A 56,995-nucleotide genomic window follows, 5' to 3' on the forward strand; every position below is an offset into this window, starting at 1 on the left:
CGTCCGCGGCCAAACCTCCACCAAACCCTCCTTGACACCCCCGCAAACGCCTTAACTACGCGGCATTGGATCCCGTAGGGACGCCTTGGGCGCTCTTGACGCGGGTCGTGGTGGCCGTACGATCGAGCGGCCGGGGGGACGGGCTAACCAGCGATCAGACGCCAGGACTCGGCCTGTGTGATTGCTTCGTGCGCGCGGTGTAACCGATGTGTACCAAGGCGAGGCAGCGTGAGGTTCCTACGCCTGAAATCCGGCCAGTTCACTCACTTCTACGACGTCTGAGTTTCACCTGTACTACGGAGCGGCGGCCGGCACCTTCCCAAGTGCCGGCCGCCGTTTCGTCTCGTCGGCTGTCGGCAGCTGCCAGGGAATGAGACGAGCTAAGTCTAGTAAGTTTGTTTGAATAGACTTCTTCGAGTCGCGACGACGGCTTCCGCTGGCCGTTGTCCTGGGTCGAAGGAGCACCTATGAGTCTCGAGTTTCTCTGGTACATCCCGAACCAGGTCGCACCTGGTCATCGTGGCGACGACACCGGACCGGGGCACAACAGCCTGGAGCGTCTGACTGAGCTCGCTCAACTCACGGAGCAGCACGGGTGGGGTGGAGCGTTGCTCGGCACCGGCTGGGGTCGTCCCGACACCCTGACGGTCGCGACCGCGCTCGCTGCCCGTACGACGACCTTCCAGCCGCTGGTGGCGATCCGGCCCGGGTACTGGCATCCCGCGCATTTCGCGTCGGCGTCGACCACGCTGGACCAACTCGGCGGCGGCCGCCTACTGATCAACATCGTGTCGGGGCAGGACAACCTCGCGGCGTACGGAGATAGCGAGGGCGACCAGGCCCAGCGGTACGCGCGGACCAAGGAGTTCCTCCAGCTGGTACGCCGGCTCTGGACCGAGGAGGACGTCACCTTCACCGGCGACTACTTCTCGGTGACAGGCTCCACGGTCGCGACCCGCCCGGTCGCGATCGAGGGCCGGCCGCACCCACGCCTGTACTTCGGTGGCGCGTCCGCCGCCGCGGAACGGGTCTCGGCCACGGAAGCGGACGTCCAGCTCTTCTGGGGTGAGCCCCTCGACGGTATCGCCGAGCGCATCGACCGCCTCAAAGGCCTGCAGTCGGAGCTGGGCCGCGAACACAAGCCGCTCGAGTTCGGTCTGCGGATCACCACGCTGGTCCGCGACACCACCGAGCAGGCCTGGGCCGATGCCGAGGCGAAGGTCGAGAAGATGGCGCAGGACGCCGATCATCGCGACCCACGACGCTTCCGCGCGACCGGCCAGCAGCGACTCCTCGACCTGGCCGAACGCGGCGACGTCCTCGACGACAACCTCTACACGGCTCCCGGCAAGTACGGCGGCGGAGGCGCCGGCACCACCTGGCTGGTCGGCTCCCCCGAGGACGTCGCCAAGTCCCTCCGCAAGTACCAGGACCTCGGCATCACTCACTTCATCCTGTCCGACACTCCCTACCGAGACGAGATCATCCGCATCGGCGACCAGCTCCTACCGCTCCTGACCGACCGCTGACGAGAGGGTCGGCGTACTGCGGGGCCGCGCTGGCTGGGGTCAGTTCTGGGAGAGGATCGTGGTGATCTGGATCAGGCTTTCCGGGCTGAGCGGGCCGTGGTCCAGGGCGCCGGCGTTCTCTTCGACCTGGGCGACCGTCTTGAAACCGGGGATGGGGATGAAGGCGGGGCTTCTGGCCCAGAGCCAGCCGAGGGCGCCTTGGGCTAGGGTGCGGCCGTCGGTGGTGAGGACGTCGCGGATCGCGTCGAGGCGGCGGAGGGACTCGGCCTGGTTGCCGGTGCGGAAGTCCCAGCCGTGGCGTACGTCGTCGGCCGGCAGCGTGCTGCCCTTGTCGAACTTCCCGGTCAGCAGCCCCATCCCCAACGGCCCACGCACGATGCTCGCCAGTCCGCGCTGCTCGCACAGCTCGAGTACGTCGACGTTGCCGCCGAACACGTTGAAGGACTGCTGGATCGCCTTGCAGTGCTCGCTCTTCGCGAACAGCGCAGCCCGCTCCGGACTGTCCGTGCTCCAGCCGATCGCGCGAACCTTGCCCGCAGCAACGAGTTCCTCGAAGACCGCCAGTACGTCGTCCGCCCGGTCGAGGTCGAACCCGCCCAGGTGGAACTGGTACAGGTCGAGGTGGTCCGTCCCGAGCCGCCGCAGGCTCTGCTCACAGGCCCAGCGGATGTACTCCGGGTCGCCGTTCTCGCCCGGCGCCTCGCGGGTCTCCTCGTCGTACGTGTAGCCGGCCTTGCTCGCGATCACGATCTGGTCCCGCACGTCGCCGAGCGCCGCCGCGATCAGCTTCTCGCTGTGCCCGCACCCGTACACATCGGCGGTGTCGTAGAACGTGACGCCCAGGTCGAACGCGCGCCGCAACGCCCGTTTCGACTCGTCGTCGTCGATCGCACCCCAGCCGACGGGACTCCCCTGCCGGGCATGCGGCCCACCGATCGCCCAGCACCCCATCCCGAGTGCGCTGACGGTCGGGCCGTCTGTGCCGAGTGAGCGGTCCGGTGTCTTCGTCACGCCATCCTCCGAGTCGTCGGTGAGACCTCCTCAGCATCCTCGGCGCACCGCGCAAGACGGTCCAACACGGAAACACGATGGGGTCCAGAACTCCCAGGCATGAATGCGTCGGCGGCCGGGTTGGTCCCTGCTTGACCGGTACTGCGAACTGGTTGGCCGACGCGCGGGAGAGTCGCTCGACGGGGCGGCAGATCTGTCGATAGGTTCCTGGGCTTCTGCTGGGAAAACCAGCTGGGGGGTTTGGCACGAAGGTGCGGTGGTATGCACCGAGGGTGGGCACTTCGCCACGCCCTGTTGCTGAAGTGAGGGGAGTTTTGATGGTCGAGTACTTGCCGCGGTCCGCCTGGAGGGCACGCGCTCCCGGACCGGGGCCCGGATCGCTGGTCGCGTCGCGGGTGCAAGGGGTGGTGATCCACTGGCCGGGAACCGGTTCGACCAGCGTGATCCACTCGCAGGCGGCGGTCGCGTCGGCGCTGCGCGGCTGGCAGGCGTACCACATGGACCAGCGAGGCTGGTCGGACATCGCCTACCAGGTCGCCGTCGATCAGGCGGGCCGTGCGTGGACCTTGCGCGGCCTGCGAACCCAGTCCGGCGCCAACGGCGACCAGGACCTCAACCAGAAGTACGGCGCGATCCTGCTGGTGCTCGTCACCGGTGAGCAGCCGAGCGCCGCGATGAAGGCCACGGTCCGGGGTGTCGTCGCGGACTTCCGCCAGCTGTACCCGCGAGGGATCGCCATCCGGCCGCACTCGGCCGTCCGGCCCGATCCGACCGACTGCCCCGGGCCTGCCGCCCGTGCCGCCATCGCGCGCGGCGACTTCACCCCGAACAGCTCTCCGGAGGACGACATGACTCCCGCCCAGATGCAGGAACTGAAGAACTTCATCGAGGCCCGCACCCAGGCGTACGCCCTGTGGGTGAAGAAGGCGATGGTCCCCGAGGTCGAGCGGATCGTGAAGGCGTACACGAACGACATGAAGAACTTCGAGCGCCAGACCGACGCCGCCGACGCAGCCCGCGCGGCGGCCGCCGTCTGGGCCACCCAGCCCCGACCCGGCCAAGCACCGGGCCAGGCACCCGGCGACCCGGTCGATCCCACCGATCCGGTCGATCCGGCAGACCCGTCGGACCCCGAGCAACCGATCCCGTTCCCGCCGCTCCTCGAGGAGCCCGCCGAACCTGCTGAGCCGGCCGAGCCCGCTGAGCCTGCTGAGCCGGGCGAGCCCGCGGCGCCACAGGACCCCGCCGAGCCGAGGCCCTAGAGCTGACGCGAGCACCGGGAGCGGTTCCGAAACCGCGCCGTACTTAATCTGACTCTTGAATTAAGTAAGGAAGTTAGCTTTCCTTAGGGCGGGCGCCTGAATGCGCATTCCATTTTCAGGCGCCATCCGCCCCGCACAACTTCATGAGGAGAGTCAGATGACTCCAGGAGTCGCCCCACTCCGCCCACCTCCGCGCCGGACCGGTTCCGGCCGGAGGTTCGCTGCCGTCGCCGCGGCGCTGGCGGCCGCGGTGATCGCGACCGGCCTGAGCGTCGCGTGGTCGCCCGACGCGAGCGCGGCGATCTCGCCGACCGGCTGGAACACCGTGGTGAGCAAGAACAGCGGCAAGTGCGTGGACGCCCGCGCCGCCGCGACCGCCAACGGGACGGCGGTCCAGCAGCAGGGCTGCAACAGCAGCAACGCCCAGCAGTGGCAGTTCCAGCCGACCAGCGGCGGCTACGTCCGGATCAACGCGCTGAACAACGCGACCCAGGTCCTCGACGTCACCAACGTCTCCACCGCCGACCGCGCCCCGATCCAGTTGTGGGCCTACGGCAACGGCAACAACCAGCAGTGGCTGCCGGTCGAGGAAACCGACGGCGCCTTTCATCTCGTCAACCGCAACAGTGGCAAGTGCCTGGACGTCCCGGCCGCCTCGACCGCGGACGGCATACAACTGCAGCAGTACGCCTGCAACGGCACGGCTGCCCAATCCTTCAGGGTCAACCCAGTGGACGGCACTCCCCCGACCGACCCGCCCGCGGATCAGCCCGACCTCGGCCCGAACGTGTCGGTCTTCGACCCGTCGATGCCGGCCAGCCAGATCCAGAGCAAGCTGAACTCGGTGTTCAGCCAGCAGGAGACCAACCAGTACGGCGAACAGCGGTACGCGTTGCTCTTCAAGCCCGGCAGCTACAACGTCAGCGCCAACGTCGGGTTCTTCACCCAGGTCGCGGGGCTCGGCCTGACGCCGGACAGCGTCACGATCAACGGCGCCGTGCACGTCGAGGCCGACTGGTTTCCGCCGCAGAACGCGACCCACAACTTCTGGCGCGGCGCCGAGGGTCTGTCGGTCAACCCGCCCGGCGGGCTCGATCGCTGGGCGGTGAGCCAGGCGTCGGCGTACCGGCGGATGCATCTGCGCGGCAACCTCGCGCTGGATGACGGCGGCTGGGCCAGCGGCGGGTTCATGGCCGACACGCTGGTCGACGGCCAGGTGCGCTCCGGCAGTCAGCAGCAGTGGTTGTCCCGCAACACCAACTGGGGCAGCTGGACCGGACAGAACTGGAACATGGTGTTCGTCGGCGCGCAGAACGCCCCGGCCGGCACTTTCCCGAACCCGCCGTACACGAAGGTCGCGCAGACCCCGGTCATCCGGGAGAAGCCGTACCTGTACATCGATGCTGCTGGCAACTACAAGGTGTTCGTCCCGGCGGTGAAGGCGAACTCGGCCGGTCCGGGCTGGACCAACGGCAACCCGGCGGGCGAGTCGCTGCCGATCAGCCAGTTCTACATCGTGAAGCCGGGCGCCACCGCGGCGACGATCAACGCGCAGCTTGCCGCCGGCAAGGATCTGCTGTTCACCCCGGGTGTCTTCAAGCTCAGCGACACGTTGCGGATCACCCGGCCCAACACCGTCGTACTCGGTCTCGGACTGGCGACGCTGATGCCGACCAACGGCACCCAGTCGATCTCCGTCGCGGACGTGGACGGGGTCAAGCTGGCGGGCCTGCTGATCGACGCCGCGCCGACGAACTCGCCACTGCTGATGGAGATCGGCCCGGCCGGCTCGTCCGCGAACCACTCGGCGAACCCGACCTCGCTGCACGACGTGTACTTCCGGATCGGCGGTTCCGCGGTCGGCAAGGCGACCGAGACGCTGCGGATCAACAGCAACAACGTCATCCTCGACCACGCCTGGCTGTGGCGGGGCGACCACCGAGACGGCGTCGGCTGGAACGTGAACACCGCCGACACCGGACTGGTGGTCAACGGCAACGACGTCACGGCGTACGGGCTGTTCGTCGAGCACTACCAGAAGTACCAGACGATCTGGAACGGCAACGGGGGGAGGACGTACTTCTACCAGAACGAGATGCCGTACGACCCGCCGAACCAGGCTGCCTGGATGAACGGTTCCACCCGCGGCTACGCGGCGTACAAGGTGGCCGACCCGGTCACCACGCACGAGGCGTGGGGGCTTGGGAGCTACTGCTTCTTCAACGCCAATCCGAGCGTCGTGGCGGACCTTGCGTTCGAGGTACCGAACCAGCCGGGAGTGAGGTTCCACAACATGGTGACGGTGTCGCTCGGTGGCACGCGAACGATCGCACACGTCATCAACGACACCGGTGGTCCGTCGAACTCGGCGAACAATGTGGCCCAGTGGGTGAACTACCCGTAAGGCCTGCTGACCTTCAACGCCCTGCGGCTTTCAGGACCCGCAGGGCGTTGAGGGTCACCATCTCGTTCGGCCCGGAGCGTCCCCAGTTGACGACTTCCGGCGCGGTGGTGCCGCCCGTGGACTTCCACCACTGCAGGCGGACCTTCCAGCGACCGTCGGGAAGCCGCTGCTGCTCCAGTTCGTCCAGGGCATCCGCTGCCCGCGGGTCCTTCGCCAGACCGAGCCGCGACAACACCACGAGCGCCTGCAGGATGTCGTAGTGCCAGTACGGCGGGTAGCTCGGCTCCATCCACCTCTTGTTGATCACCTCGCCGGTGGAGAGGCTTCGGAACACCTTGTGCTCCAGGAACAACTCCCCCGCCCGTAACGCGGCGTCGTGCGCCGCCTGGTCGCCAGTAGCCCGCCAGTACTCGTACAGGCCCCAGGCAGGCGCATGAGTCTCGTGGAATGACGACCGATGGGCGTCTCTGTGTTTGTCGCAGTTCCAGCCGCCGTCTGGCCACTGCCACTCCAGGAGCATCCGGGCGATCTCCTGCGTGCGTGGGTCATCGGCCAGCCCTAGCCGAGAGCACGCCGCCAACGCGTTGCCTTCGATGGACCCGTGGCTGCGCGGCAACCCGTTCACCACCGGTACGTCGTACCGGTGCGCCCGGGTGATCATCTCCAGCACCTCGTCAGCCGCCGCCGTCGCCCGCGGCTCTCCGGGCGGTACCTCAAGCTCCACCATCGACACGATCCGCCAGTGCGCTCCGGTCCACTTCTTGTAGGGATGCTTCTCCGAAGGCGCATCAAGCAACGCCCGCACCTTGGCGCCGCCCAGCACGTCCTCGCCGAAGTCCTCCCCCAGCAAGTCCCGCCGAGCCATCCCCCGCACAGCGGGCTCCTCAGAGTCCAGCAACCACCCGACTCCACCGTCCATGCCCCGATTCTGCCCACCACCAACGCCCGCGGTCACCCTGTCGGCGACAGCTGATTGAGTAGCGAGGTGGAGATCGAGGAGCTGTCAGAGCGGATCGCGAAGATATCAGCGCGCTACGGCGAGTACCTGGGGATCGAGCGCGACGGCGACTGGTTCCTGCTGAAGCTCCAGGAGGAGATGGGTGAGCTGACCCAGGCCTACCTCCAGGTCACCGGCCGGGGCCGCACCAAGGGCCAGACCCCTGAGCAGCTCCGAGACGCCTTCCAGTCGGAGTTCGCGGACGTGCTCTGCCAACTACTCCTCCTCGCCCGCCACTTCGACGTCGACGTACCGCGCGAGGTCGAACGCAAGTGGCTCTCCTACGAGCTCGACTAGGCACGGCCGCCCCATCGCGCCAGAGCAGAGTCAGGCCTGCTTCGGGTTCACCGAGAAGAGGATCAGGAGGACGATCGCGGGGATCACCAGCACCCAGGTGTCGCTGAGGCCAAAGAGGACGGGCGCTAGGCAGAGCAGGAGTAGGTCGAAGCCGCGCATGGGGGTCGAGAACAGGCCGGGTGGGATGGCGCCCATCGGCGACGCCACGAGAGGCCCGCTGTACGACGGCGGCCGGGCTGAGGCCTGGCGTACCGCGCCTGTGAGCATGCCTGCGGCAACAGCGAACGCAACGGCAGGACTCCCTAGCGCAGGGGTAGCCAGTGCCGCCCAGAGAGCCGCGAAGCCGCCCGGTACGACGGACATGATCACGCGAAGTTCGCGCAGATCCATGCCAAGCGCGCGGACGAGCCCGATGGAGCGGCACACCGAGCGCAGGCCATCCATGAGCGGCCGCACGGCGATGAAGCCGGCCAGCCCAGCCGCGATAGGCACCAGTACGTCGTACCCGGTGCCGGCCACGGCGTAAGGGACCACGAGCAGGGCGAAGCCGATCACCAGCCGCCGTGGCCAGCGCAGTATGCGCACGAACTCGCGGTGGATCATCGCGACTCCTCGCGAACCACGGCCGCGGCGCGACTTCACCCGGCCGACCTGACGCCAGTGGCGCCCGGCAACCACGTCTGCCAGCAGGCTGACGTCCAGTGTGATCGCGGCTCCGGCTATCCCGGCCAGTAGCTCTCCCCCGGCGACAACGCTCTGCCGACTCAGGTTGTTGAGGGTCCGCGAGGTGAACACGACCAGCGCCACTGCCACCAGCACAGCGATCGCGCTGATCACCACCAGCCTGAGCTGGGCCGAGCCGTTGTTCAGGTCAACCAAGGTGGAGGTGACTGCTGCCTCCTCCCTCGGACGGATAGCGAGAAGCAGCGCGGGCACGGCAGCGAGTACCAGAAGGCCGTCAGCTACCCACAGCGCGCGGCGAGACCGTGCGGCCGTCTGCTGGGCCCACACGGTCACACAGGCTGTGCAGAGCAGCACGACTGTCGTCAGCACCGCTGCCTCGCCAACGGTCGACCAGTTCGCCCCGAACAGCGCCCAGCCGACCACTGCGGCCAATGCGCCGACCACGACCGCCCCGACCATCACAATCCGGTACGACGGCCGCAGGAGCGACGCGCGATCCACCGGGGTCGCCAGCAGCCAGAAACCCGTCGCCCGCGAAGCGGAGACCGGGCCGATGCTCAGCAGCACGCGGAGCATCCCCGACACCAGCAGCGGAACCAGGATCAGCGGCACCGTGTCCAGCAACCAGCCGCACGACGCCGTAGTACAGCCGGCACTGCGGTCGTTCAGGTTGAGAACGACGTTGCCACCGGTGGCGCCGAGCATCGCCAAGGCGAAGATGACGAGGTAGATGTCCTCGAACTGCTGCCAGACCGAGCGATCCGCCTTGCCGCGGCGGACCTTGCGCATCCAGCGGCGCAGCTCCTTCGACTTCGGGATCGCGCCGAAGTCCGCCGGGTCGAAGACGACCGGCCCGTCCACCGGTTCCGCCGTACTCATGGCAGCGGGGTGAGCGCGACGGTCTGGTCGGCGACGGCGTCCACCAGCGTCGTGTCGTGACTCGCGAACAGGATCGACGTACCGGACTTCTTCTCCTTCACCAGGCGCTCGGCCAGCCAGGTGACACCCGCGGTGTCCAGGCGCTGCTCGGGCTCGTCCAGCACCAGCAGCTTCCGCGGCCGCACCAGGGCGGTCGCGAGGGCGAGCCGGCGACGCTGACCGGAAGAGAGGGATCCGGGTAGCTGATCCGCGGCCGCGAGCAGGCCGACGTCGTCGAGCAGGGTGTCCACGAGGTCTTCCGGCTCCGCATTGCCGTGCGCCCGGGCCAGCAGGTCCAGGTGCTCGGCGGCGCTCAGGTCGGGGAAGAAGTCGAGGTCGTCGAGCAGCGAGGCCACGTCCCGGCGGACCACCTCGACGCGCTCGTCGATCGGCACCCCGTCCAGCAGGATCTGGCCGGCGGCCGGTTCGGCCGAGCCCACGATGCACTTGAGCACCGTGGTCTTGCCGGCGCCGTTCGGGCCGACCAGGGCGATCGCCTGGCCGGCCCGCAGGGTGAAGGTGAGGTCCTCGATCACCGGGCGCTCGGCGTACAGGTGCCGCAGGCCTTTCACAGCCAGCCGGGGCGCGGCCTTGCTCATCGCTTGCGGACCAGGGTCAGCCCGTCGCCGATGCCGAGGATGACCACGTCGACGCGCTCGTCCTTGGCGATGTGCGCGTTGAACTCCTTGCGGTCGACCGGGTCGTGCTCGTGCTGCCCGACCACCCGGCCACCGGCCAGCGTGTTGTCGAACAGCAGCACGCCGTTGGTCCGGATCCGCGGTACCAACTGCTCGAAGTAGTCGATGTACCCCGGCTTCTCCGCGTCCACGAAGGCCAGGTCGAACTCGCCCTCCAGCTTCGCCGCCGACTCGTGCGCGTCGCCGATCCGCAGGTCGATCTTGTCCGCCACGCCGGCCCGCTCCCAGTACCGGCGGCCGATCGACGTCCACTCGTCGCTCACGTCGAGGCAGATCAGCTCGCCGTCGTCCGGCAGACCGCGGGAGATCGCCAGCGCCGAGAACCCGGTGAAGGTGCCGATCTCGACCGCGCGCCGGGCCGAGACCAGCCGGGTCAGCGTGGTCAGCAGCGCCGCCTGGTCGGCCGTGGTCAGCATCACCGACACGCCGCCCAGCTTGTGGGTCTCCTCGACCAGCTCCCGCGCGATCTCGTCCAGCGGCATGCCGTGCGCGACCATGTACTCGTGCAACTCGTCGGTCACCAGAACCTGATTGCCCATCGAATTCCGCCATCCTCTGTGGTGTCGTTGTCTCGCCTGTAGTCTCTACGCGCTGTCCAACCGCACGACACCGACCCCTCCGAGGAGCCTCCGTATGCGTATCGCCGTCGCCGGATCGATCGCGACCGACATCCTGATGACGTTCCCCGGACGTTTCAAGGACCAGTTCCTCGAGGAACAGATGCACAAGGTGTCGCTGTCCTTCCTGGTGGACGAGCTGGTCGTGCACCGCGGCGGGGTCGGCGCCAACATCTGCTACGGGATGGCCCAGCTCGGCCAGCCGTCGCTGCTGGTCGGCTCGGTCGGCTCCGACTTCGCCGAGTACGGCGCCGCCCTGGTCGCAGCCGGCGTCGACATCTCGCACGTGCGGATCTGCGACCAGGTGCACACAGCGCGTTTCACCTGTACCACGGACCTCGACGCGAACCAGATCGCCTCGTTCTACACCGGCGCGATGGCCGAGGCGCGGGAGATCGACCTGGGCGCGATCCACGCCGCGACCGGTGGCATCGACCTGGTCCTGATCGGCGCGGACGACCCGGACGGCATGCTCCGGCATACAGCGCTGGCGAAGGCGAACGACATCGACATCGCCGCGGACCCGTCGCAGCAGCTGGCCCGGATGGAAGGTGAGCAGATCCGCGAGCTGATCGACGGCTCGGCGTACCTGTTCAGCAACGAGTACGAGTCCGGCCTGATGGTGCAGAAGACCGGCTGGAGCAACGAGGAGATCCTCAAGCGCGTCGGCGTCCGCGTCACCACCCACGGCGGCGACGGCGTCGTGATCGAGAACGCCGCCGGCACCATCGCCAAGATCCCCGCCGTCCCCACCCCGGACCTGGTCGACCCGACCGGCGGCGGCGACGCCTTCCGAGCCGGCTACCTCACCGGCCGCACCGCCGGCCTCGACCACGAAGCCGCCGCCCAGATCGGCTGCACCCTGGCCACCACCGTCCTGGAAACAGTCGGCACCCAGGAATACACCCTGAACCGCCCCGCCTTCCTGGACCGCCTCGCCTCGGCCTACGGCGCCGACGCCGCCACCAAGGCAGCCACCACCCTCAACCTCAACTGACGACCCGGTACTCCGGATCCCCGCTCGGTCGGCGAGTGCCACCGGGCTGAGGTGGTTCCACCGGCATAGGCGGAGGTCGTGTCGCCCGGCATAGGCGGAGGTCGTGTCGCCCGGCGCGGGCGGAGGTCGCTCCGCCCGCATAGGCGGAGGTGGTTCCACCGGGCTGAGGTGCTGTCGTCGGCACAGGCTCGGGTGGTTGCGTCACCGGGCTGCGTGATCGTGCTGGTCGGGCCGGTGTGCGTAAAGAGCGCTTCGCGTCCCTTCGGGATCGGAACAAGTTCCGACTCTTGACACACACCACCCCGACCAGGGAAAGACGCAGCTATCCCGGAGCCGCTGAGGGGTATGGCGACAAGGCCCAGGGGACTCCTCCGCCCAGGCGCTCGGCGAGTTGCCCTCCCCAGACGCTCGGCGAGCTCCTTGCCCGGAAGTTCGGGGTGTTCCTTTGCCCGGAGGGTCCGCGGGACTCCCGAAACCGGCACTTTGTGCACCACCTGAGCAGATCCCGGCGATCCGGGCACTCAACTGGTGCACAAGGTGGGGGCTCGGACACCGAGTCGGGACCTCGGACACGAAATAGCCTGTCCCAGGTCCCCACCTGGTGTCCGACGTCACCGCAAACGCACCGCCACCGGCCGTCGCGCACCCCCAAAAAGGTGTCCGAGTTCCCCGCAACCGACCGCCACCGGCCGCCACGGCACCCGGAAGGTGTCCGCGGTCCCGCAACCGCACCGTCACCGGCTGCCACCGCCCCACAAAGTGTCCGCGGTCCCCACCATCGCACCCCGGTCGGCTCCCAGACCGGCGACCGGCCTTCCGATGACGGGATGTTCGGCCGCTGGCGCCTAATAGGCCGCCAGCCGTCGAAGAACCTGTCAGCGGCCTCGCCGGGGGTACCGCAGATCGGCGACAGCGACTCGGGTCGCGGAAGCCGGGCTCAGTGACGGGTCGCTTGTGTGCGGGGGTGGGCGCGGTAATGTGAACTGTACGTTTAGTTTGGTTAGGAGAGGGACATGAGCGATGCAGTTGCGGCCGCCGCCGGGGAGTTCACTATCGGGGGCGACCTCACTGTCAGGCGGTTGGGGTACGGGACGATGCAGCTTCCCGGCGAAGGGGTTTGGGGTGAGTCGCGGGATCCGGATGAGGCGGTTCGGGTACTGCGGCGCGCGGTCGAGCTGGGGGTGAACTTCATCGATACGGCGGACGCGTACGGCCCGTTCACCGCGGATCTGCTGCTCAAGAAGGCGCTGCATCCGTATGCCGACGACCTGGTGATCGCCACCAAGGCCGGCTTCACGCGGACCGGGCCGGGCGGCTGGGTTCCGCTCGGGCGGCCGGAGTACCTGCGCCAGCAGGTCGAGCTGAGCCTGCGGAATCTCGGGCTCGAGCGGATCGACCTGCTCCAGTTGCACCGGATCGACCCGAAGGTCCCCCTCGAGGACCAGATCGGTGAGCTCGCCAAGCTCCAGGTTGAGGGCAAGATCCGCCACATCGGGCTGTCCGAGGTCGGCGTCGAGCAGATCCGGGAGGCGGCCGGGATCGCTCCGATCGTGTCCGTGCAGAACCTCTACAACCTCAGCCAGCGCGACGCCGAGCCCGTCCTCGAGTACGCCGAGCAGAACAACCTCGGCTTCATCCCGTGGTTCCCCCTCGCGACGGGTGGTCTCGCCAAGGCCGGCGGCCCGCTCGACGAGATCGCCCGCGAGCATGACGCGAGTCCCTCGCAGCTCGCCCTCGCGTGGCTCCTCAAGCGCTCCCCCGTGATGCTGCCGATCCCCGGCACATCCTCGGTCGCACACGTCGAGGACAACATCAACGCCGCCAAGGTCGAGCTCAGCGACAAGGAGTTCGACCGGCTGACCGACGCGGTGAACCGATGAGCGTCTGGTTCGTCACCGGCGCCTCGCGTGGGTTCGGCGCCGAGATCGTGAAGGAAGCGCTTGCTCGCGGCAACCAGGTGATCGCGACGGCGCGGAAGCCGGAGGAGATCCCGTTCAGCGGCGATGACATGCTGGCGCTCGCGCTCGACGTGACCGATGAGAAGCAGGCGCGCGCGGCGGTCGACTCCGCAGTACAGAGGTTCGGGCGGATCGATGTGCTGGTCAACAATGCGGGGCGCGGGTTGCTCGGCGCGGTCGAGGAGGTGAGCGACTCGGCGGCCCGGGCTGTGTTCGACACCAACGTGTTCGGCACACTCAACGTCCAGCGCGCGGTGCTGCCGGTACTGCGGAGCCAGCGCTCGGGCCGCGTGATCTCGATCAGCTCCGTCGGCGGTTTCACCGGTACGCCGGGCTGGGGTGTCTACGCGGCCACCAAGTTCGCCGTCGAGGGCTTCTCCGACGCCCTGTACGCCGAACTCAAGCCGCTCGGGGTGCACGTCACGATCGTCGAGCCCGGGTTGTTCCGCACGGACTTCCTGGACGGGTCCAGCCTGCACACGGCCGACGGGCAGCTCGACGACTATGCCGACACCGTCGGCAAGGTCCGGGGACTGATGGCCGAGCGCAACCATGCCCAGCCCGGTGATCCGGTGAAGGCGGCAGCCGCGATCGTGGACCTGGCCGACCTGGCCGATCCCCCGCTGCGGATCCAGCTCGGGTCTGACGCGGTGGCCCGGGTTGAGGCCAAACTCGAGCTGGTTCACTCCGAGCTCGACCGCTGGCGGAAGGTCGCGGTCTCGACTGACCATGAGGATGTCGGCTCGTCGTGACGATGTTCGAGCAGTCGTCGCATCCGCGCAGCCTGAAGGCGAAGGACTCGGTGCTCTGCGCGACCCAGGAGCTGCTGACCGACGGCGGGTTGCCGGCGGCAACGGTCGACGCGATCAGCGCGCAATCCCGGGTGAGCAAGGCAACGATCTATAAGCACTGGCCGTCCCGTACGGCGATCGCGGCCGAGGCGTTCGGCAAGCAGATGGCGGCCGCGATCCCGTTACCGGACACGGGATCCGCGCGGGGCGATCTGACCGAGCAGGTGCGCCGGGTGAGCGCGTTCTACGCCGGGCCGAACGGGAAGGTGTTCGCCCAGTTGCTGGCCGCCTCCGTCACCGACCCGGCGGCCGCGCCGTACTTCCGGGAGTACTTCCTGGATGCCCGGCGAGCCGCGATCGCCGAGCTCTGGCAGCGCGCGCTCGACCGCGGCGAGGTCGATCCGGGCATCACCGCGGGCACGGCCACCGACATTCTCTTCGGGCCGCTCATCTTCCGGCTGATGACCGGCCACGCACCGCTCACCGCCGAGGAGGCCGACGCGATCTCGTCGGCCGCCCTCGACGGCCTGCTCCAGGACCAGCGACACTAGAGCCGCGGGTCGACGGGCTCGGACTCCAGCGCCAGGACGGCGAAGACACATTCGTGGATGCGCCAGAGGGGCTCGCCGCGTGCGGCCCGCTCCAGGGCTTCCAGGCCGAGGGCGTACTCGCGCAGTGCCATCGAGCGTTTGTGGCCGAGGTTCCGGTCACGGAGCCGCTCGAAGTTCGCCGGCTCGGTGTAGTCCGGTCCGTAGATGATCCGGAGATACTCCTGTCCGCGCACCTTCAGCCCCGGCTGCGCGAGGCCCTTCGCGGTCCGGACTAGGTTCGCCGCGGGCTTCACAACCATCCCCTCACCACCAGCGCCGGTGAGCTCCTCCCACCAAGCGACACCCTCAGCCCACGACGAAGCGTCGACGAAGAGCCGCCGAGTTGCGGTGATCAACGAGGGGCCCGCGGCAACCATCCGGTCAGCCAACGCGAGATGCCAAGCGTGCGGCATGTCCTCGTATGTCCGCCCCTCCGTCGCCAGCAACTGGAAGGGAGCAAGCCGAACTCCATCAAGCCCTTCGGTTGGCCAGCAATACCGTCGATAGGCGTCACTGAAGAGCGAAGCATTGACCGCCCGCTGCTGCGTCCGCGCAAGCAGCTCTCCCACGTCAAGCCCTGCTGCAGCAGCGGATTCCAGCGCAGCAGTTGCGGCAGGCAACGAAGAACGAGCAGCCGCGCCGACAGCGGCGTACTGGTTGCGCAGCAGGTCCATCGCCTTCGCACTCCACGGCAGGAGCTCCGCATCCAGCAGCAGCCACGAAGTGTCGAGCTCGTCGAACAGCCCGGCCTCCACAGCCACCTCGCGCAGCCGAAGCAGCAGCTCATCCGTCAACGAGGCGTCGAAGAACGACCGCCCGGTCCGCGTGTGCACGGCACCCCGGCCGGCCAGGCCGAAGCGCTTCTCAGCGACGTCGTCATCGCGGGTCAGCAGCACCACCGCCCGCGAGCCCATGTGCTTCTCCTCGCACACGAGCGCCGCGACGCCCTGACCCTTGAATGCCTCGAAGGCCTGCTCCGGGTGCTCGAGCAGCCCGGGCACCGACGAGGTCGCCACCGGGCTCATCGTCGGCGGCAGATAGAGCAGGAAGCGAGGGTCGATCGCGAACCGGCTCATCACCTCGAGCGCCGCCCCTGCCTGCTCCGCGCGCACGCTCAACCGGCCGTGGTGGGCAGTCTCGACCACCCGTCGCCCGGTCACATCGTTGATGTCGAGGACGTCGGGCTCACGCGCCGGAGCACTTGCCACGTGCAACGGCTTCGCCGGCGCGTAGTACTCCTCCGCGGCCTGTACCGCGACCAGGTCCCGCTCGGGGTATCGCAGGGCCGTGAGGGAGCCACCGAAGACGCAGCCGGTGTCCAGGCAGATCGTGTTGTTGATCCACTCGGGCTCAGGCGTCGGGGTGTGGCCGTAGACAACCATCGCGCGGCCGCGGTAGTCCTGAGCCCACGGATACCGGACCGGCAGGCCGAACTCGTCCGTCTCCCCCGTCGTCTCGCCGTACAGGCAGAACGAGCGGACCCGGCCCGAGGCGCGTCCGTGCATCCGCTCGACCAGGCCCGCGTGCGAGACGACGAGCCTGCCCTCGTCGAAAACGTAGTGCGAGACCAGACCATCGATGAAGGTCATCACCTCGGCGCGGAACTCCTCCGGCTCGGCAGCCAGTTGGGCGAGTGATTCCTCCAGGCCGTGGCTCACCTTCACGTTCTTGCCGCGCAGCGCCTTGAGCAACTTGTCCTCGTGGTTGCCGGGCACGCAGTAAGCGTGGCCGGCGGCAACCATTCCCATCACCAGCCGCAGCACACCCGGTGTGTCCGGACCGCGGTCGACCAGATCGCCGACAAAGACGGCTCGTCGCGACGGGTGCACGGCATCCACCGCGCGACCGTTGGCGTCGCGACTGATCTCGTAGCCCAGAGTCGTCAGCAATTGCTCGAGCTCGGCCCGGCAGCCGTGGATGTCGCCGATGATGTCGAACGGCCCGGTCTGGTCCTTCAGGTCGTTGAAGAGGCGGGTCCGCTCGATGCTCGCGGCATCGATCTCCTCCACACCGGTGAGCAGATGGACACCGCGGAATCCCTCCCGCTTCAGGCTTTTCAGCCCGCGCCGCAGCTGCGACTTCTGGCGGGCGATCACCTTGGCGCCGAAGTTCCGGTCCGGCCGCTGCTCGTTTCGCTCCAGGCAGACCCGCTCGGGCGGATCGAGGACGATCGCCACCGGCAGCACGTCGTGCTCGCGGGCCAGCGCGACCAGTTCCTTGCGCGCCTCCGACTGCACGTTGGTCGCGTCGATCACCGTCAGCCGGCCGGCCGCGAGCCGCTTGCCCGCGATGAAGTTCAGTACCTCGAACGCGTCCTTCGTGGCGGCCTGGTCGTTCTCGTCGTCCGACACCAACCCGCGGCAGAAATCGCTGGAGATCACCTCGGTGCCGAGGAAGTGCTTGCGCGCGAAGGTCGACTTCCCGGACCCGCTCACTCCGACCAGCACCACCAGGCTCAGCGCCGGCACCTCGATCCGCGCCATCACCCGACCTCCTTCAGCCGAAAGGCCTGGCGGAACAGCGCGAGCTGGGTCGGCGGACCGACCTCCGGGTCATCCGGGCCGACCGCCCGGAACTCGACCTCATACCCGTACGTGCGACACACCGTCGCCGCCCACTCCCGAAACTCCGCCCGAGTCCACTCGAACCGGTGATCCGGGTGCCGGAAAGCCCCGGCCGCGAGCTTCTCGAACCGCACGTTGTACTCCGAGTTCGGCGTCGTGACCACCACAGCACCAGGCCTGGCCGCACCAAAGACTGCCCGCGCGAGAGCAGGCAGCCGAGGCGGATCGACATGCTCGACCACCTCCATCAGCACCGCGGCATCCAGCCCAGCCAGCCGAGCATCGGAGTACGTCACGGACGACTGGAACAGCCGCAGCCGCTCCCGCTGGCGATCTGACATGTCCGCCACGTGGAGGCGCCGCTCGGCGAACGTGAGCGCCCGAGCCGAGACGTCAGTGGCGACCACCTCGTCATACCGCCCGTCCTTCAGCAGTTCGGCGACCAGGAGCCCTTCGCCGCATCCCAGATCGGCGACCCGGCGCGCGCCCACGTCCCGCAGTACATCCAGGACAGCGGTACGCCGCTGGACGGCCAGCGAGACGACGCCCGAGTCATCCCCGACCTCAGCGCTGACCTCGTCGGCCAGAACGTCGCCGTCCGCCTCGGCCAGCCTCTCGAGTGCAGAGTCGGTCAGGCTGCGGCGGTGCGCGAGGTAGCGCCGGGAGATCAGCTCCTTCTCCGGGTGCGCGCCGAGCCAGCCCTCTCCGGCACGGACCAGCTTCTCCACCTCGTCGGACCCGACCCAGTAGTGCTTGGCGTCGTCGAGCACAGGCAGCAGGACATAGAGGTGGTTGAGTGCGTCCGCGAGCCGAACGACCCCTTCCAGCCGCAGATCGACGTACCGCGAGTCGCCCCACGCGGGGATCTCCGGGTCGAGCGGGACCGGGCGCGCGTCTACCGTCCAGCCGAGAGGGCCGAAAAACCTCTCCGCAAGCGCGGAACCACCACTGCAGGGCAGAGCCGGGACGCGGATCTCCAGCGGGATCGCCCGGGCCGCCAGTTCGGGACGTGCGTCGCAGCGGCCGTTCATCGCAGTACGGAACAACTTGCCCAGGGCTACGGCGAGCAGGCTGGAAGCGGCGTACGGGCGGTCGTTGACGTACTGGCCGAGCGTGAACCCCTCGGCGGCCTTCCCCTTACGGGACCGGACCAGGGCGATCGGGTCGATCTCAAGCAGCACGGCCGCTGTGCACCGCTCAGCTGTCGCGTCCGGGTAGATCACGTGCGCTATGCCGCCGGTGACCTCCACCGACTGCGGGCGCGCGGGGTTCTTGTGCAACAGGAACCCGAGATCCGTCGCGGGAACATCAAGACCGGCCGAGCTGGTACCGAGCGTCAGGAACACGTGCGTATTCGACCATGCGAGCCGCTCATCCGGCCTCCGATTTGTCAGGACCAGACCCGCTTGCCGCCCTCGGCACGGAGAAACGCGTGTCGCGGAGTTTTCCGGGTACCGGGCGGGGCAAGATCGAAGACTGAGACAGGCTGAACTATCCCTGGCGTGTCCGGGCTTTTAGGTTCTAGCTTGTTTTGCAGTGAATGAGTCGCTACAGACCGTCCTTCCCCGCTGACAGTCCGTACCGGTCCCCGGTTTGTGGCGAGCTGCCCAACCACGTCGACACGGGGAAAGGACCATGGCAACTCCCTCACGCCATCCCACCAGGACCAGACCGTCCGCACGCCGTTCCGCGGGGACCGAAGAGGTCCGCCGGTGAAGCCCCAGACTTTCGAACTCGTGCGTTACGCGGACATCAGCGGAGTCTCCGGCACCGGCACAGTCGCCGAAGGATGCGTCTTCACCGACGGATCGGTGGCGCTGCGCTGGCATGGCGACAACCCCTCCACCGCCGTCTGGCCGGATCTGGAGTCCATCCTCGCCGTCCACGGCCACCGCGGCGCCACCGTGGTCCGCTGGCTCGATGCCCCCGAGATGGAACCGGTGCCCGGCGAGGTCGCGCACATCCTCGCCACCGGCCGCCACACCCACCACGCACCGCCAGCCGTAGCCACCGCCTGACTCACCCTGTACTGCGGGGCGGTCAGCGCGGGTGCTGCCGGAAGCGGAGGGTCAGGCGTTGACTCCGGTCAGGGCGAAGAACTCCTGGCGCGAGGCGGCGCTGTCGCGCAGCATGCCGTGCAGGGCCGAGGTGACCGTGGTGGAGCCCGCCGCGCGGACGCCGCGCAGCGACATGCACTGGTGCTCGGCCTCGATCACGACGCCGACCCCCTTGGGCTCGAGGTGGTCCTGCAGCCAGTCGGCGACCTGCTTGGTCAGCCGCTCCTGGACCTGGAAGTCGCGGGCGAACAGCTCCACCACACGGGCCAGCTTCGACAGGCCGAGGATGCGCTCGCCCGGCAGATAGGCGACGTGCGCGACGCCCTGGAACGGCAGCAGGTGGTGTTCGCAGAGGGACTGGACGGGAATGTTCCGCGCCAGCACCAGTTCGTCGTACCCCTCATCGTTCGGGAACGTCGTCAGTTCGAACTCGCGCGGCGTCAGCATCTCGGCGTACGCGTTCGCGACCCGGCGGGGCGTGTCGGCCAGGTGGGCGCTGTGCGGGTCCCGGCCCAGCGCGGTGAGCAGGTCCGCCACCGCCCGCTGCGCCGCGGGCAGGTCGATCTCCGGCCGGCCTCCCACGATGTGCAGCGGCACGCTCGCCTCCGCGAGGCCGGGGGCTCCGGTCAGGTCGCGGTCGTCGGTGAGCTCGCGGAAGTCCGCGGAATCCAGCTCTGAACGGACAGTCGTCATCTGCGCGCCTCCAGCGTCGGGAACCCTGAAACAGTCAGCTTACTGTTAGAGCAACCGAAGTTGTCGATAGAATCATCCCGTGGACAGTTCGCGGGACACCGGGGTGCAGGCAGTCGCCGCGCTCGACGAGCCCACTCGCCGGCGCCTCTACGACCATGTCGTCGCCCAGCCAGGCCCGGTCAGCCGCGACGAGGCCGCCGCCGCGATCGATCTCCCCCGCACTACCGCCGCGTTCCACCTCGACAAACTGGCCGAGGAAGGCCTGCTCGAGGTCGTCTTCGAGCGCCGTACCGGTCGGACCGGCCCCGGCGCGGGCCGCCCGGCCAAGCTCTACCGCCGCTCCGACCGCGAGATCGAGATCTCCCTCCCCGAGCGCCACTACGACGTCGCCGGCCACCTGCTCGCCGGCGCCCTGGAGGATGCCGAAGCTTCCGGCGGCTCACCGCGCGGCGCCCTGGAGCAGCGAGCCCACCATTACGGCGAGTCGGTCGGCCGCGCGGCTCGGAAGCACCCCGGTACTCCGCTCGCCCAGGTGCTCGAGGCGCACGGGTTCGAGCCACGCCGCAGCGGTGACAGCATCGATCTCGTCAACTGCCCGTTCCGCGCGCTCGCCAAGGAACACCCCGGCCTCGTCTGCAGCATGACACTCCGGCTGGTCGGCGGCGTGCTCGACGGGCTAGGCGACACCGGTTTGCGGGCCGAGCTCCACCCCCGACCCGCCCACTGCTGTGTCCGCCTGGAACCCGCTGAACCGACGTAGGGTTTGTCAGGTGGCGAAGAGCAAGCAGACTGGGCAGGGCACTCCCGCGACGGTCGCACTGACGAAGGCTGGACTCAGCTTCAGCACCCATGCCTACGAGCACGACCCGGCCGCCAAGTCGTACGGCCTCGAGGCCGCGGAGGCGCTCGGACTGGCACCCGAGCAGGTCTTCAAAACCCTCCTGGTGGAGGTCGACGGCAAGCTCGCGGTCGGCGTCGTCCCGGTCGACCGGCAGCTAGACCTGAAGGCCGTGGCCGCCGCGCTCAAAGGCAAGAAGGCGACCATGGCCGATCCCGCGGCAGCCGAACGAACCACCGGCTACGTAGTCGGCGGCATCAGCCCGATCGGCCAGAAGCGCGCGCTCCCGACGGTCATCGACAGCACCGCCACCGAGCACGAGACCGTCTACGTCTCCGGTGGCCGACGGGGCCTAGACCTAGGCCTAGCCCCCGCCGACCTCATCTCAATCACCTCGGCCAACACCGCCCCGATCGCCCGCTGACGGCCAGCCCAGGTTCACGTTCAGCCGGTGACGCTCGCGCGGCCGGTCTCGACGTGACCGGTTAGCCGGCGCCGGTACGTCGGGTCCTCGGCGACGGTGATCTCGACGTCGTACCAGCCCTCGTCGGTCGGCCAGGTCACCTTGCGGGTCTGGCGTCCACGTATCTCCTGGTGGATCGTCTTGCCGCGGTAGCCACGGGCCTTCAGCTTCACGCTGAGCGGCTTGCGGCTGGTGTTCTCCAGCTCGAGCTCAACCGAACCATGCACTACCCGAGCCTGTACATCGAACCCGGCCGCGAGCCCGTCGACAGAGCCGGCGAGCTCCACCCAGAAGCGGTTCGGCCCCTGCACCGCGAGCTCGTAAGGACCACTGACCGGAAGGGATTCCACCCGCTCTCCCTTGACGTCGAGATGCGCCGGGGCGGACAGCTCGCCGCCGTACGGGTAGATCGCGAAGTGCGCGGCCTCGTCGGCTTCGTTGCCCAGTCGCAGCTTCAGCTTGCCATCGGCAACAAGACCCGAAACCGACGGCTGGTAAGGCAATGCGCGAGCCGGACGACGACCGGGCTCCTGCTGCGAGAGAGCCTGAGAGGTCGGCGGGACCGGCTTCCACCGGGTGATCGGCGCTGGCACCGGGCCGGGTGCGTCGACTGACGGCTGACGGTGCGAGCGGGTGAAGTCGAACGCCGAGGTCAGGTCACCGCAGGCCGTCCGGCGCCAGCCGCTGATGTTCGGCTCGCGGACGCCGGTGACGCGCTCGAGGAACTGGACCACCGAGGTGTGATCGGCGACCTGCGAGTTCACGTGGCCGCCGACCGACCAGGGCGATACGACCGTCATCGGGACCCGCGGGCCGAGGCCGATCGGGCGGCCGGCGTACCAGTCGTCGCTCTCGCCGGAGTCGGGCCGCGGCGCGACCGGCGGCGGCACGTGGTCGAAGTACCCGTCGTTCTCGTCGAAGTTGATCAGCAGCACGGTCTTCGACCAGGTGTCCGGGTCGGAGGCGATCGCGTCCAGCACGTCGTAGACGAGGTTCGCGCTGCCGACCGGGGTCGAGGATCCCGGGTGCTCGGAGTCGACCGCGGACGGCACGAGCCAGCTCACCTGCGGCAGCTTGCCGGCCTCGATGTCGGCGCGCAGCCGCGGCACGAGCGACTCCGGCTCGCTGCGGAACATCGCCTTGTAGAAGAGCTTCTGGTCCTTCTTCGGCTGCTTGGCGACCGCCGCCTCGAGCTGCGTCAGCGCCTCGGTCCGCTCGGCCGGCGTCTTCGCGAACAGCTTGTCGTAGAACTCCTCGGTGGTTCGGTAACCACCCGGCACCGACGCGAGGATGCGGCGGCCGAGCTCCTTGAAGGTCTTGAAGTACTCGACCGCGTTGTCGGTGAAGTTGTCCCACTCCTGGTAGATCTGCCACGACACCCCGGCCTGCTCGAGCCGCTCGGGGTACGCCGTCCAGTCGTAGCCGGCGTGGTTGTAGTCGTACGCCGCGTTGGTGACCGCGCGCTGCGTCGTACCGGGCTCGTACCCCGTCGTGCCGGACCACAGGTAGTTCCGGTTCGGGTTGGTCGAGCCGTTGACCGAGCAGTGGTAGGCGTCGCAGATCGTGAAGGTCTCGGCGAGCTCGTACTGCAACGGGATGTCGCGGCGCTCGTAGTGCGTCATGGTGGCAGCGGTCTTGGCCTGCACCCAGTCGTCGTTCCAGCCGTTGCCCCAGGCCTGGGTCGCGTCGGTGAACCCGTGCGCGAGCGCGCCGAGGTACTGGATGTCGTCCGTACTGCGCCCCGCGGCGACCGCGGCCTTGCGGACCGAGAACGGCAGCACCTCGCCGCCGCCGGTGACCGGTTGGTGGAACACGGACTTGCCGTTGCGCAGCCGCAGCGGCAGGCGGTCGCCGTACCCGCGGACGCCGCGCAGCGTGCCGAAGTAGTGGTCGAAGGAACGGTTCTCCTGCATCAGCACGATGACGTGCTCGACGGCCTTCAGGCCACCGGGTCGGATCGGCTGCGCCATCGCCGCGTGCAGCGACGGTGGGAGCAGCGAGAGCGCTGCCCCACCGGCTGCGGAACCAAGAACCAGGCGGCGGGAAATCTCAGTCATGCCCCGGACAGTAGGCCAGCACCTGCCCGTCGCGGGATGCCTTCAGGCGTTCATTCGTCTGAAGTTCACGCGCCCGTACGACGCTGCACGACAGCGTCGCGGAGCTGCTCCAGAACGGCCTCGGTGGTGTCCCAGCCCAGGCACGCGTCGGTGATCGACTGTCCGTAGGTGAGCGGCTTCGTCGGGTCGAGATCCTGCCGGCCCTCGACCAGGAACGACTCCAGCATCACGCCGACGATGGCCCGGTTGCCGGCCGCCACCTGCGCACCGATCTCGGCCGCCACCTGCGGCTGACGGCGGTGGTCCTTGCGGCTGTTCCCGTGGCTCGCGTCGACGACTACCCGCTCGGCGAGACCGGCCTTGCTCAGCAACGCCTGGGCTCCCGCGACGGACTCGGCGTCGTAGTTGGGCCCGGCGTCCGAGCCGCGCAGTACCAGGTGGCAGTCGGGGTTGCCGCGGGTGTGCAGGATCGCGGGTGCACCGTCGTGGTCGATACCGGTGAACACGTGCGGCACGGCAGCAGCCTTGACCGCGTCGACCGCGGTCGAGATGCTGCCGTCGGGGCGGTTCTTCATCCCGATCGGCATCGACAGCCCGGACGACAACTGCCGGTGCACCTGGCTCTCGACGGTCCGCGCCCCGATCGCGCCCCACCCGACGGTGTCCGCGATGTACTGCGGCGTAATGGGGTCGAGGAACTCGCACCCGACCGGCAGACCCTTGGCCAGTACTTCGAGCAGCAGCGCGCGGGCGGTCCGCAGACCCGTGTTGACGTCACCCGAACCGTCGAGGCCCGGGTCGTTGATCAGGCCCTTCCAACCGAGCGTGGACCGCGGCTTCTCGAAGTACACCCGCATCACCACGAGCAGACCGTCGGAGAGGCGCTCGGCGACCGGGCGCAGGCGTTCGGCGTACTCCAGGGCGGCCTGCGCGTCGTGCACCGAGCAAGGGCCGACGACCACCAGCAGGCGGTCGTCGACGCCGTTCAGGACATCCGTGACGGCCTGCCGTCCGGCGACGACGGTCTCGGCCAGCTGTTCACTGAGCGGCAACTCGTCATGCAGCGCCTGCGGGGTGATCAGCGGGACGGTCTTCTCGATCCGTCGGTCGACCACAGCCGCTGGGCTGGTCTGCTGGGGAAGGGTGTTCATCACTGGGACCTTTCCGCCGGAACTCCGCGGTGGACCCGAGGACAGCGCCGGCTGGGAATGAGAAAAGGCAAGGACGACTGTCCTTGCCTCGGGCCGGCTCTGGTTGGTTCAGGCGTCAGCGGCAGCTGAGTCGCCCGGCACCACAGCCGGCCACTCAAAAAACTGCCAATACCAACGGTTCACGTCGTCGACGATATCACCCACCGCAACGAACCCCGCCCGCCGGCCGCGAACGTGGACGCCGGCCGTGAGGGCGCCCGCCGAAACTCGGTGGCCGGGCGGTGCGCGGCATGGTTGCCTCGGGCCATGACCGATGGTGTCTCCGTCCGGCCCGCACGGCCCGGCGAGCTGAGTGAACTGCAGGCGATCGAACTGGCCGCGGGCGAGTTGTTCCGCGAGATCGGCATGGTCACGGTCGCCGACCATGCCCCGCCGCCGCTGTCCGTGATGGCGGAGTACCAGCGGGACGGGAGGGCCTGGGTCGCGGCGGATCAGGACGATCGGCCAGTCGGGTTCATCCTGGTGCTGATCGTGGACGGCTGCGCCCACATCGAGCAAGTGAGCGTCCACCCGGCCCAGGCGCGACGCGGGATCGGGCGGCTGTTGATCGACGAGGTCGACCGCTGGGCCGCCGGACAGAGCCTTCCCGCGCTAACCCTGACCACCTTCCGCAGCGTGGCCTGGAACGGCCCGTACTACGCCCGCCTGGGCTTCCGTGAACTGTCTCCCGCGGAGTTCACACCGGGGCTCGAGGAGATCCGCGCGGCCGAGACCGCGATGGGCCTCGACCCGGCCGACCGGGTCTGCATGCGGCGCGACCTCAAGGGCTAGACGGCGCGACCTCGGGCGTCAGGTGGCGACCGGGAGCCGAGACGGCTGGTGTCACTGGCTGAGATCGGGAATCACCTGGGTGTAACCGGGGTGGTGCGTGCGTCGTTGAGGTCGCAACAGGTCGAGGTCCCTCAAAGGGGTGCAGCACGGTGGCAGGTCCGCTCGGGGGTTCGGGGGCGCTGCGATGGCGCGGCAACAACCCGGCGACCGCGCTGCCCGGCAACCGGGGCGCCAGAGGCTGGGCGGGCGCCCGCCACCTCAGGTAGAACTTCACCGTGACCCAGATCTACCTGGTCCGGCACGGCGAGCCGGACTACGAGACAGTCGACAGCCGCGGCCTGCCCGGGCTGGCTGCCGACACGGCTCCCCTGACTCCGCAAGGCGCCAAGCAGGCGGAGGCGGTCGCGGATCTGCTCAGCGGCATCGGGGCCACCTACCTGGTCAGCTCGCCGTTCACCCGCGCTCTGCACAGCGCCGCGATCATCGGCCACCGCCTGGCCCTCGGCGTGCGGGTCGACTACGACCTGCGGGACTGGTTGCCCGAGAGCTCGGGGTGCTGGCGCGGGCAGATCGACGTACGGGCCGCACAGGCCGAGCTGGACGAGTACGACGGGGAATGGCCCGAGGGGATCCACCGGCCCTGGGAGCCCCTCTCACAGGTCCGTGAGAGGGCCCTGGAGGCTCTGGCACGGCATACGGCGAGTACGGACGGCCCTGTGCTGGCGATCACCCACTCGATGGTGATCCGCGCCCTCACGGGCGAGCGAGACACCCCGCACGGCGCGCACCAGTACTACCGCTACGAGTCAAACGGCTGAACTGGAGCCGCCGAGCTACGCGCGTACCGCGGTCTCGGGTCGTACCGCGGTGACGAGGCTGGTGACGGCGTCCGCCAGCGAGTTCACCCAGCCATCGGGCGTGCCGGGCACCTGCCAACCAGGTCCGCCGACCACGAGCGAGTACGACGGCCGGGTGCGGGCCAGCATGCGCAGGGCATCCGTGTCCGCGGTTTCCGGCGCACTCGACCAGATGAACACCGCGGCCGGGCGAATCCGGCGTACGGCCGTCGAGAGGGAGCTCACCGGCGTCGCTGCGCCGAGAGTGCGGACCCGGATGGAGCGCTCGGCCAGAGCAGCCGCCACCGCGAGCAACGGCAGCGCGTGATCCTCCTTCTCGAGACAAGCCAGTACTACGGGCCGCTCCGTCTCGTCCGGCTTGTACCGCTCGACCGAACGGCGGGTGTGGTACCGCAGGCCACCGGCGACCGCGTCTGACGCGAGATGCTCGATCTCCACGCACGCACCGGTGCGCTCCCACTGGTCCCCGACCTCGACGAGCAGCGGCGCCAGCCTGCTCGTCCACGCCTCGACCGCGCCGGACCGGTCGAGGCTCCGGGCGACCTCGTGAGTGAGCCGTTCGCCGTCCATCGCGTTGGCGAGCTCGAAGAGGTCCGCGAGTTTGCCCGGCCCGGACGACTTCGACCGCCCGGACGACCGGACGGCGAAGCCGCGCTTCTGGACGGAGTGCTGCCGGGAGCCTTCGGCGCCGGACGTGGTAGATGTCACAGTAGGTGATTGAGCAAGGTAGATCCGGTCACGAACGGCGGACGCTGCCTCGGCCGTCGGAACCCCTTGGTTGACCAACCCGAGCATCGCCCGGAGCCGGGCGAGATCCTCCGGGCTGTACCGCCGGTGACCGCCCACTGAGCGCGCGCTCGGGCTCAATCCGTACCTGCGTTCCCAACTGCGCAGCGTAGGCGCGGCGATGCCGAGACGTCGTGCCGCGGCACCCACCGTGAGGGTGTCCGCGGTCGAATCCGGCTTCGGCGTCACGGCGTTCATGATGCCCGTTCGCCGCCTCTGAACGGCAGGAATCGCCACGGGCCGATAACGACTCGACCGAAGTTCGAGACAACGAGGGTTGAACTACGCATGAGTTGAGCATAGTTTTCACCGAGCGCCCGTCCGCGCTCACGGTGAGTCAAGGAGGTTGCCATGTCGAGAGGGATGCCTCGCCTACCCCGCCCGCTCATGGATCTGTGGGACTGGCAGTCGCAAGCCGCTTGCCGCGACGTCAACCCGGAGTTGTTCTTCTCCCCCGAGTCGGAGCGTGGCGTTCGCAAACGCGCTCGCGAGATGGTGGCGAAGTCACTTTGCGGGACCTGCCCGGTCCAGCCCGAATGCCGGCAGCACGCGCTCTCCGTCGGGGAGCCGTACGGCGTCTGGGGTGGCACCACGGAATCCGAACGGGACAACGTCGTACTCGCCGAACACAGGAAGTCCGCCTGACGGCCGCCGGGAGCTGAACCACCCCGACCCATCCGGGTCCGGCCGCGCACCGGCCGGGCCCGGCTCCGACCTCCAGCGGCCTCACCCGCGCGGAGGTCGATCATCCACCAGGGCGTGTTGGCAAACCCTGAGCAGTCGCCGGCAGGTGCTCGGCGCGTAACGCGATCAGGGCTTCCCGTCGTCGGACTCGGTCGGCGCTTCGGTCTCGGCCTCGTCCTTCGCCTTGCCACCCTTGGACTTGTTCCCCTTGGACTTCTCGTTCGGCTTTTCCGGGTGGACCTCGTCCTGGACGGCGTCCCGGACCGGATCGCCAGGCTGGTCGTCAGCGGCAGGCTTGTCCTTGTCGGCGGGCTCGTCGGGCTTCGGCGGCCGCACGGTGGTGCGCGGATCGCGGTACCGCTCGAGCGACGCCAGGAAGTCCGGGTCGTCGTCCGGCGCGACCGGGCGGGCCGTCGGCTTCACCGGCCGTGTGTTGCGCTCGCGTCTGACCCCCTCCGTGCGGGAGACCAGCAGCCAGACGATCGGGCCGACGAAAGGCACGAAGACGATCAGGACGATCCACACCAGCTTGGGCAGGTAGGGAACGTCCTTGTCGCGGGTCTGGATGCAGGAGAAGAGCGCGTAGACGCTGAGCACCAGGCTGATCAGGAACGGCAGAAATCGGACCACGCTCCAACAGTACGGCTCCGGACGGGATCGGACCGGCGCGCCCGCATCACAATGCGCGCCGACCGCCCTGACACGTCAGCGATGAGACCGAGCGGGCCGAGGAGCTTGCCGCCGACCTTGCCCTCGATCACGGCCCGCACCTTGCCGGGTCAGCTGGCCCGGGTCAGGCCGCGGGCTCGCAGTACCGAGTTCTCCAGGGGGCGGAAGACCAGCAGTTCGATGCCGACGCCCACCACGAAGATCAGCAGGACTCCGGCGAAGACCATCGAGATGTCGGACAGGGACATGCCGTTGTGCAGGTACTGACCGAGGCCCTCGCCCAGGTCGGGCGAGGTGGCGATCAGTTCGGCGGCCATCAGCGATCGCCAGGAGAAGGCCCAGCCCTGCTTGAGTCCGCCGAGGAATCCCGGCAGCGCGGCCGGCAGCAGGATGTACCTGATCCCGCCGAGACGACCGGCCCCGAGCGCCTTGCCGACCCGGGGCAGGATCGGCGGCACCTGGTCGAGCCCGGACACCAGGCCGTTGGCGATCGAGGGGACCGCGCCGAGCAGGACCACCCAGTAGATCGCCCGGTCGTTCAGGCCGAACCACAGGATCGCCGCCGGCACCCAGGCCACTGACGGCAGGCTCTGCAGCCCGGACACCAGCGGACCGATACCGCGACGGACCACGGTGATGTTGGCGATCGCGAGCCCCAGCGGTACGGCGATCAGCAGCGAGATCGCGAACCCGATCACGGCCCGGTGCACCGACACCCAGAACAGCTCGAGGATCTTGCCGGTGGTCACCAGTTGCCAGATCTGCGACCACACGTCGACCGGCGCGGGCAGTTTGAACTCGGGCCAGAACGCCGCGGCCCAGAGGAGCTGCCAGACCAGTACGAGCAGCACGATCGCGGCGATCGGCGGCAGCACCTTGCCGACGATGCGCCGCAGCAGGCTCCCCTGGGCCGAGTTGACCGGGGTGTCGAGCGCATCCAGCCCGGCCCGGACCGATCCGGCGTACTGGTCGTCCGCCGCGCGGTCCTGCAGGCCGGTGCTCTCAGGCTGCGGCATGACTGCTGATCACCTTCCGCAGTTCCGCGTTGATCTCGTCGACTGCGTCGGTCTCACCGGCACCGGACAGGTCGTCCACGTCCCACTGCCGCACGACCCGGCCCGGCCGCGAGGACAGCAGTACGACGCGCTGCCCGAGCCGGACCGCTTCGCGGACGTCGTGGGTGACGAAGAGGATCGCCGTACCGGTGGCGCGCCAGATCCGCAGCAGCTCACCCTGCAGGACGTCGCGGGTGATCGCGTCAAGGGCAGAGAACGGCTCGTCCATCAACAGCAGCGACGGCTTGCCGGCCCCGGAGCCGGTGTTGTCCGTCGTCGACGCGAGCGCCCGCGCCAGCGCGACCCGCTGCCGCATACCGCCGGACAGCTCGTGCGGACGCTTGTCTCCCAGCCCTGCCAGCCGAACCAGCTCCAGCAGCTCGGCAGCCTTCGCGCGCCGAGCGGCCTTCGGTACGCCGGCCATCCGCAGCGGGAGCTCGACGTTGCCGGCGGCGGTCAGCCACGGCATCAGCGCGGGCTCCTGGAAGACCACAGCGGGACGCGACGAGCTGAGCTCGATCCGGCCGCTGGTCGGCTCGTCCAGACCTGCGACCAGGTTGAGCAGCGTGGTCTTGCCGCAGCCCGACGCACCGAGCAGGCAGACGAACTCACCGGCGTACACGTCCAGGTCGACCTGGTCGAGCGCGACCACGGCCTTCTGCCCGTGCCCGAAGGCCTTGCCGACCTGGTGGAACCGGACCGGCCGCACCTCGGTGCCACTCGTGATGGTCGTCTCGCTGGCTTCGACTGTCGCGGTCATCGTCTGCCTCCTCGTCGCGGAACCGGAGCACCTGTGGGCGCTGCGGCGCGGAACACTGGCTACTTGGTGTCGAGACCGGCGGCATCGACTGTCGGCTTGCCGGCCTTCGTCAGTACTTCGTTCAGGGGGCCGAGGTCGGCGAATCCCGACACGCTCGGGGCTTCCTTGGCGATCCCGGCGGTGACCTGGTCCTTGGCCAGCTGCGGGAACTGCGCGGCGATCGGGTCGGCGGTGACCTCGATCTTGCTGAAGGCGCGGTCGATCACCGCGGGCTTCAGCGCCTTGCCGGTCAGCTCCTTGAGCTGGTCGTTGACCACCGTCTTGGCGGCGGCCTTGTCCGTGCTGCTGAAGTCGATCGCCGCGACCAGGCCGGTCAGCAACTGCTTGACCGACTCGGGGTGCTCCTGCAGGAACTGGGTGCGGACGATCAGCACGGTGGTCGGGAACTTGCCGTCCGGCCACAGGTCGGCCTCGTCCAGCAGCACCTTCGCGCCGGCGTCGAGCACCAGCCGGGACGACCAGGGCTCCGGCAGCCAGGCCGCGTCGACCTCGCCGTTCTTGAACGCGTCCAGGGTCTGCGCGTTCTCCAGGTTGGTCACCTTGACCTTGCCGGTCAGGTTCTTCTCGGCCAGCCACTTCTTCAGCGACACGTCCTGGGTGTTGCCGAGCTGCGGGGTGACCACGGTCTTGCCGGCCAGGTCCGCCGGCTTGGTGATGGTCGACCGGACCACGAGTTGGGCGCCACCCGAGGTGGTGCCCGCGATCAGCCGGACGGCCTCGCCGTTGGACTTCGCGTAGGCGTTGATGGCCGGGCCGGAGCCGATGAAGGACGCGTCCAGCGAACCGCCGAGCAGCGCGCCGACCGCCTCCGGACCGGCGTTGAACTTGGTCGGCACGAGCTTGGTGCTGCCGAGTTCCTTGCTGAACAGGCCTTTGTCGAGGCCGATCAGCGCGGCCGCGTGGGTGACGTTCGGGAAGTAGCCGAGCCGCAGCTCAGCGGCCGGGCCTTTGTCGCTCGAGGCGGCGGGCGTCTCGTCGCTGTCGGCGCGGGAGCAGCCGGCCACGGCGGCGACCAGGGAGAGGAGGGCGGCAGAGGCCGCCAGAACGCGGGCAGGACGGAAGCTGGTGATGCTCACAGGGAGACCCTCGGAGGTGCGGGCGACCACGGTCGCGGGCGGAGTTCAGAGCAGGCTGGAGAAGGACTTCAGACAGCGGGCTGAGAAAGCGCCGAAGGTCAACAGGTCGCGGAGGCGACGCGGAGCAGATCGACGTGCCGACGGCGGGTGAGCGCGTCGGCTGGTCGGTTGGCGGTGACCTGCATGCACACCATGAAACCGGAGAAAGTCCATCAACGGGCTGTGGTTTCACGATCCGAGACGACAAATCACTTACTGAGACAGCTCCGCACTTTCCGCCGATCACCCATCACCAGCCCGTTCGGCTCCGAAGTTCCTGCATGAGTGGTTCAAAATTGTTCCAAACTTATGCAACTGCAAGGCTTTCGGTATGAGCGGCGAGCGTCCCAGCGCCGCGGTCGTGGGCTCCGGGATCTCCGGCCTGACCGCGGCCTACGTCTTGAACCGGAGCCACGACGTCACCCTCTTCGAGGCCGACGACCGGCCCGGCGGGCATGCCCACACGCACGACGTGACCGACTCCGCCGGGCAGTCCCTGCGGATCGACACCGGCTTCATCGTGCACAACGAGCGCACCTACCCGAACCTGCTCCGGCTCTTCGGCGAACTCGGCGTCGCCACCCAGCCCACCGAGATGAGCATGAGCGTGCACTGCGACGGCTGCGGACTCGAGTACGCCGGTGGCCGTGGCGCGGGTTCGCTGTTCAGCCAGGCGCGGCGCGCGGCGGATCCCCGCTTCCTGCGGATGCTGGCCGAGGTCCCGCGCTTCCACCGCGAGGCCCGCACCGTCCTCGACTCGGACGACGACCGGCTCGCTTGGGGCGACTTCATCCGCACCCGCGGGTTCTCCCCGTACTTCGCGAACCACTTCGCCGTACCGCTGGTTTCCTGTGTCTGGTCGGCGGGATCGGCGGATGCCGCGCTCTACCCGGCGCGGTACCTGTTCCAGTTTCTCGAGCACCACGGCATGCTCTCGGTCGGCGGCGCGCCCCGCTGGCGCACGGTGACTGGTGGCTCCCGGAGCTACGTCGACGCGGTGACCGCCCGGGTCAGCGCGGTACGGACCTCGGCGCCGGTTCGCGCAGTACTGCGGCACGACGACGGGGTCGAGGTGGTCACCGACCGGGCCGAGGAGTTCGACAAGGTCGTCGTGGCGACCCATGCCGACACCGCGCTCGACCTGCTCGCGGACGCGACGCCCGAGGAGAAGTCGCTGCTCGACACGTTCCGCTACTCGGTCAATCCGACCTGGCTGCACACCGACACGTCCGTGCTGCCGGCATCGCGCCGCGCGCGGGCCTCGTGGAACTACCGCATGCGGGGTTGCGCCACAGACGAGCCGCAAGTGCTGGTCAGCTACTGGATGAACCGCCTGCAGGGTCTCCAGAGCGCCGACGAGCATCTGGTCACCTTGAACCCCGACTGCTGGGTCGACCCGACCAGGGCGACGGCGCGGATGAGCTATGCCCACCCGGTGTTCACTCCGGAGTCGGTCGCGGCCGCCCCGGCGTTGCGAGCCGCCGGCGGGGTGCGGCTTGCCTTCGCCGGGGCCCATCTCGGCTGGGGATTCCACGAGGACGGCTGCCGCTCGGGCGTCGCCGCGGCCGAGAGGCTCGGCGCTTCGTGGTAGCACTCCCCCAGTTGCCGGCCCTCGTGGTCGGCCACGTCAGCCACTCCCGCCGAATGCAGGTGCGGCATCGGTTCCGCTACCGCACGTACCAGTGGCTGGTGGACCTCGACCACCTGCCGCGGCGGCGCTTCTCCGCGGCCGACCACCTCGGCAAAGGGCTGTCGTTGAAGGAGAACGTGGCCACCTTCACCGCGGCGCACGGGGTCCAGCTAGCCCCGAACGACCGGGTCGTGATGCTGGCGAACGCGCGCAGCCTCGGCTACGTCTTCGATCCGCTGAGCGTGTTCTGGTGTCTCACCTCGACCGGTGAGGTGCGTTGCGTCGTCCTCGAGATCCACAACACGTACGGCGAACGTCATGCGCAGCTGGCCCGCCCGGACAACACCGGCCGGTTCACACTCGGCAAGGAGTTCTACGTGTCGCCGTTCTTCACCGTGGCCGGGCGGTACGACGTGACGCTGCGGCTCGACCCCGAGCGGGTGGCCGTGGCGATCGACCTGATCCAGCACGACCACCGGGTCTTCTCCGCCGCCTTCACCGGGAAGCACCGGCCCGCGCGGTGGATGCACCGGCTGGGTGTGGCTCTGCGCACACCGTTCCCGACCTATCAGACCTGGGCACTCATCCGAATGCATGGTGTCTGGCTCTGGCTCCGCCGGTTACCAGTGATCGAGCGTCACCGGCACGTCCCACCGGAGGGAGTTTGATGAGCACCCTGCAACTCGTCGATGTCGAACACTGGCCGGCCGTCGCCCGTACGCCGTACAGCCCGCTGCGGGCAGCCGCGGCGCGACAGATCCTGCGCGGGGCGGTCCGCGAGCTGCCGGTCGTCGTACTGCTTCCGGATGGCCGGCGGCTCGGCGCGGGTGGTTCCGACGCGCCGGTGATGGAGATCGTCTCGGACAGCTTCTTCCACCGGATCGGCGCCGACCTCAAGATCGGTTTCGGCGAGTCCTACATGGCCGGCAACTGGCGAGCCGGTCGGGGCACTGATCTTGCCGACCTGCTGAGCGTGTTCGCGAGCCGCCTGAGCCACCTCGTACCGCCGGTGCTGCAGCGGTTCCGCAAGCTGATCGAGCAGCGGATGCCGTCGTCGGAGGACAACGATCGGCAGGGCGCACGGGCCAACATCGCCCGGCACTACGACCTCTCGAACGACCTGTTCGCCGCCTTCCTCGACTCCACCATGACGTACTCGTCGGCGTGGTTCTCCTCACCGACCGACGGCTTCGGCGAGCTCGCGGAAGCCCAGCGCCGCAAGATCGACGGCATCCTCGACTACGCCGGCGTCCACGCAGGCAGCCGGGTGCTGGAGATCGGTACCGGCTGGGGACAGCTCGCGATCCACGCCGCCGAGCGCGGCGCGACGATCACCTCCGTCACGCTGTCCGCCGAGCAACGCGACCTGGCCCGCAAGCGGATCGCCGAGGCCGGAGTCAACGCGACTGTCGAGCTGCGCGACTACCGCGACGTACAGGGCCAGTACGACGCGGTCGTCAGCGTCGAGATGATCGAAGCGGTCGGCGAGCGGTACTGGCCGACATACTTCGCGACCGTCGACCGGCTGCTCGCGCCGGGCGGACGGTTCGGGCTGCAGTCGATCACCATGCCGCACGACCGGCTGCTCGCCACCCGGCACGCCCAGAGCTGGATCCACAAGTACATCTTCCCGGGCGGACTGATCCCCTCGTTGACCGCGATCGACCAGATCGCGGCTACGGCGGGTGGGCTCGAGGTCGTCGAACGCCGCGACCTCGGGCCCGACTACGCGCACACCCTGCGGCTCTGGCGCGACCGCTTCACGGCGCGCGCAGCCGACGTCGCGAACCTCGGCTTCGACGCCGTCTTCCGGCGGATGTGGGAGTTCTACCTCGCGTACTCCGAGGCCGGCTTCCGCGCCGGGTACCTCGCGGTCTCTCAGCTGGCCCTGGCCAGGAAGGACTGATCGTGGAACTCGCCGGTCGCAGGATCTGGGTCATCGGTGCCTCGTCGGGCATCGGCGCCGCGCTCGCGGAGGAGTTGTGCCGCCGCGGCGCGCACGTCGCCGTGTCCGCCCGCCGTGCCGACGCCCTGAAGGAGGTCGCGGGCGAGTGGATGACCGCGGTCCCCTGCGACATCACCGACCGGTCGTCCGTCGAACAGGCGGCGGCCGAGGTCGAGGCCGAACTGGGCGGCATCGACATCGCAGTACTGAGCGCTGGTTACTGGAAGCAGATGAGCGAGTTCGACGTCGAGTCGTTCCACCGGCACCTGGAAGTGAATCTCGGCGGCATGGCGAATTGCCTCGGCGCGCTGATCCCGCGAATGACCGCTCGGCAGGCCGGGATGATCGTGGGCATCTCCTCGGTCGCGGGCTACCGCGGTCTGCCCGGCGCCGAGGCGTACGGCGCGACCAAGGCCGCGCAGATCAACCTGCTGGAGTCGCTTCGAGCCAGCCTGCGCCCGGACGGCATCGACGTACTGACCGTCTGCCCGGGGTTCGTCGAGACCGAGATGACCGAGGACAACGCGTTCCCGATGCCGTTCATGATCAAGGCGCCGCAGGCCGCCCGGGCGATCGCCGAAGGGATGGCGAACCAGTCGGCCCGGATCGTGTTCCCGTGGCAGATGGCGCTCCTGATGAAGGCGGCCAAGCTGGTTCCGGACCGGCTCTGGGCGCGGGCTCTCACTCCTCGGTCCTGAACTGTCCAGATCAGGACATGGCTGTTGCCCCGACGCGAGCGGGCTGCATACGGTCCTCCGGGATCTGCCCGCCATGTTGAGGAGTTCGCCTGATGCCTGTTGCCCCGGACAGCTGGACCCCTGGTGGACCATTGACCGCGGACAAGCTCACCGCCGAGTACGCCGACCGCCCGCTGGGCACGGACGTCACCCGGCCCCGGCTCGGGTGGATCGCGACGGCGCCCGGCTACGGAGCCACCCAGTCGGCGTACCAGATCCTGGTGGCGTCGGCGCCTGAGCTGCTGACGCCGGAGACCGCGGACGTCTGGGACTCCGGGCAGGTGCAGTCGGCGAAGACCTTCGGCATCCAGTACGACGGGCCCGCGCCGGCCCCGCGCACGAGGTACCACTGGGCGGTCAGGCTGTGGGACGGCGTCGAGCGGGTCGGTCGGTGGAGTGGGCCGACTTGGTTCGAGACGGGCCTGCTGGCGGAGGGGTTCGGGGACGCGCAGTGGATCGGCGCCCGCGAGGTGGTCCGCGACGAGGACGTGCCTGCGCCGCTGCTGCGCCGGGCCTTCGCCCTGACGGCTCCGGTGGAGCGCGCCCGGCTCTATGCCAGCGGGCTCGCCTACCAAGAGCTGAGGGTGAACGGGCAGCGCGTGGGCGACGCAGTACTGGATCCGGGATTCACCGACTACGAGGACACCGTGCTCTATGTCGCTCACGACGTGACGGGGTTGCTGCGGACCGGCGACAACGTGCTCGGCGCCGAACTCGGCCGCGGCTTCTTCGGACTGAGCACGCCGAATACCTGGCGCTGGCACCAGACCCCGTGGAATGCCGAGCCGCGACTGCTAGCCCGGCTGGTCATCGAGCACGCCGACGGCAGCGTGACCGAGATTCTCTCCGACGACGCGTGGCGCGTGGCCGACGGACCGACGCGGTCCGACTCGCTCTTCTGTGGAGAGACCTACGACTCCCGGCTGAATCCGGTCGGCTGGAACGAGCCCGGGTTCGATGACGGCTCGTGGACCGCGGCGCTCGTGCTGCCCGCGCCGCGCGGCGAGTTGCAGGCCCAGGAGCACGAGCCGATCCGGGTGATCGAGGATGTCGCGCCGGTCTCCTTCACCCAGCCCCGGCCCGGCGTGTGGGTGGCCGACTTCGGGCGCACCACGGCCGGCTGGACCAAGCTGCGGGTGGACGCTCCGGCCGGTACGACGATCAGCCTGCTGCACGGCGAGTGGTTGCTTGCCGACGGCACCGTCTTCGCCGAGAACAAGCACGTCCACAAACCGCGGTTCCAGCGCGACGAGTTCATTGCTGCTGGCAACGGAATGGAGGAGTGGGAGCCACGCTTCTCCTACAAGGGATTCCGCTACGTGCAGCTCGAAGGCTTCCCCGGTGAACCGACGGTCGGCGCGGTGACGATGCGGGTGGTGCACTCCGACGTCCGGGAGATCAGCCGGTTCTCCGCGAGCCAGCCGTTGTACGAGCAGATCGACAACGCGATGCGGCGGACCGTGCTGAACAACCTGCACGGCATCCCGACCGACACCCCGAAGATGGAGAAGAACGGCTGGACGGGTGACGCCCAGGTCGGCTCCCCCACGATGGCCGGCACCCTCGACATGTCGCGGTTCTTCACCAAGTGGCTCGGCGACCTGCGCGACAGCCAGAACGAGGCCGGCCAGTTGCCGGTGATCGTGCCGACCGGCGACTGGGGATTCACCGAGCTCTCCCCGGCGACCGAGTGGTCCACCGTCTACCCGTTCATCCTGCGCGAGATGCACCGCTGGTACGGCGACGAGCGGCTGCTCGCGGAGCACTGGAATTCCGTACTGCGGTACGTCGACTACGAACTCGGCCGGGTCGAGGACGGGTTGTCCCTCAGCGTGCTGGGTGACTGGATCCCGCCGGGCTACCCGTCCGGTCCCCCACCGGAAGACCGCCGCCTCACCGGTACGGCGTACCTGTATCGCGCGGTCATCTCGGTGGCGGAGATCGGCGAACTCCTCGGGCACACGGCGGAGGCGGATCGCCTGCGGAAGGCCGCGGGTGAACTGGCCGACGGCATCAACCAGGCGTTCCTCGACCGATCGGCCGGGGTCTATCGGTCGGATCTGGACCCGGACTACCGGCAGACGTCTAATGCGCTGCCGCTCGCCTTCGGGCTGGTGCCGGATGAGGTGGTTCCGCAGGTGGTGGCGAACCTGGTGGCCGACATCGAGGAGCGCGGATTCCACCTCAACACGGGATGTCTCGGCGTCGTAGTACTGCTTCCGGTGCTGACGGCGTACGGGCATGCAAATGTGGCGGCCAAGGTGGCGCTGCAGCGGACGTATCCGAGTTGGGGGTACTGGTTCGACCAGGGCGCGGACACGATGTGGGAGATGTGGGAGACCGACACCCGGTCGCGCAACCACTACTTCCAGGGCACGGTCGCGCAGTGGTTGCTGGAGAACGTCGCTGGACTGCGCAACGTCAGCAACGGGTGGGAGCGCATCCTGGTTCGGCCCGACGGCCGGGAGCAGGTGAACTCGGCCGCGCTGCGGACCGACACCGTGCGCGGGCGGGTGGCCGTTTCGTGGCGGCGGGTCGGGCGGGTGTTTCAGCTCGAGGTCCAGGTGCCGGTTGGGTCGACTGCAGACGTGCACGTGCCTTCGGCGGCTGCCTCCGACGTGACTGCTGTGCCTGCGCCTTTTGCTGGTGAGCCTGCGTTCGCGGACGGCTACACCGTCTACACGGTGCCTACCGGGCACTGGAGCTTCACATCGCGGACCTCGTAGCTTCTAGCCGCCCCGCTTGAGCGAGATCGAAGGGTTTCAGCCGACCTTGGTGAACATGAGGTCGTGGCAGATCCTTCCCTCAGCGTGGGCGCGCGACTCGAACTTGGTGATCGGGCGCCAGTCGGGTCGCGGCGCCCAACCGTCGTACTCGTTGCGCAGCAGCGGTTCGGCGGTGCAGATCTCCAGCATCCGCTCCGCATAGTGCTGCCAGTCCGTTGCCAGATGCAACCTCCCGCCCGGCGCCAGCCGCGAGGCCAGCAAGCCGACGAACTTCGGCGTGATGAGGCGGCGCTTGTGGTGCCGCTTCTTCGGCCAGGGATCGGGGAAGAACACCCGTACTCCGGCCAGCGAATCCGGCGGCAGGTGGTCGCGCAGAAAGTCGAGTGCGTCGCCGTGCAGCAGCCGGACGTTCTCCAGCTCGTACTTCTCCACCCACAACATCAACTGCCCGAGCCCGGCCGGGTAGACCTCGGCCGCCAGGTGGTTCACCTCCGGCTCCCGCGCGGCCAACTGCGCCGTCGCGTACCCCATCCCCGACCCGATCTCCAGCACCACCGGCGCTTCCCGCCCGAACCAGGTCGGCAGCTCGACCTCACCCGCGGGCAGATCCTCTAGCTTCCGCCCCAACTCAGCCCAGTGGGTATCCCAAACCCGCTGCTGCCCAACCGTCATCCGAACACTCCGCCGGACATGGCTGAACACCCCCGCCTGCCGAACCTCATCCACCATCTCCACCAAGCAATCCTATGTGAGCCCAGACGCCGACCCCCTCGTCGCCCGCCCGCCCCTGGGTCGCCGCTCCTCCGTCGGCCCTGGTAAGACCGAGGAAGTCGCCCGGAGGCCCGCAGCTCGCACCTCGGTTGCAGCAAGGTGGTCCCACGGGAGTCCCGGTGACTGTGTCAAGCCTTGGGTGGGCTTGCCTTGGATGAGAAGTGCGGCCGTTGAAGGCGGGTGCCGGCAATCGCTGAGGACGGGCGATCGGCGTACGGAACGACAGGACGTACTGCATTCTCACAGCGCCTCAACCGAATCGGTAAGCGTGGAGGTTGGCGTCGTGGACGAGGTCTTCCTGTCGTTCGGTACAGCCGTGCCGGCGCAACTGCTGAGGGGTCGGTGTCTTGTGCGGGCGGGCCTCAGGTGGGGTGAGCTTGTCGGTCAGCGAGGATGGGCGGGTGGAGTTGGAGGAAGAGGTACTGACCGGCGGGAACGTCTCCGGCGAGGTTGTCCGGATCGGCCGGACCGTGCGCAAGCCGGCTACTCCGTCGACGCCGGGTGTCGAGGCCGTCCTGGAGCATCTCGCCGGATTTCCGGCGTCGCCTCGCACCTTGGGCCGCGACGAGCAAGGGCGGCACGTCGTGGAGTACATCCCCGGCCGGCTGGCTGACACCTTGCCGCCGCTCACTCCGACCGAGCTCCACAAGCTCGGCGGGCTGATCCGTGAACTGCACGACGCGATGGACGACTTCGAGCCACCGGACGACGTCGTCTGGAACGTCGCGATCCCGGATCCGGCGGAAGGCACGCTCATCTGCCACAACGATCTCGCGCCCTGGAACCTGGTGCGAGACGGCGAGCGGTGGGTGTTCATCGACTGGGACGGCGCCGGACCGGGATCACGGTTGTGGGATCTCGGCTACGCAGCCCACGGCTTCGTCCCGTTCTTGCCCGATGGCGATCCGGCGGTGGATGCACCTCGATTGCGCGCCCTGGTAGACGGATACGGCCTGGACGCTGCAGAGCGGCGCGAGCTGCCTGCCCAGATCGCGGCCCACACTCGCGGCATGTTCGACCTGCTCCGGCGGGGGCATCAGACCGGCGAGCAGCCCTGGGCACTTCTGTACTCCGAAGGTCACGCCGACCACTGGGGCCCAGCCGCGGAGTACATCGAGCGGCATCACGACGAGTGGGTTGCCGCGCTGTCCTGAGCGGGCCTCAGTCGCCCCAGAACAGGCGGTCGACGACGTTGCGGGCCTGGCGGGTTCGGCGGAGGTAGTCGTCGGTGAAGCGGCTGGTTTCGTCGGCGTTGTAGCCGCAGATCTGGGCTACGGCGGCGAGGTCTCGGGGGTCGCGTGGGAGGGAGTCGCTGGGGCGGGCTCGGACGAGCATGATGGCGTTGCGGATCCGGGTCGCCATTTCCCAGGCGCGACTGAGGATGTCGGCGTCCGGCGGCTCGACCAGGCCTACGTCGACAGCTGCCCGCAAGGCGCCGAGGGTTCTGGTCGTGCGGAGGCCTTCCACTTGGTGGGCCTCGCGCATCTGGAGTAGTTGCACGGTCCACTCGATGTCGGCGAGGCCGCCACGGCCGAGCTTCGTGTGGGTGGCGGGGTCGGCGCCGCGCGGCAGGCGTTCGGCATCCACGCGGGCCTTGATCCGCTGGATCTCCATCACGTCGCGTTCGTTGATGCCGTCGGCCGGATACCTCAGCGGGTCGATCAGCGCGCGGAAGGCTTCGCACAGCTCGGGATCCCCGCAGAGCGGATCCGCCCGAAGCAGCGCCTGCGCTTCCCACACGGCCGACCAGCGCGCGTAGTACGTGGCGTAGGAAGCAAGCGTGCGGACGAGCGGTCCCTGGCGTCCCTCCGGTCTGAGGTCCGCGTCCACCGCGACGGCCGGATCGGCACCGGGCAAGGCGAGCAGACGCCGGAGCTCGGTCGCCACTTGGGTCGCAAAGTCGGTCGCCGCCTTCTCGGAAGCATCCGGCAGCGGGTCGTGCACGAACATCACGTCGGCATCGCTGCCGTAGCTCAGCTCGTGCCCGCCGAAGCGGCCCATCGCGACGATCGCCATTCGGGTCGGCTCGGGTTCGCCCTTGGCCACGGTCCGCCGCGCGACCTCCAGCGCCGCGGTCAGGGTCGCGACGGAGATCGTCGTGAGCGCCTCGCCGACCTCCTCGACCTCGAGCAGCCCGGACAGATCCGCCGCCGCGACCCGGAACAGCTCGCGCCGCCGCGCGCCGCGGATCGCCGCCACCGCGTCCTGGGGCTCGTCCTTCCGCTTCCCCGCCGCGGACATCTCCGACAGCAAGGACTCCAGGTTGCGCGGGGTCAGCTCCCGCTCGTCGGCCAGCATCGCCGTCGCCTCGGGAGCCCGCTGCAGCAGGTCCACGGCGTACCGGCCGCTGGCGAGCAGGTGCGCGAGCCGCTCGGCCGAGGCGCCTTCGTCGCGCAACTGCCGGAGGTACCACGGCGTCGAGCCGAGCGCGTCCGAGATGGTCCGGAAAGCCAGGAGCCCGGCGTCGGCGTCAGGCGACTCGGCGAACCAGCCGAGCATGGCCGGCAGCAACGTCCGCTGGATCGAGGAACGCCGCGAAACCCCTTCGGACAGTGCCTCGATGTGGCGCAGCGCAGACGCCGGATCGGCGTACCCGAGTGCGGTGAGCCGTTGCTTGGCAGCCTCCGGTGTCAGCCGTACTTCGCCGCCGGGGATGCGCGCGACGGCGGCCAGGAGCGGCCGGTAGAAGAGCTTCTCGTGCAGCCGGCGGACCTCCAGCGCGTGTTTCTTCCAAGCCGCGGTCAAGTCCGTGATCGGGTTCTTCGTGAAGCCGAGCGACCGCCCGAGCCGGCGCAGGTCGTCATCGTCGTCGGGAACCGAGTGCGTCCGCCGCAGCCGGTACAGCTGGATCCGGTGCTCCATCGACCGCAGGAACCGGTACGCGTCCGCGAGCATCGCGCCGTCGGTCCGCCCGACGTACCCGTGGCTGGTCAACTGCTCCAGCGCGATCAGCGTCGTCCCGCTCCGCACCGATTCGTCGCTGCGCCCGTGCACGAGTTGCAGGAGCTGTACTGCGAACTCCACGTCGCGTAGTCCGCCCGGCCCGAGCTTCAGCTGGCGGTCCATATCGGCGGCCGGGATGTGGTCGACGACCCGTCGGCGCATCGCCTGGACGTCGTCGACGAATCCCTCCCGGTCCGCGGCCGACCAGACCAGCTCGTCTGTCTTCTCGGCGTACGCGCGGCCGAGCTCGGCGTCCCCCGCGATCGGCCGGGCCTTGAGCAGGGCCTGGAACTCCCACGTCTTGGCCCACCGCTGGTAGTAGGCGAGGTGGCTGTCGAGCGTCCGCACCAATGGACCCGACTTACCCTCGGGACGCAGCGCGGCATCGACCGGCCAGAGGGTGCCTTCGGCGGTGTGCGCCGAGCAGATCCGCATCGCCGCCGACGCCAACTGCGTGGCGGTCTTCAGCGCGGGTGCCTCGGGCTCGCCGTCCAGCGGCTCAGCGACGAACAGCACGTCCACGTCGCTCACGTAGTTCAGCTCGCGGCCACCACATTTGCCCATGGCAACCACCGCGAGCCGGCACTCGGCGGCCCCGGGATGCGCCTTGAAGTAGTCGTTCCGCGCGATGTGCAACGCCGTCTCCAGCGCCCCCCCGGCAAGATCAGCCAGTACTGCGGCCACCTCGTCGACGAGGAGTCCCTCGGCCAGATCGCGCGCCGCCAACCTCAGCAGCAAGCGGCGGTACTCGACCCGCAGTGCGTCCACCGGGTTGTCCGCATCGACCGCAGTGGCCAGGCACGCGGCCACGTCGTCCGGCGTCGGGTGGGAGCTCGCCAGCGCCGGATCGGCCAGGTCGTACCAGTGCCGCGGGTGTACGCCGAGGTGCCGGCCGAGCGCCTCGCTCGCCCCGAGCACGGAGATGAGCCGGCGCCGGAAGTCCGGGTCCACGTCGAGGGTGCGCGCGAACGCGGCAAGGTCGTGACGGTTCTGGTCGAGCGCCTCGGCCATCCCGAGCAGGCCGGTCAGCGCGAGGTCGGGATCCGCCGACTCCGAGAGCGAGGTGACCACCTGGTCGCTGGCCATCGGACTGCGGACGTCCAGTTCGTCGAGCCGATCCAGCATCCGTCCGGCCCGTTGCGGATTCGCGAACCCCGCCCGCGCCAGCCGACCTGCACCCGAAATCCTCCGCGCCTCCGCCACACCCGCCAGCCTAGTGGGACCGCCGGACCGTCCTCACCGCCCGTGAGTCGCCCACTCCCCCGGACCCACAGCCCGCGAGCCGGGCGCGGGATGTCTCGGTCGCCGCGCGGCCGGATCTCGGAAGGGTTGCGGACAGCGCTCGGTCCGACACACGCAGTTGCTTGGCATATTCGGTCCGTAGTCGGCATGATGGCTGGTTATGGTCATGATGACGGGGTCGCTCGCTGTCCGGGGCACGGTGGTCTGGTTGACGCCCCAGCAGGGTGGGCGAGTGTCCGGGCCGCCTGAGCCGGACTACGACTACGACTACACAGCAACCGCCTACCTACCGCCGCGGACGGCTGAGGACGGCCAGGCCGGGCTCGCGCTGCGCCGGTTCGCGCCGGGCGCCTGGCGATCGTCCGCCGAGGGGATCCTGGTCCCCGGGCCCCTCCACCGGGCCCAGCAGGTGGTGCCGGGCGGGATCGTGGTGGTCACCGAGGGAGTCCGCCCGGTCGGCCTCTTCACGCTCGAGGAGGTGCACCCGCTCGCGCCCGACGGCACCCCGGTGATCGAGCGGCCCGCCGAGCTGGACATCACCGGGCTGACCTCGATCCGCCCGCTCGGCGCCGACGAGCTCCCGCCGTACCGGCACTCGACCGCGGCGGCCCGCTGGTCCGCCCACGAACGCACCCCCACCGGCACCGAGCTCCACGAACCCGCCTGAAACGCGCGCCAGCGCCGGCTGTCGACAGCCGGCGCTGGACACGAGCTCGCGCGTCCGGAGGATCTGAGGAGAGACCCTCCGGACGGCGATGGACTACTCGGCGGGGATCTGGTTCAGGACGGCGAACTTGTCCGCCGCACCGCCGTTGGAGGCGACCACGATCTTGCGGGTGATCGTGTGGTCACCGCCGGCCGGGATCTCCAGCTTGAACTTGCTCATCGTGAAGTTGCTCTGCGAGTAGCCGGTGAAGGGACCGCTGGCCGCGCTGTAGACCAGGCCGTAGGTCTGGTTGTCCGGACCCGTGCCGGCCTGCCCGATCCAGCGGTTGGCGTTCGGCACCTGGCTGAACGGCCCGCCACTGGTGACCACCGGGAACCCGGACACCGCCGACCGTGATCCGGCGCCGTCGTGGTCCAGCGCGTCACCGGCCCACACCGACAGCGCGGCCGCCGAGTCGTTGCTGAAGGTCGTCGCCGCGGTGATGAACTGGTCGTCCGCCGTCGCGCTGTACGTCGTGACGATCTTCAGCCCGGGGTGCTCGGCCGACGTGCCGGTGACCCGGACGACCGCCTTGTCGCCGGTGTTCTCGACGATCTGCACGTCGGTCGACCGGGTCTGCAGCTGCTGCCACGCGCTGCCGCCGACGGGTTCGGCGGTGCTCACGTAGGGCAGGTTGATCCAGTCGAGCTGGTCCGGCTGACCGGTGATCGCCATGTCGAGCACCTTGCCGGTGGTCGACGGCGACAGCTGCGGGTCGTTGTAGACCTTGGCGATCGCCATCGCGAGGTGCTTGTTCTCGATCACGATGTCGCCGGGTCCGCCTTCGACCAGGCCGCTCGGCAGCCGCTTGCCGATGCTCGCGTCGACGTTCACCGGAGAGATCTCGAGGTTGACCTCGGTCGCTCCGCCGGAGCCGACCTCGAGCTCCTTGGCGGCCGTGCCGAAGCCGAGCTGCGCCACCTGGATGGTGTACTTGCCCGGCCCCTGCGGCAGCCCGAGCCGGTAGTTGCCAGCGGCATCGGTCGAGGTGAATCCGATGGCCGAACCACTCTGCACCACGCTGACCGTCGTACTGGCGGCCGGTGCTCCGGTGACCTTGTTGGTCACCTTGCCGGTCACGACTGGCCAAGGCGCGACCGCCGTACCGCCCGGGGTGAAGGCGTACAGGTTGCCGTCGAGGGCGCCGACGACGACCGTGTTGCCGCTGACCGCGGGACCCGCCGACACCCAGGTGCCGATGTTCTGCTGCCAGCGCGGCTGACCCGTCCCGGCGTCGAGCGCGTAGAAGCCGCCGCTGTTGGCGCCCACGAACAGCGTGTTGCCGGACAGCGCCGGCGAGGTGAAGGACCCACCCCGGTACTGCGAACCCGGCAGCAACTGGTCCCAGATGACCGCGCCGGTGGTGGCGTTGAGAGCGGTCACCGCGCCGCTCGGGAAGGACATGTAGACGGTGTTGCCCTTGATCGTGGCCGCGGACGGGGTCGCTCCGCTGCTGACCAGGGACGGGTGCAAGCTCGTGTAGCTCCACAGGACCGCACCGGTAGCTCCGTCGCGGGCGACGATGCCGTTGTTCGAGCCGATGAAGACCCGGCCGTCAGCCGCCGACGGGATGCCGTCCTGCCAGCCGCCGAGGGTGTCCGTGCCGGTCCACAGCTTCTGCCCGGTCTTCAGGTCGTAGGCGATCACGACGCTGCCGTCCTGGTTGCCAACGTAGACCCGGCCGTCCGCGACCGCCGGAGTTCCGTCGCTCATCGTGTTGCCGGCCATCGGCGAGGCCCAGATCCGCTGACCCGTCTTGGCGTCGAGCGCCAGCAGGATGCCGGCCGCCGCCTCGCCGAAGCGGGTCTGGTACGGGAACAGAACCTTGCCATCGGCAACGGTCACGCCGTAGTAGCCGTAGGTGCGCTGGTTGTTGCCTTCCGGCGCCCCCTGGGGGTCGTTGCGCCACAACAGCGTGCCGGTCTTCGCGTCCAGGGCGAACAGCGTGCCCCGCAGCGTCGGCACGTAGACGATGCCGCCGGAGACCGCGATGCTGCCGTGCACCGACGACGGAACCGTGTAGCTCCACAGCTTCTTGCCGGTGACCTGGGAGACCGCGTGCACGGCGCTGTTGCCCTCGCCGTTCTCGTCCCGCGTCCCGGCGTACACGACGCCGTCGACGATCGCGGGCGAACCGGTCAGGAAGGTGCCCTTGGTCCGGTACGACCAGGCCAGCCGCTGGCCCGGGCTGATGGCGTCGGCCGCGACACCCGCGTGCGACGCGTCGCCGTGGTGCTGGGACCAGTTCGCCCCGACGACCGGCTTGATCGCCTTCTCGTTGGTGAGAGTGAACTTCGACGAGGCCTTCCAGGACGCGCCGGTCTTGTCGAACACCTCCACGTCCACCGTGTGCTTGCCGATCTTCACTTCTGCGGGCAGACCGGCGTACCAGGTGAACTCACCCGTCGAGCCGAGCGGCTTCCAGGCCGAGCCGTCGACCCGGAACCGCGCCTTCACCGGCGCGTCGGTGGTGTCGTACGCGTTGACCTGGATGCCCGGGAACTTGTCCAGCGGGACCGACGTGCCCGGAGCGGGACTCACGATGGTGAGGTCCTTCTCCGCGCCGTAGATCCGGAACGGGTTGTCGAAGGTCTTGTTGTTCATGTTGATGAACCGGAACCCGCGCGGCGAGTTGTCGATCGTGTACGAGCTCGACACCGTCTGGATGTGCTTCGCGGTGCCGGCGAAGTCGCTCTTCGGCTCGACGTCGTTCGAGTGCTCGTGGCCGACCAGGATCAGCTCGGCGCCGTACTGCTCCAGCACCTTGCCGAACTCGTCGTAGACCGAGGGCGACCCGAACGGCACGTTCATCGGCTGGTGGGTGAGCACCACCAGGTGCTTGCCCGACTTCACGTTCTGCGCGAGGTCGGCCTTGACCCACTCCAGCTGCTCGGCGAACGGCGCGGCGCCGTTGTTCTCCAGCACCAGGAAGTGCCGGTCGCTGTAGTCGAAGGAGTACCACTCGGGGCCGACGTGCTTGCGGTAGTTGTTGATCCGCGCGGCGTAGGTGCTGCCGGCGGCGTACTCGTGGTTGCCGACGGCCGGCCAGACCGGGACCTTCGATCCCGCGGTGCTCGCCTTGTAGAACTCGAACTCCGAGTCCGTCGCGTTGTTCGTCAGGTCGCCGCTGACCTGGATGAACGCCAGGTGCTGCTTGGTCGAGTTGATCTCCTCGATCTGCTCGGGCAGCTGGGCGTTGACGTGCGGGTCGGCGACGTTGCCGAAGGTGAAGCCGCCGTCGGCGGAGGCCTTGTCCTTGCGGAGGCCGAAGTTGACCTCGCGGGTGTCGCCGGCCGCGAGCGAGCCGAGGTTCCGGTAGAACTTCGGCGTCATGTTGTCGTCGGTGCCGACGGAGTAGCCGGCCGGCTGGGTGACGAAGACCAGGTCGACGTCGCGCCGCTCGGTGTCGGACTGGAAGGTGTAGCGGCCTTGGCTGTCGGTGACGACGATCTGCTGACCGTCGGACACGCTGACGCCGGCCAGGCCGGTCTCGTTGGTGTCGATCCGGCCGTCGCTGTCGCGGTCTTCGAAGACCGTGCCGGAGATGGTGGCGCTGGGCGCGTCGACCGCGTCGGCGAGCGCGCCGGTCAGCGGCACCCCGATGACGAGGGCGGTCAGCCCGGCGGTGGCGCCGTAGAGCACCTTGTGCCAGGTACCGATCCGTGGTCGATCGGAGGAGGGCCCGCCGGGACGGGGCTTGCCCAAAAGGGGACTCATGCGAGGAAGAACCTTTCTACGAACCAGAAGAGGCCGAAGGCGGCGACGACCCCTGTCGCCATACGTTGCGCCGGCACCCCGAAGCTGGTCTTCCGGACCAGCAGGAGCAACGGGAAGACCGCGACCAGCAGGAGCGCCTGGCCCGTCTCGATACCGACGTTGAAGCTGAGCAGCGAGACCAGCAGGTCTGCGCTGACCTCATCGGTGATCCGCAGCGACCCGGCGAAGCCGAGACCGTGCAGAAGACCGAAACCGAAGACCACCGGTAACCGGTGGCGGGTGGAGCCGAGCAGGTTCTCCACCGCGACGAACGCGATCGACAACGCGATCAGCGGCTCGACGACGACGGCGGGCACGTTGATCCCGCCGACCAGGGTGGAGATCAGCGTGACGCTGTGGGCCAGGGTGAAGGTCGAGGTGACCTGCAGCAGGCCGCGGAAGCTCTTGGCGCCGATGATCAGCGCGATCACGAACAGCACGTGGTCCAGGCCGAGCAGGATGTGCTCCACGCCCATCTTGCCGAACTGCACGCTGGACGTGACCATCGAGCTGTCACCGACGCTGAAGTCGTGGTGGCTGCGGTCGAACACGGTCCGGCCGGTCCGGTCGCCGAAGTGGTACTCGACCAGGTTGGTGTGATCGTCGGCGACGGCCTCGGAGTCCTCGAAGACCTTGTACTGCAGGTGGTACGACCCCTGCGACCCGGCGCAGGAGTAGGTCAGCGCGAGCTCGGCGTACGCCTTCTGCGCGCGCTGCGAGACCGAGGTGCTCTGCAGCACCGGCTCGCAGGCGGCCCCGTCCAGCGAGACGACGACCCGCGGGTCCAGGTACTCCTCGAGCCGGTCCTTGGCACCCTCGAGCGCCTGCTTGCGGTGGTCGTCATCGGTCGCGGGGGCGCCGAGATCGACCGCCCGGGCCAGTACGTCGTACTCCAGGCTGAGCAGGTAGTTCACCTGCTGGCCGTCCTGGGTGACCGTCGAGTATCCCGTCGAAGCGATCACGTGCGCCTGGGCGGTGCTCACCCCGAACCCGAGCAGGAAGAACACCAGACCGCAGAACGTCATCCATCGCCGCATGAGACGACATCTCACGCGACCCGGACGACCACCGGGTGTCCGATCAGGAAACTATTTACCGTTATAACGCGGCAAGCAGTAACTACCTGCGACTCCGTCGCAGCGGATCGGTCAGAGAACGGGCAGCAGCTTGTTCAGCTCGAACGGCGTGACCTGGCGGCGGTAGTCCTGCCACTCCGCCCGCTTGTTGCGCAGGAAGAAGTCGAAGACGTGCTCACCGAGCGTCTCGGCGACGAGTTCGCTGTCCTCCATCGCCTGGATCGCCTCGGCCAGGCTGCTGGGCAGCGGCTTGATCCCGAGGGCCTTGCGCTCGCGAGCGGTCAGCGACCAGACGTCGTCCTCGGCCTCGCGAGGCAGCTCGTACCCCTCCTCGATGCCCTTCAGCCCGGCCGCCAGCATCAGCGCGAACGCGAGGTACGGGTTCGCCGCCGAGTCCAGCGAGCGGAACTCCACCCGGCTCGACTGCCCCTTGTGCGGCTTGTACATCGGCACCCGGACGAGCGCGGAGCGGTTGTTGTGGCCCCACGAGATGAACGAGGGAGCCTCGTCGCCGACCGCGAGCCGCTTGTAGGAGTTCACCCACTGGTTGGTGACGGCGGTGATCTCGGCGGCGTGGTGCAGCAGCCCGGCGATGAACGCGCGGCCGGTCTTGGACAGCTGGTACTGCGCGCCGCCCTCGAAGAACGCGTTCCGGTCGCCCTCGAACAGCGACATGTGGGTGTGCATTCCCGAGCCCGGCTGGTCGCTCAGCGGCTTCGGCATGAACGAGGCGTAGATGCCCTGGCTCAGCGCCACCTCCTTCACCACCACCCGGAAGGTCATGATGTTGTCGGCGGTGCTCAGCGCGTCGGCGTACCGCAGGTCGATCTCCTGCTGGCCCGGGCCGCCCTCGTGGTGGCTGAACTCGACCGAGATGCCCATCGACTCGAGCATCGTGATCGCCTCGCGGCGGAAGTCGTTGCCGATGCCCTGCGGGGTGTGGTCGAAGTACCCGGAGGAGTCGACCGGTTCGGGGTACGTGCCGGGCGCGCCGGACAGCGACTTGAACAGGTAGAACTCGATCTCGGGGTGGGTGTAGAAGGTGAAGCCGAGGTCGGCCGCCTTCGACAGGGTCCGCTTCAGCACGTGCCGCGGGTCGGCGAAGGACGCCGAGCCGTCGGGCATGTTGATGTCGCAGAACATCCGCGCGGTGCCCATCGTCTCGCCCCGCCAGGGCAGGATCTGGAACGTCGACGGGTCCGGCTTGGCCAGCATGTCCGCCTCGGTCACCCGGGCGAAGCCCTCGATCGCCGAGCCGTCGAACCCGATCCCCTCGGCGAACGCGCCCTCCAGCTCGGCCGGCGCCACCGCGACCGACTTCAGGAACCCGAGCACGTCGGTGAACCAGAGCCGCACGAACCGTACGTCGCGCTCCTCGAGCGCGCGCAGCACGAACTCCTGCTGCTTGTCCATCGGCGAGTCCACCTCTCATGCGTCGGAAAACACTTGTCGAGCGAGCCTCACACAGTGTGCCCCGGCTGTGTTAAGCAGACGTTACGTGTTGCCGGGCGCCTCCGGCGAAACCGGCCTCGGCGTACCGTACAGCCGTGGCCCAGAGTCCGATCCAGAGTCCGATCCCGAGTCCGATCCAGACCCCGATCCTGATCTTCGACGGCGACTGCGCCTTCTGTACGACGAGCGCCCGCTGGCTGCAGGGAAAACTGGGCGGAAGCGTCCTGGTGGAGCCCTGGCAGTTCACGGACCTCGCGGCGTACGGGACCACCGCGGAGCGGGCGACGTACGAGGTGCTCTGGGTGGACGCGGCGGGGCGGATCCACGGCGGCGCGCAGGCGTTCGGGCGCTGGCTGATCCACAGCGGCGGTGCCTGGCGGGTGCTCGGCACCGTGATCACGCTCCCACCCGTGCGCTGGCTGGCGGCGGGCGTCTACCGGCTGATCGCGAACAACCGGGAGAGGATGCCCGGCGGCACGCCCGCCTGCGCCCTGCCGCGTCATACCAGCACGCCGGAGGACTAATCTTCGTCGGGTGCAGACGATCTTCCACGCCGCCCTGATCGTGGCCGGGCTCCTCTGCGCCAGTGATCTGCTGCTAAGCACGGCCCGGTACGTCCGTTCGATCCAGCAGAAGCGACCCGCCGAGCTGGATGTCCTCGGGCGCCGCTGGCTGCCGATCCCGGAGCTCGGTTTCGGCATGTTCGCCTTCTGCTGCCCCGGCCTGGTCACGCTCGCCCTGACCGACGCCGACGGCACCCTGCCGACCAAGCAGATCCTGCTCGCCGCGTTCGTCTTCGGGTACGCCGGTGCGGTGCTGTCCCGAGTGGTCCGTACTCCGGGCCCCGGCGGCCGCCGCTTCCGGCTACGCGCCGGCCTGCTCCTTGGCCTGCCGGCTCTCTTCGGCCTGGTCTTCGGCCTCTCCGGTGTCGCCGGCTGAGCTGCTTGAACTGTCCGGGCTGTTCGAGCCCCGGCGCTGCTGGAACCAGGGCACGATCCGCTCCATCGGCGCGAACGCCAGCCAGCAGACGACCGTCGGCAGGAAGTGGATCAGCAGGATCGCCGTGTTCGCGACGTGGAAGCCGATGAAGAACAGCGCGCCCAGCAACTGCCAGCGGCCCTTCAGCCAGAGGATCACCGGCGACAGGAACTCGCCGATGATGCCGACCCACTGCATCACGTGCAGCATCCACGGGTGGTGCAGCAGCCATTCGCCGACCGGATGCGGCCGCCGCACGATCGCCCACGTCAGGATCGCGCTGCCGGGCCACGCCAGCGTCCACCCGGAGCCGCGGAGCTTCGCGATCGCGGACAGGAAGTAGGTGGCGATCACCGAGATCTGGACGCACTTGATCGCCCAGCCCGCCGCCTCGGACCTGGTCTGGTCCGCGTACGGCGAGATCTCCCGGCGCCACTTCCAGTTCCAGCCCTCGGTGCGCGGGGCCACCGTCGGCAGCACCCAGAGCGCGACCACGAGAGCCAGGTGGTCGTGGTCGACCTTGCCGTCGCTCATCCCGATCAGCACCCACCAGGTGAACGCCGGGGCGACGATCCAGCCGGCCAGCCGCGGCAACCTGTTGGTGGATGCCACCAGGCAAGCGACGATCAGTACGACGTACAGGGTGGTCGTGTTCGCCACGGACGGCTTCGGCAGGTCGAACAACCGGGCCAGGAACAGCGGCTGGTAGAGCCCGGGGTGCTCGCCCTTGAGCCGGGTGTCCCGCACGAACGCGTGCATGTCGAGGATGACGAACAGGTAGAGGATCGTCCGCAGCCACGCGATCCGCGCCAGCGCGATCGCCGGGGTGAACCAGTTCAGGGCTCGTTGCGTCCGGGTGGCTTCCGTGCTCATCGGTGCACCTGCCAGGTGGCGAGGACCTCGGACTTCGGCGGGCCATCGACCCGGCCCTTCACCAGCGTGGTGGTGTCCCGGATCAGCTCGAGCTTCACGTACTTCGGCTGGTCCGGGTGCTTGCGCGCCCACCCGTCGGCGACCGACTGCAGCAGCGACGGGTCCGCGACGATCTCCCCGGTCCGGGCCTCGATCTCGGCCCGGGCCACGCCGGCGCCCTCGATGTTCAGCGGTACGTCGACCGTGGTGCCGGCATCGGTCTGCGCGCTGATCCGGGTGTAGGTGATCGACGCGTCGTCGGCCACCGCACCGGCGTACTGCGACATCGGGCCGAACGGCCAGGCGTCGTCGGTCGCACGCACCGAGCCGTTGATCAGCAGCGCGATCCCGACCAGCGCGACGAGGATCCGGACCGCCTTGCCCACCCTGCCCAGCCGGATGTCCGAGCCGTCTGGTCTGGCGCCGTCCTCCGTCCGCTGCTGCCCGCTCGTCACGCCGCCATTACACACCAGCCGGGTTTCACCCTCCGGCAGCGCCGTGGTGAGAATGTGGGGCGGACGCGCAGCGAAGGGACACCAGGATGCCCACCATCCAGCAGATCGCCGAGGCCTTCTCGAGCCACCAGTTCCGGGAGGTCTACGACTATCTCCACCCGCAGGTCGAGTGGGTGCTGGTCGGCGCCGCCCGGCTGGAGGGACCCGACCAGGTGAAGGTCGCCTGCGAGCAGTCCCTCGAGCAACTGTCCCGCACCTCGACCCAGTTCCTCCGGTTCAAGAGCGTGGTCGGGACCGACGCGGTCGCCGTCGACACCGTCGCCAAGTACGTCGACGCGAGGTGGCAGAGCTCGTTCGTCCGGTCCTGCGACGTGTACGAGTTCGTCCAGGGCTGGCTGGTCGGCATCACTTCCTACACCGCGGAGATCGAGGCTGACGACGTCCGGTAGGTGAACCGGCGGATCAGCACCTCCAGCGGTCCCCGCCGGCCGGTCCGCCGCATCCAGTCGGCCATCAGCACGGTCGTCAACCAGGTCGCTGTCGCCAGCAGCGCGGTCGTCGTGACGGTCAGGTCGTCTGCCAGACCACCCAGGTAGGGGGTGAAGGCAACGGCCCAGACGATCGATTGGAACAGGTAGCAGGTCAGCGAGCGCTGCCCGACCGCCGCCACAGCCAGGGTGATCGGCCCCGGCCCAGCGCTGAGCCGCCTAGCGATCAGCACGATCAAGGCGGCATAGCCGAACCCACCCAGTACTCCCGTCGCGTCGTGCAGCGGCCCGATCAACTCCAGGGTGTCGGTGCTCGGCTTGCTGATGACTCGGGCGAGCATCAACGACGCCGGCTGGGCCCCGGCGACGGCTGCGCCGACACCGACGATCGCTGTCCAGCGGAGCAGCGCGAGATGCTTCTGCGGCTGCTCGAGGATCCGCCGTCGACCGGCCCAGACGCCGACGAGGAACGGGCAAGCGAAGCCGATCGGACCCAGCAGCGCGATGAACGGATGCACCACGACTCGCTCGGCGAACCCGGTGAAGAGGTCCGGCGACAGCATGGAGCGGTCCGGCGCGTCCGCGCTGATCGCCATCGAGTCGGCGCTCGGCAACCAGCTCAGCAGGTAGAAGAACAGCGCGACCAGCAGGATCGTCCTGTCCTTCCAGCGCAACGCCCAGACGCCGATGAACAGCAGTACGCCGTACGCGCCCAGGATGTCGCCGATGTAGAACAGCATCGCGTCGGCGAAACCCAGCACGACCAGGAACAGGGACCGTCGCCAGAGCAGCAACCTGGTCGATCGCCAGGACCGGCCGGCCTCCGTCTGCCGCGCCGCGATCCGCGCAACGCCGTACCCGAACAGCAGGCCGAACAGCGGGAACGCCCTGCCGTCGACGAAGGTCGCGATCAGCCAGGTGACCACCCGATCGAGGCCCGAACCGTCCTGCGGGAACCCGCCGAGCACGGACCTGCTCTGCAGGAAGTAGTGCGGGTTCGCCAGCGCGATGAACAGCAGCATGAACCCGCGCGCCAGATCGGGCCCAAGCGCCCGCGCCGAAACCCCCGTCGGTCCGCTCTCAGGTCCGCTTTCAGAAGAAGTCACTCCCCCACTGAAGCGGCTGCGCAGCGGTCCGGCAGCCGCACAAAGTATCGGCCGCCGCGACCTTCGTCTGTCCGCTCGCGCAGAAATGGTCAAGATCCCGCAGACATGGTCGAAAGAGGAGCGACCGACCAGTAGGGTGCTCCCGTGCCTCAGCTACGGGTTGCTCTCGCTCAGCTCAACGTGACGGTCGGTGACATCGATGGGAACACCGACAAGATCGTTTCCTGGACGCGCAATGCCGTCGAGCGAGGCGCCCACGTGGTCGCCTTTCCCGAGCTGGCGCTGACCGGATATCCGGTCGAGGATCTGGCCCTGCGCCAGTCGTTCGTCACGGCGTCCCAGGTCAAGCTGCGCAAGCTCGCGGCCCGGCTGGCCGAGGAGGGTCTCGGCGAGATCGTGGTGATCTGCGGCTACCTCGACCGCGCCACCGGTACGGCGATGGGCATCGATCGGCTGGGTCGCCCGAAGGGATCGCCCACCAACTCCGCGGCCGTGATCCACCAGGGTGAGGTCGTCGCCAGCGCGGTCAAGCACCACCTGCCGAACTACGGCGTCTTCGACGAGTTCCGGCACTTCGTCCCCGGTGACACCCTGCAGGTGATCCGGATCCACGGCGTCGACGTCGCCCTGGTGATCTGCGAGGACCTCTGGCAGGACGGCGGCCCGGTGGCGGCCACCCGCGCCGCCGGTGCGGGACTCCTGCTGGTGGTGAACAGCTCGCCGTACGAGGCGAACAAGGACGACGTCCGCGGCGAACTGGTCACCCGCCGGGCCCGCGAGGCCGGCTGCCCGCTGGCCTACGTGAACCTGATCGGCGGCCAGGACGAACTCGTCTTCGACGGCGACTCGCTGATCGCCGATGCCGAGGGCAAGGTGTTCGCCCGCGCGCCGCAGTTCGAGCAGGGCAGCATGGTGGTCGACCTCGACCTGGCCGCCCCCACCGGTACGCCGGGCGGCGAGCACGAGGGCATCCGCATCGTGCACACCGTGCTGCAGGATGACCCGCTGCCGGAGTACGAGCCGATCGCGAGCGCGCTGGCGCCGCGGCTGTCCGACGAGGCCGAGATGTACGGCGCGATCGTGACCGGGCTGCGCGACTACGTCCAGAAGAACGGGTTCAAGTCCGTGCTGCTCGGGCTGTCGGGTGGGATCGACTCCTCGCTGGTGGCCGCGATCGCCTGCGACGCGATCGGCGCCGAGCACGTGTTCGGCATCTCCAACCCGAGCGTCTACTCCAGCGACCACTCCAAGGACGACGCCGCCGAACTGGCCGCGCGGACCGGGCTGAACTACCGCGTGGTGCCGATCCAGCCGATGGTGCAGCCGTTCCTCGACACGCTCGGGCTGACCGGGCTGGCCGAGGAGAACCTGCAGGCGCGGGTGCGCGCGGTGATCTGGATGGGGCTGTCCAACGCCGACGGCCACCTGGTGCTTGCCTGTGGCAACAAGTCGGAGCTGGCCGTCGGCTACTCCACCATCTACGGCGACGCGGTCGGCGGGTACGCGCCGTTGAAGGACGTGCCGAAGACCGTGGTCTGGCGGCTGGCCAAGTGGCGCAACGCGGATGCCAAGGAACGCGGCCAGCAGCCGCCGATCCCGGAGAACGCGATCGCCAAGCCGCCGTCGGCCGAGCTCCGGCCGGGTCAGGTCGACACCGACTCGCTGCCGCCGTACGACCTGCTCGACGACATGCTGGACGACTACGTCGAGCAGGACCGCGGTACGGCCGAGCTCGTCGCCGCCGGGTTCGACACGGAGCTCGTCAGCAAGGTGATCCAGCTGGTCGACAAAGCGGAGTACAAGCGGCGGCAGTATCCTCCGGGTCCGAAGATCACCCACAAGGCCTTCGGCCGGGACCGGCGGCTGCCGATCACGAACGCTTGGCGTGAGGACGCGAGGAAGGTGAAGGAGACCTGAGCGGATCCTGGCGTAACCGCCCATTCAACGACAGTCCGTTCTTCCCACCGGAGTCTCCGGAGGCCGGGGACGACTGGGACGTGCCCGAACGCCGTAGCGATGCCGGCGCCACTGCAGGCCCGACCCCACCGCCCCGGCCGGGTGTGAGCGACCACTCACGCACGGGCGGTAGCGCTCACCCTCCGCAACGGTGGGACGATGAAGGCATGGTTGACAACTTCCTGTCGGCCGGTACCAACGGCGACGCCGATGACGAGATGCCGGCGCCGTACGGGACCGGACCGAAGAACCGGACAACCGAGGAGCACCACCGCTCGGAGTACGGCTATGCCGAACCGGACCGTTCCGGCGACGGCTGGCGCGACCGCTCGACCGCGCTCGACGGCCTCGACCCGTCCCCGTCGCTGCCGAACGCGCCCCGGTCCTACGAGCGTGGCCCCGTGCCCCAGCAGCCGTACGTCCCGAAGCCGCCGTTCCTGCCGAGTCCGCCGCCGGAGCCGGAGTACCCGACGGCCGGTGGGTATCAGCAGGGGTACACCGAGCCGTCGTACCGGGAGCAGTACCGCGAGCCGTCGTACGACGAGTCGCCGTTCGCGCCGCGACCTCCGTACGAGGAGCCGACGCAGGAACGTCCATTGCAGGAACGTGCTCTGCAGGAGCGGGCTGCTCAAGAGCGGGCCGCCCAGGAGCGCGCCGTCCAGGATCGTGCTGCGCAAGAACGTGCTGCCCAGGAACGGGCCGCCCAAGAACGTGCGACCCAAG

The 56,995-nt window shown here is 69.0% G+C and carries 50 protein-coding genes (1 of these 50 cut by a window edge); 26 read left to right on the forward strand and 24 right to left on the reverse strand.

What is annotated here, in order from left to right; all coding sequences use genetic code 11:
• Positions 1-467 precede the first annotated feature (467 nt).
• Complete coding sequence (locus ACFPJ1_RS31260) at positions 468-1,529, forward strand: LLM class flavin-dependent oxidoreductase (protein WP_380109392.1); 1,062 nt, start codon at positions 468-470, stop codon at positions 1,527-1,529.
• A gap of 39 nt (positions 1,530-1,568) precedes the next feature.
• On the opposite strand, the gene ACFPJ1_RS31265 is transcribed toward ACFPJ1_RS31260, so the two are convergent.
• Entirely contained in the window at positions 1,569-2,540 is a 972-nt protein-coding gene (locus tag ACFPJ1_RS31265; RefSeq protein ID WP_380109394.1) for an aldo/keto reductase, read from the reverse strand.
• Between the two features lie 317 nt (positions 2,541-2,857).
• Between ACFPJ1_RS31265 and ACFPJ1_RS31270 the strand changes: the two genes are divergently transcribed.
• The gene (locus ACFPJ1_RS31270; protein ID WP_380109396.1) at positions 2,858-3,802 is read left to right on the forward strand and encodes a peptidoglycan recognition protein family protein; all 945 of its coding nucleotides are present in this window, start codon (positions 2,858-2,860) and stop codon (positions 3,800-3,802) included.
• A 157-nt stretch (positions 3,803-3,959) separates the two neighbouring features.
• Positions 3,960-6,206, forward strand: a complete 2,247-nt coding sequence (locus ACFPJ1_RS31275) for an RICIN domain-containing protein (RefSeq protein WP_380109398.1) — start codon at positions 3,960-3,962, stop codon at positions 6,204-6,206.
• Between the two features lie 13 nt (positions 6,207-6,219).
• Here ACFPJ1_RS31275 and ACFPJ1_RS31280 read toward each other — a convergent pair whose 3' ends face one another.
• Positions 6,220-7,125, reverse strand: coding sequence for a hypothetical protein (locus tag ACFPJ1_RS31280; RefSeq protein WP_380109401.1), 906 nt, complete (start codon positions 7,123-7,125; stop codon positions 6,220-6,222).
• A 66-nt stretch (positions 7,126-7,191) separates the two neighbouring features.
• Between ACFPJ1_RS31280 and ACFPJ1_RS31285 the strand changes: the two genes are divergently transcribed.
• Entirely contained in the window at positions 7,192-7,500 is a 309-nt protein-coding gene (locus ACFPJ1_RS31285) for a nucleoside triphosphate pyrophosphohydrolase family protein (RefSeq protein ID WP_380109403.1), read from the forward strand.
• A 30-nt stretch (positions 7,501-7,530) separates the two neighbouring features.
• Here the strand turns inward: ACFPJ1_RS31285 and ACFPJ1_RS31290 are convergent, their stop codons facing one another.
• Genes ACFPJ1_RS31290 through ACFPJ1_RS31300 form a run of 3 tightly spaced genes read right to left on the reverse strand, consistent with a single transcriptional unit; the run spans position 7,531 to position 10,339 of the window.
• A complete protein-coding gene (locus ACFPJ1_RS31290) occupies positions 7,531-9,063 on the reverse strand; it encodes a DUF6297 family protein (protein WP_380109405.1) in 1,533 nt (510 codons plus the stop codon).
• Positions 9,060-9,701: an ABC transporter ATP-binding protein gene (locus tag ACFPJ1_RS31295; protein WP_380109407.1), complete on the reverse strand. Its 642-nt coding sequence runs from the start codon at positions 9,699-9,701 to the stop codon at positions 9,060-9,062. The genes ACFPJ1_RS31290 and ACFPJ1_RS31295 overlap by 4 nt, the downstream gene beginning before the upstream one ends.
• Positions 9,698-10,339 carry an O-methyltransferase gene (locus ACFPJ1_RS31300; RefSeq protein ID WP_380109409.1) on the reverse strand — a complete coding sequence of 214 codons (642 nt, stop codon included), beginning with the start codon at positions 10,337-10,339 and terminating at the stop codon, positions 9,698-9,700. The genes ACFPJ1_RS31295 and ACFPJ1_RS31300 overlap by 4 nt, the downstream gene beginning before the upstream one ends.
• Before the next feature lie 94 nt (positions 10,340-10,433).
• On the opposite strand from ACFPJ1_RS31300, the gene ACFPJ1_RS31305 reads away from it, so the two are divergent.
• The 4 genes from ACFPJ1_RS31305 (at position 10,434) to ACFPJ1_RS31320 (ending at position 14,714) form a co-directional block, all read left to right on the forward strand.
• Complete coding sequence (locus ACFPJ1_RS31305; RefSeq protein ID WP_380109412.1) at positions 10,434-11,414, forward strand: carbohydrate kinase family protein; 981 nt, start codon at positions 10,434-10,436, stop codon at positions 11,412-11,414.
• A gap of 1,013 nt (positions 11,415-12,427) precedes the next feature.
• Positions 12,428-13,294 carry an aldo/keto reductase gene (locus ACFPJ1_RS31310; protein ID WP_380109414.1) on the forward strand — a complete coding sequence of 289 codons (867 nt, stop codon included), beginning with the start codon at positions 12,428-12,430 and terminating at the stop codon, positions 13,292-13,294.
• A complete protein-coding gene (locus tag ACFPJ1_RS31315; RefSeq protein WP_380109415.1) occupies positions 13,291-14,124 on the forward strand; it encodes an oxidoreductase in 834 nt (277 codons plus the stop codon). Before ACFPJ1_RS31310 ends, ACFPJ1_RS31315 begins: the two co-directional genes overlap by 4 nt.
• A 2-nt stretch (positions 14,125-14,126) precedes the next feature.
• Entirely contained in the window at positions 14,127-14,714 is a 588-nt protein-coding gene (locus ACFPJ1_RS31320) for a TetR/AcrR family transcriptional regulator (protein WP_380109571.1), read from the forward strand.
• Here the strand turns inward: ACFPJ1_RS31320 and ACFPJ1_RS31325 are convergent.
• Together ACFPJ1_RS31325 and ACFPJ1_RS31330 are read right to left on the reverse strand one after the other, a co-directional pair.
• The gene (locus ACFPJ1_RS31325) at positions 14,711-17,236 is read right to left on the reverse strand and encodes a polynucleotide kinase-phosphatase (RefSeq protein WP_380109418.1); all 2,526 of its coding nucleotides are present in this window, start codon (positions 17,234-17,236) and stop codon (positions 14,711-14,713) included. The genes ACFPJ1_RS31320 and ACFPJ1_RS31325 overlap by 4 nt on opposite strands.
• Positions 17,236-18,663 (reverse strand): 3' terminal RNA ribose 2'-O-methyltransferase Hen1, encoded by a 1,428-nt coding sequence (locus ACFPJ1_RS31330; RefSeq protein WP_380109419.1) that lies wholly within the window; start codon positions 18,661-18,663, stop codon positions 17,236-17,238. The genes ACFPJ1_RS31325 and ACFPJ1_RS31330 overlap by 1 nt, the downstream gene beginning before the upstream one ends.
• A 366-nt stretch (positions 18,664-19,029) precedes the next feature.
• Here ACFPJ1_RS31330 and ACFPJ1_RS31335 point away from each other — a divergent pair, with 366 nt between their 5' ends.
• Entirely contained in the window at positions 19,030-19,335 is a 306-nt protein-coding gene (locus ACFPJ1_RS31335) for a hypothetical protein (protein ID WP_380109421.1), read from the forward strand.
• A gap of 51 nt (positions 19,336-19,386) precedes the next feature.
• Here the strand turns inward: ACFPJ1_RS31335 and folE are convergent, their stop codons facing one another.
• Positions 19,387-20,067, reverse strand: a complete 681-nt coding sequence (folE, locus tag ACFPJ1_RS31340) for a GTP cyclohydrolase I FolE (RefSeq protein ID WP_380109422.1) — start codon at positions 20,065-20,067, stop codon at positions 19,387-19,389.
• A gap of 79 nt (positions 20,068-20,146) precedes the next feature.
• On the opposite strand from folE, the gene ACFPJ1_RS31345 reads away from it, so the two are divergent.
• Together ACFPJ1_RS31345 and ybaK are read left to right on the forward strand one after the other, a co-directional pair.
• Positions 20,147-20,827: a helix-turn-helix transcriptional regulator gene (locus ACFPJ1_RS31345; RefSeq protein ID WP_380109424.1), complete on the forward strand. Its 681-nt coding sequence runs from the start codon at positions 20,147-20,149 to the stop codon at positions 20,825-20,827.
• 10 nt (positions 20,828-20,837) lie between these two features.
• Positions 20,838-21,329 (forward strand): Cys-tRNA(Pro) deacylase, encoded by a 492-nt coding sequence (ybaK, locus tag ACFPJ1_RS31350; RefSeq protein ID WP_380109426.1) that lies wholly within the window; start codon positions 20,838-20,840, stop codon positions 21,327-21,329.
• Between the two features lie 20 nt (positions 21,330-21,349).
• Here the strand turns inward: ybaK and ACFPJ1_RS31355 are convergent, their stop codons facing one another.
• A complete protein-coding gene (locus ACFPJ1_RS31355) occupies positions 21,350-23,425 on the reverse strand; it encodes a phosphocholine-specific phospholipase C (protein ID WP_380109427.1) in 2,076 nt (691 codons plus the stop codon).
• A gap of 65 nt (positions 23,426-23,490) precedes the next feature.
• A complete protein-coding gene (locus ACFPJ1_RS31360) occupies positions 23,491-24,576 on the reverse strand; it encodes a 3-deoxy-7-phosphoheptulonate synthase (RefSeq protein WP_380109429.1) in 1,086 nt (361 codons plus the stop codon).
• Between the two features lie 306 nt (positions 24,577-24,882).
• Here ACFPJ1_RS31360 and ACFPJ1_RS31365 point away from each other — a divergent pair, with 306 nt between their 5' ends.
• Together ACFPJ1_RS31365 and ACFPJ1_RS31370 are read left to right on the forward strand one after the other, a co-directional pair.
• Positions 24,883-25,407, forward strand: coding sequence for a GNAT family N-acetyltransferase (locus tag ACFPJ1_RS31365; protein WP_380109431.1), 525 nt, complete (start codon positions 24,883-24,885; stop codon positions 25,405-25,407).
• Positions 25,408-25,682: 275 nt separating this feature from the next.
• Positions 25,683-26,225 (forward strand): histidine phosphatase family protein, encoded by a 543-nt coding sequence (locus ACFPJ1_RS31370; RefSeq protein ID WP_380109432.1) that lies wholly within the window; start codon positions 25,683-25,685, stop codon positions 26,223-26,225.
• Between the two features lie 15 nt (positions 26,226-26,240).
• Here ACFPJ1_RS31370 and ACFPJ1_RS31375 read toward each other — a convergent pair whose 3' ends face one another.
• Positions 26,241-27,239 (reverse strand): MerR family transcriptional regulator, encoded by a 999-nt coding sequence (locus tag ACFPJ1_RS31375; protein ID WP_380109435.1) that lies wholly within the window; start codon positions 27,237-27,239, stop codon positions 26,241-26,243.
• A gap of 162 nt (positions 27,240-27,401) precedes the next feature.
• On the opposite strand from ACFPJ1_RS31375, the gene ACFPJ1_RS31380 reads away from it, so the two are divergent.
• Complete coding sequence (locus tag ACFPJ1_RS31380) at positions 27,402-27,695, forward strand: WhiB family transcriptional regulator (RefSeq protein ID WP_012920258.1); 294 nt, start codon at positions 27,402-27,404, stop codon at positions 27,693-27,695.
• A 165-nt stretch (positions 27,696-27,860) separates the two neighbouring features.
• Here the strand turns inward: ACFPJ1_RS31380 and ACFPJ1_RS31385 are convergent, their stop codons facing one another.
• The 5 genes from ACFPJ1_RS31385 to ACFPJ1_RS31405 all read right to left on the reverse strand — a co-directional run bounded on the left by ACFPJ1_RS31385 (position 27,861) and on the right by ACFPJ1_RS31405 (position 31,548).
• The gene (locus ACFPJ1_RS31385; protein ID WP_380109436.1) at positions 27,861-28,364 is read right to left on the reverse strand and encodes a PLDc N-terminal domain-containing protein; all 504 of its coding nucleotides are present in this window, start codon (positions 28,362-28,364) and stop codon (positions 27,861-27,863) included.
• 149 nt (positions 28,365-28,513) lie between these two features.
• Positions 28,514-29,419, reverse strand: a complete 906-nt coding sequence (locus tag ACFPJ1_RS31390; protein WP_380109437.1) for an ABC transporter permease — start codon at positions 29,417-29,419, stop codon at positions 28,514-28,516.
• Positions 29,406-30,218: an ABC transporter ATP-binding protein gene (locus ACFPJ1_RS31395; protein WP_380109439.1), complete on the reverse strand. Its 813-nt coding sequence runs from the start codon at positions 30,216-30,218 to the stop codon at positions 29,406-29,408. Before ACFPJ1_RS31395 ends, ACFPJ1_RS31390 begins: the two co-directional genes overlap by 14 nt.
• 59 nt (positions 30,219-30,277) lie before the next feature.
• Positions 30,278-31,354, reverse strand: a complete 1,077-nt coding sequence (locus ACFPJ1_RS31400; protein ID WP_380109442.1) for an ABC transporter substrate-binding protein — start codon at positions 31,352-31,354, stop codon at positions 30,278-30,280.
• Between the two features lie 98 nt (positions 31,355-31,452).
• Entirely contained in the window at positions 31,453-31,548 is a 96-nt protein-coding gene (locus ACFPJ1_RS31405) for a putative leader peptide (protein WP_363704822.1), read from the reverse strand.
• Positions 31,549-31,724: 176 nt separating this feature from the next.
• Between ACFPJ1_RS31405 and ACFPJ1_RS31410 the strand changes: the two genes are divergently transcribed.
• From ACFPJ1_RS31410 to ACFPJ1_RS31430, 5 genes are all read left to right on the forward strand, one after another.
• Positions 31,725-32,984 carry an NAD(P)/FAD-dependent oxidoreductase gene (locus tag ACFPJ1_RS31410; RefSeq protein ID WP_380109444.1) on the forward strand — a complete coding sequence of 420 codons (1,260 nt, stop codon included), beginning with the start codon at positions 31,725-31,727 and terminating at the stop codon, positions 32,982-32,984.
• A complete protein-coding gene (locus tag ACFPJ1_RS31415; RefSeq protein WP_380109446.1) occupies positions 32,978-33,691 on the forward strand; it encodes a DUF1365 domain-containing protein in 714 nt (237 codons plus the stop codon). Before ACFPJ1_RS31410 ends, ACFPJ1_RS31415 begins: the two co-directional genes overlap by 7 nt.
• Positions 33,691-34,929 carry a class I SAM-dependent methyltransferase gene (locus ACFPJ1_RS31420; protein WP_380109447.1) on the forward strand — a complete coding sequence of 413 codons (1,239 nt, stop codon included), beginning with the start codon at positions 33,691-33,693 and terminating at the stop codon, positions 34,927-34,929. The genes ACFPJ1_RS31415 and ACFPJ1_RS31420 overlap by 1 nt, the downstream gene beginning before the upstream one ends.
• Before the next feature lie 2 nt (positions 34,930-34,931).
• Positions 34,932-35,666 (forward strand): SDR family NAD(P)-dependent oxidoreductase, encoded by a 735-nt coding sequence (locus ACFPJ1_RS31425; protein WP_380109448.1) that lies wholly within the window; start codon positions 34,932-34,934, stop codon positions 35,664-35,666.
• Positions 35,667-35,758: 92 nt separating this feature from the next.
• Positions 35,759-38,431, forward strand: coding sequence for a family 78 glycoside hydrolase catalytic domain (locus ACFPJ1_RS31430; RefSeq protein WP_380109449.1), 2,673 nt, complete (start codon positions 35,759-35,761; stop codon positions 38,429-38,431).
• Positions 38,432-38,467: 36 nt separating this feature from the next.
• On the opposite strand, the gene trmB is transcribed toward ACFPJ1_RS31430, so the two are convergent.
• Positions 38,468-39,103: a tRNA (guanosine(46)-N7)-methyltransferase TrmB gene (gene trmB, locus ACFPJ1_RS31435; protein ID WP_380109450.1), complete on the reverse strand. Its 636-nt coding sequence runs from the start codon at positions 39,101-39,103 to the stop codon at positions 38,468-38,470.
• A 500-nt stretch (positions 39,104-39,603) separates the two neighbouring features.
• Between trmB and ACFPJ1_RS31440 the strand changes: the two genes are divergently transcribed.
• The gene (locus ACFPJ1_RS31440) at positions 39,604-40,356 is read left to right on the forward strand and encodes a phosphotransferase enzyme family protein (RefSeq protein WP_380109451.1); all 753 of its coding nucleotides are present in this window, start codon (positions 39,604-39,606) and stop codon (positions 40,354-40,356) included.
• Positions 40,357-40,363: 7 nt separating this feature from the next.
• On the opposite strand, the gene ACFPJ1_RS31445 is transcribed toward ACFPJ1_RS31440, so the two are convergent.
• Positions 40,364-43,348, reverse strand: coding sequence for a bifunctional [glutamine synthetase] adenylyltransferase/[glutamine synthetase]-adenylyl-L-tyrosine phosphorylase (locus ACFPJ1_RS31445; protein WP_380109452.1), 2,985 nt, complete (start codon positions 43,346-43,348; stop codon positions 40,364-40,366).
• Between the two features lie 271 nt (positions 43,349-43,619).
• Here ACFPJ1_RS31445 and ACFPJ1_RS31450 point away from each other — a divergent pair, with 271 nt between their 5' ends.
• Positions 43,620-44,054 (forward strand): hypothetical protein, encoded by a 435-nt coding sequence (locus ACFPJ1_RS31450; RefSeq protein ID WP_380109453.1) that lies wholly within the window; start codon positions 43,620-43,622, stop codon positions 44,052-44,054.
• 93 nt (positions 44,055-44,147) lie between these two features.
• Here the strand turns inward: ACFPJ1_RS31450 and ACFPJ1_RS31455 are convergent, their stop codons facing one another.
• From ACFPJ1_RS31455 to glnA, 3 genes are all read right to left on the reverse strand, one after another.
• Positions 44,148-47,810 (reverse strand): outer membrane protein assembly factor BamB family protein, encoded by a 3,663-nt coding sequence (locus tag ACFPJ1_RS31455; protein ID WP_380109455.1) that lies wholly within the window; start codon positions 47,808-47,810, stop codon positions 44,148-44,150.
• Positions 47,807-48,886 carry a HupE/UreJ family protein gene (locus ACFPJ1_RS31460; RefSeq protein ID WP_380109456.1) on the reverse strand — a complete coding sequence of 360 codons (1,080 nt, stop codon included), beginning with the start codon at positions 48,884-48,886 and terminating at the stop codon, positions 47,807-47,809. Before ACFPJ1_RS31460 ends, ACFPJ1_RS31455 begins: the two co-directional genes overlap by 4 nt.
• Before the next feature lie 111 nt (positions 48,887-48,997).
• Positions 48,998-50,338 (reverse strand): type I glutamate--ammonia ligase, encoded by a 1,341-nt coding sequence (glnA, locus tag ACFPJ1_RS31465; protein ID WP_380109458.1) that lies wholly within the window; start codon positions 50,336-50,338, stop codon positions 48,998-49,000.
• A gap of 134 nt (positions 50,339-50,472) precedes the next feature.
• On the opposite strand from glnA, the gene ACFPJ1_RS31470 reads away from it, so the two are divergent.
• Together ACFPJ1_RS31470 and ACFPJ1_RS31475 are read left to right on the forward strand one after the other, a co-directional pair.
• The gene (locus tag ACFPJ1_RS31470; protein WP_380109460.1) at positions 50,473-50,901 is read left to right on the forward strand and encodes a thiol-disulfide oxidoreductase DCC family protein; all 429 of its coding nucleotides are present in this window, start codon (positions 50,473-50,475) and stop codon (positions 50,899-50,901) included.
• 10 nt (positions 50,902-50,911) lie between these two features.
• Positions 50,912-51,316 (forward strand): hypothetical protein, encoded by a 405-nt coding sequence (locus ACFPJ1_RS31475; RefSeq protein WP_380109463.1) that lies wholly within the window; start codon positions 50,912-50,914, stop codon positions 51,314-51,316.
• Here ACFPJ1_RS31475 and ACFPJ1_RS31480 read toward each other — a convergent pair.
• Both ACFPJ1_RS31480 and ACFPJ1_RS31485 read right to left on the reverse strand, forming a co-directional pair.
• Positions 51,242-52,228: a hypothetical protein gene (locus ACFPJ1_RS31480; protein WP_380109464.1), complete on the reverse strand. Its 987-nt coding sequence runs from the start codon at positions 52,226-52,228 to the stop codon at positions 51,242-51,244. The two genes, ACFPJ1_RS31475 and ACFPJ1_RS31480, sit on opposite strands and share 75 nt — an antisense overlap.
• Positions 52,225-52,722, reverse strand: coding sequence for a hypothetical protein (locus ACFPJ1_RS31485; protein ID WP_380109467.1), 498 nt, complete (start codon positions 52,720-52,722; stop codon positions 52,225-52,227). Before ACFPJ1_RS31485 ends, ACFPJ1_RS31480 begins: the two co-directional genes overlap by 4 nt.
• Positions 52,723-52,808: 86 nt before the next feature.
• On the opposite strand from ACFPJ1_RS31485, the gene ACFPJ1_RS31490 reads away from it, so the two are divergent.
• Positions 52,809-53,171: a nuclear transport factor 2 family protein gene (locus tag ACFPJ1_RS31490; protein ID WP_380109469.1), complete on the forward strand. Its 363-nt coding sequence runs from the start codon at positions 52,809-52,811 to the stop codon at positions 53,169-53,171.
• Here the strand turns inward: ACFPJ1_RS31490 and ACFPJ1_RS31495 are convergent.
• Positions 53,135-54,316: a DUF418 domain-containing protein gene (locus ACFPJ1_RS31495; protein ID WP_380109470.1), complete on the reverse strand. Its 1,182-nt coding sequence runs from the start codon at positions 54,314-54,316 to the stop codon at positions 53,135-53,137. The genes ACFPJ1_RS31490 and ACFPJ1_RS31495 overlap by 37 nt on opposite strands.
• A 144-nt stretch (positions 54,317-54,460) precedes the next feature.
• On the opposite strand from ACFPJ1_RS31495, the gene ACFPJ1_RS31500 reads away from it, so the two are divergent.
• Together ACFPJ1_RS31500 and panB are read left to right on the forward strand one after the other, a co-directional pair.
• Entirely contained in the window at positions 54,461-56,233 is a 1,773-nt protein-coding gene (locus tag ACFPJ1_RS31500; RefSeq protein ID WP_380109472.1) for an NAD+ synthase, read from the forward strand.
• 206 nt (positions 56,234-56,439) lie between these two features.
• Positions 56,440-56,995, forward strand: partial view of a 3-methyl-2-oxobutanoate hydroxymethyltransferase gene (gene panB / locus ACFPJ1_RS43355; RefSeq protein ID WP_465261089.1) — the 5' end (the start) only. Its footprint extends 2,072 nt past the window's final position; the window shows 556 of its 2,628 coding nt (coding positions 1-556); it begins with the start codon at positions 56,440-56,442; the stop codon falls past the right edge of the window.

This window comes from Kribbella qitaiheensis (genome assembly GCF_042657745.1).
In the GTDB taxonomy this organism is placed as follows: Bacteria; Actinomycetota; Actinomycetes; order Propionibacteriales; family Kribbellaceae; genus Kribbella; species Kribbella qitaiheensis.

Bases quoted from the DNA above. Each gene is read 5' to 3' on its own strand.
- ACFPJ1_RS31260 (WP_380109392.1), top strand. From the start codon at position 468: ATGAGTCTCGAGTTTCTCTGGTACATCCCGAACCAGGTCGCACCTGGT.
- ACFPJ1_RS31270 (WP_380109396.1), top strand. From the start codon at position 2,858: ATGGTCGAGTACTTGCCGCGGTCCGCCTGGAGGGCACGCGCTCCCGGA.
- ACFPJ1_RS31275 (WP_380109398.1), top strand. From the start codon at position 3,960: ATGACTCCAGGAGTCGCCCCACTCCGCCCACCTCCGCGCCGGACCGGT.
- ACFPJ1_RS31280 (WP_380109401.1), bottom strand. From the start codon at position 7,125: ATGGACGGTGGAGTCGGGTGGTTGCTGGACTCTGAGGAGCCCGCTGTG.
- ACFPJ1_RS31290 (WP_380109405.1), bottom strand. From the start codon at position 9,063: ATGAGTACGGCGGAACCGGTGGACGGGCCGGTCGTCTTCGACCCGGCG.
- ACFPJ1_RS31295 (WP_380109407.1), bottom strand. From the start codon at position 9,701: ATGAGCAAGGCCGCGCCCCGGCTGGCTGTGAAAGGCCTGCGGCACCTG.
- ACFPJ1_RS31300 (WP_380109409.1), bottom strand. From the start codon at position 10,339: ATGGGCAATCAGGTTCTGGTGACCGACGAGTTGCACGAGTACATGGTC.
- ACFPJ1_RS31305 (WP_380109412.1), top strand. From the start codon at position 10,434: ATGCGTATCGCCGTCGCCGGATCGATCGCGACCGACATCCTGATGACG.
- ACFPJ1_RS31310 (WP_380109414.1), top strand. From the start codon at position 12,428: ATGAGCGATGCAGTTGCGGCCGCCGCCGGGGAGTTCACTATCGGGGGC.
- ACFPJ1_RS31315 (WP_380109415.1), top strand. From the start codon at position 13,291: ATGAGCGTCTGGTTCGTCACCGGCGCCTCGCGTGGGTTCGGCGCCGAG.
- ACFPJ1_RS31320 (WP_380109571.1), top strand. From the start codon at position 14,127: ATGTTCGAGCAGTCGTCGCATCCGCGCAGCCTGAAGGCGAAGGACTCG.
- ACFPJ1_RS31325 (WP_380109418.1), bottom strand. From the start codon at position 17,236: ATGGCGCGGATCGAGGTGCCGGCGCTGAGCCTGGTGGTGCTGGTCGGA.
- folE (WP_380109422.1), bottom strand. From the start codon at position 20,067: ATGACGACTGTCCGTTCAGAGCTGGATTCCGCGGACTTCCGCGAGCTC.
- ACFPJ1_RS31355 (WP_380109427.1), bottom strand. From the start codon at position 23,425: ATGACTGAGATTTCCCGCCGCCTGGTTCTTGGTTCCGCAGCCGGTGGG.
- ACFPJ1_RS31360 (WP_380109429.1), bottom strand. From the start codon at position 24,576: ATGAACACCCTTCCCCAGCAGACCAGCCCAGCGGCTGTGGTCGACCGA.
- ACFPJ1_RS31365 (WP_380109431.1), top strand. From the start codon at position 24,883: ATGACCGATGGTGTCTCCGTCCGGCCCGCACGGCCCGGCGAGCTGAGT.
- ACFPJ1_RS31380 (WP_012920258.1), top strand. From the start codon at position 27,402: ATGTCGAGAGGGATGCCTCGCCTACCCCGCCCGCTCATGGATCTGTGG.
- ACFPJ1_RS31390 (WP_380109437.1), bottom strand. From the start codon at position 29,419: ATGCCGCAGCCTGAGAGCACCGGCCTGCAGGACCGCGCGGCGGACGAC.
- ACFPJ1_RS31395 (WP_380109439.1), bottom strand. From the start codon at position 30,218: ATGACCGCGACAGTCGAAGCCAGCGAGACGACCATCACGAGTGGCACC.
- ACFPJ1_RS31405 (WP_363704822.1), bottom strand. From the start codon at position 31,548: ATGGTGTGCATGCAGGTCACCGCCAACCGACCAGCCGACGCGCTCACC.
- ACFPJ1_RS31410 (WP_380109444.1), top strand. From the start codon at position 31,725: ATGAGCGGCGAGCGTCCCAGCGCCGCGGTCGTGGGCTCCGGGATCTCC.
- ACFPJ1_RS31420 (WP_380109447.1), top strand. From the start codon at position 33,691: ATGAGCACCCTGCAACTCGTCGATGTCGAACACTGGCCGGCCGTCGCC.
- ACFPJ1_RS31430 (WP_380109449.1), top strand. From the start codon at position 35,759: ATGCCTGTTGCCCCGGACAGCTGGACCCCTGGTGGACCATTGACCGCG.
- trmB (WP_380109450.1), bottom strand. From the start codon at position 39,103: ATGACGGTTGGGCAGCAGCGGGTTTGGGATACCCACTGGGCTGAGTTG.
- ACFPJ1_RS31455 (WP_380109455.1), bottom strand. From the start codon at position 47,810: ATGAGTCCCCTTTTGGGCAAGCCCCGTCCCGGCGGGCCCTCCTCCGAT.
- ACFPJ1_RS31460 (WP_380109456.1), bottom strand. From the start codon at position 48,886: ATGCGGCGATGGATGACGTTCTGCGGTCTGGTGTTCTTCCTGCTCGGG.
- glnA (WP_380109458.1), bottom strand. From the start codon at position 50,338: ATGGACAAGCAGCAGGAGTTCGTGCTGCGCGCGCTCGAGGAGCGCGAC.
- ACFPJ1_RS31480 (WP_380109464.1), bottom strand. From the start codon at position 52,228: ATGAGCACGGAAGCCACCCGGACGCAACGAGCCCTGAACTGGTTCACC.
- ACFPJ1_RS31490 (WP_380109469.1), top strand. From the start codon at position 52,809: ATGCCCACCATCCAGCAGATCGCCGAGGCCTTCTCGAGCCACCAGTTC.